This window comes from Pseudomonadales bacterium (assembly GCA_024234215.1).
Taxonomy (GTDB): domain Bacteria; phylum Pseudomonadota; class Gammaproteobacteria; order Pseudomonadales; family UBA5862; genus JACKOQ01.
In genome coordinates this window covers 1-56693 of sequence record JACKOQ010000001.1, presented here as the reverse complement: position 1 = coordinate 56693, position 56693 = coordinate 1, and the positions used below count along the sequence as shown (strand labels likewise).

53 protein-coding genes and 2 tRNA genes (1 of these 55 running past the window's edge) are annotated in these 56693 nt (G+C 65.4%); 31 read left to right on the top strand and 24 right to left on the bottom strand.

Going from position 1 to position 56693, the window contains the following annotated elements; genetic code table 11:
• Positions 1 to 44, top strand: the end of a protein-coding gene (gene glmS, locus H7A13_00275) for a glutamine--fructose-6-phosphate transaminase (isomerizing) (GenBank protein ID MCP5331786.1). It extends 1792 nt beyond the left edge of the window; only the last 44 of its 1836 coding nucleotides appear in the window; its start codon lies beyond the left edge, outside the window; the stop codon is at positions 42 to 44.
• Positions 45 to 119: 75 nt separating this feature from the next.
• Here glmS and H7A13_00270 read toward each other — a convergent pair whose 3' ends face one another.
• Positions 120 to 383 carry a hypothetical protein gene (locus H7A13_00270; protein MCP5331785.1) on the bottom strand — a complete coding sequence of 88 codons (264 nt, stop codon included), beginning with the start codon at positions 381 to 383 and terminating at the stop codon, positions 120 to 122.
• Positions 384 to 532: 149 nt separating this feature from the next.
• Between H7A13_00270 and H7A13_00265 the strand changes: the two genes are divergently transcribed.
• Positions 533 to 1045 carry an arsenate reductase ArsC gene (locus H7A13_00265; protein ID MCP5331784.1) on the top strand — a complete coding sequence of 171 codons (513 nt, stop codon included), beginning with the start codon at positions 533 to 535 and terminating at the stop codon, positions 1043 to 1045.
• Positions 1045 to 2094: an ACR3 family arsenite efflux transporter gene (arsB, locus tag H7A13_00260; GenBank protein ID MCP5331783.1), complete on the top strand. Its 1050-nt coding sequence runs from the start codon at positions 1045 to 1047 to the stop codon at positions 2092 to 2094. The genes H7A13_00265 and arsB overlap by 1 nt, the downstream gene beginning before the upstream one ends.
• On the opposite strand, the gene H7A13_00255 is transcribed toward arsB, so the two are convergent.
• Complete coding sequence (locus H7A13_00255) at positions 2086 to 2940, bottom strand: hypothetical protein (protein ID MCP5331782.1); 855 nt, start codon at positions 2938 to 2940, stop codon at positions 2086 to 2088. The two genes, arsB and H7A13_00255, sit on opposite strands and share 9 nt — an antisense overlap.
• 115 nt (positions 2941 to 3055) lie before the next feature.
• Between H7A13_00255 and H7A13_00250 the strand changes: the two genes are divergently transcribed.
• Positions 3056 to 3847: a hypothetical protein gene (locus H7A13_00250; GenBank protein MCP5331781.1), complete on the top strand. Its 792-nt coding sequence runs from the start codon at positions 3056 to 3058 to the stop codon at positions 3845 to 3847.
• A gap of 27 nt (positions 3848 to 3874) precedes the next feature.
• Here the strand turns inward: H7A13_00250 and H7A13_00245 are convergent, their stop codons facing one another.
• On the bottom strand, positions 3875 to 5212 hold the full coding sequence (locus H7A13_00245; GenBank protein ID MCP5331780.1) for a dihydroorotase: 1338 nt from the start codon (positions 5210 to 5212) through the stop codon (positions 3875 to 3877).
• 82 nt (positions 5213 to 5294) lie between these two features.
• Here H7A13_00245 and hisI point away from each other — a divergent pair, with 82 nt between their 5' ends.
• Positions 5295 to 5747: a phosphoribosyl-AMP cyclohydrolase gene (gene hisI, locus H7A13_00240; protein ID MCP5331779.1), complete on the top strand. Its 453-nt coding sequence runs from the start codon at positions 5295 to 5297 to the stop codon at positions 5745 to 5747.
• 34 nt (positions 5748 to 5781) lie between these two features.
• Here hisI and H7A13_00235 read toward each other — a convergent pair whose 3' ends face one another.
• Positions 5782 to 7047: a lytic murein transglycosylase gene (locus H7A13_00235; protein MCP5331778.1), complete on the bottom strand. Its 1266-nt coding sequence runs from the start codon at positions 7045 to 7047 to the stop codon at positions 5782 to 5784.
• Between the two features lie 208 nt (positions 7048 to 7255).
• Between H7A13_00235 and H7A13_00230 the strand changes: the two genes are divergently transcribed.
• The 4 genes from H7A13_00230 (at position 7256) to H7A13_00215 (ending at position 12176) form a co-directional block, all read left to right on the top strand.
• Positions 7256 to 9073 (top strand): AMP-binding protein, encoded by a 1818-nt coding sequence (locus H7A13_00230; protein ID MCP5331777.1) that lies wholly within the window; start codon positions 7256 to 7258, stop codon positions 9071 to 9073.
• A gap of 63 nt (positions 9074 to 9136) precedes the next feature.
• The gene (locus H7A13_00225) at positions 9137 to 9964 is read left to right on the top strand and encodes an N-formylglutamate amidohydrolase (GenBank protein MCP5331776.1); all 828 of its coding nucleotides are present in this window, start codon (positions 9137 to 9139) and stop codon (positions 9962 to 9964) included.
• A complete protein-coding gene (locus H7A13_00220) occupies positions 9951 to 10322 on the top strand; it encodes a nuclear transport factor 2 family protein (GenBank protein MCP5331775.1) in 372 nt (123 codons plus the stop codon). Before H7A13_00225 ends, H7A13_00220 begins: the two co-directional genes overlap by 14 nt.
• 12 nt (positions 10323 to 10334) lie before the next feature.
• Positions 10335 to 12176 (top strand): ABC transporter ATP-binding protein/permease, encoded by a 1842-nt coding sequence (locus H7A13_00215; protein MCP5331774.1) that lies wholly within the window; start codon positions 10335 to 10337, stop codon positions 12174 to 12176.
• 1 nt (position 12177) lies between these two features.
• Here the strand turns inward: H7A13_00215 and H7A13_00210 are convergent, their stop codons facing one another.
• From H7A13_00210 to H7A13_00190, 5 genes are all read right to left on the bottom strand, one after another.
• On the bottom strand, positions 12178 to 12639 hold the full coding sequence (locus H7A13_00210; GenBank protein ID MCP5331773.1) for a DUF4124 domain-containing protein: 462 nt from the start codon (positions 12637 to 12639) through the stop codon (positions 12178 to 12180).
• A 211-nt stretch (positions 12640 to 12850) separates the two neighbouring features.
• Positions 12851 to 13189: a P-II family nitrogen regulator gene (gene glnK, locus H7A13_00205; GenBank protein ID MCP5331772.1), complete on the bottom strand. Its 339-nt coding sequence runs from the start codon at positions 13187 to 13189 to the stop codon at positions 12851 to 12853.
• A gap of 75 nt (positions 13190 to 13264) precedes the next feature.
• Positions 13265 to 14698, bottom strand: coding sequence for an ammonium transporter (amt, locus tag H7A13_00200; protein MCP5331771.1), 1434 nt, complete (start codon positions 14696 to 14698; stop codon positions 13265 to 13267).
• 187 nt (positions 14699 to 14885) lie between these two features.
• A complete protein-coding gene (locus tag H7A13_00195) occupies positions 14886 to 15605 on the bottom strand; it encodes a hypothetical protein (GenBank protein MCP5331770.1) in 720 nt (239 codons plus the stop codon).
• Between the two features lie 359 nt (positions 15606 to 15964).
• Complete coding sequence (locus tag H7A13_00190) at positions 15965 to 16318, bottom strand: YhbY family RNA-binding protein (GenBank protein ID MCP5331769.1); 354 nt, start codon at positions 16316 to 16318, stop codon at positions 15965 to 15967.
• 72 nt (positions 16319 to 16390) lie between these two features.
• Here H7A13_00190 and rlmE point away from each other — a divergent pair, with 72 nt between their 5' ends.
• The 15 genes from rlmE to pnp all read left to right on the top strand — a co-directional run bounded on the left by rlmE (position 16391) and on the right by pnp (position 31604).
• Positions 16391 to 17029: a 23S rRNA (uridine(2552)-2'-O)-methyltransferase RlmE gene (gene rlmE, locus H7A13_00185; protein MCP5331768.1), complete on the top strand. Its 639-nt coding sequence runs from the start codon at positions 16391 to 16393 to the stop codon at positions 17027 to 17029.
• 155 nt (positions 17030 to 17184) lie between these two features.
• Complete coding sequence (locus tag H7A13_00180; protein MCP5331767.1) at positions 17185 to 19113, top strand: ATP-dependent metallopeptidase FtsH/Yme1/Tma family protein; 1929 nt, start codon at positions 17185 to 17187, stop codon at positions 19111 to 19113.
• 85 nt (positions 19114 to 19198) lie between these two features.
• Positions 19199 to 20071, top strand: a complete 873-nt coding sequence (gene folP, locus H7A13_00175) for a dihydropteroate synthase (protein MCP5331766.1) — start codon at positions 19199 to 19201, stop codon at positions 20069 to 20071.
• Positions 20071 to 21420 carry a phosphoglucosamine mutase gene (glmM, locus tag H7A13_00170; GenBank protein ID MCP5331765.1) on the top strand — a complete coding sequence of 450 codons (1350 nt, stop codon included), beginning with the start codon at positions 20071 to 20073 and terminating at the stop codon, positions 21418 to 21420. Before folP ends, glmM begins: the two co-directional genes overlap by 1 nt.
• Positions 21421 to 21495: 75 nt before the next feature.
• Entirely contained in the window at positions 21496 to 22248 is a 753-nt protein-coding gene (locus H7A13_00165) for a triose-phosphate isomerase (protein ID MCP5331764.1), read from the top strand.
• Positions 22248 to 22691, top strand: a complete 444-nt coding sequence (secG, locus tag H7A13_00160) for a preprotein translocase subunit SecG (GenBank protein ID MCP5331763.1) — start codon at positions 22248 to 22250, stop codon at positions 22689 to 22691. Before H7A13_00165 ends, secG begins: the two co-directional genes overlap by 1 nt.
• Before the next feature lie 20 nt (positions 22692 to 22711).
• Positions 22712 to 22798 (top strand) — tRNA-Leu (locus H7A13_00155).
• A 51-nt stretch (positions 22799 to 22849) separates the two neighbouring features.
• Positions 22850 to 22926 (top strand) — tRNA-Met (locus H7A13_00150).
• Between the two features lie 191 nt (positions 22927 to 23117).
• Complete coding sequence (rimP, locus tag H7A13_00145) at positions 23118 to 23579, top strand: ribosome maturation factor RimP (GenBank protein ID MCP5331762.1); 462 nt, start codon at positions 23118 to 23120, stop codon at positions 23577 to 23579.
• 18 nt (positions 23580 to 23597) lie between these two features.
• Positions 23598 to 25091: a transcription termination/antitermination protein NusA gene (gene nusA / locus H7A13_00140; GenBank protein MCP5331761.1), complete on the top strand. Its 1494-nt coding sequence runs from the start codon at positions 23598 to 23600 to the stop codon at positions 25089 to 25091.
• Between the two features lie 42 nt (positions 25092 to 25133).
• Positions 25134 to 27740 (top strand): translation initiation factor IF-2, encoded by a 2607-nt coding sequence (infB, locus tag H7A13_00135; protein MCP5331760.1) that lies wholly within the window; start codon positions 25134 to 25136, stop codon positions 27738 to 27740.
• Between the two features lie 25 nt (positions 27741 to 27765).
• A complete protein-coding gene (gene rbfA, locus H7A13_00130; protein MCP5331759.1) occupies positions 27766 to 28146 on the top strand; it encodes a 30S ribosome-binding factor RbfA in 381 nt (126 codons plus the stop codon).
• 8 nt (positions 28147 to 28154) lie between these two features.
• Positions 28155 to 29078, top strand: a complete 924-nt coding sequence (gene truB / locus H7A13_00125) for a tRNA pseudouridine(55) synthase TruB (GenBank protein ID MCP5331758.1) — start codon at positions 28155 to 28157, stop codon at positions 29076 to 29078.
• A gap of 107 nt (positions 29079 to 29185) precedes the next feature.
• Positions 29186 to 29455 carry a 30S ribosomal protein S15 gene (gene rpsO / locus H7A13_00120; protein MCP5331757.1) on the top strand — a complete coding sequence of 90 codons (270 nt, stop codon included), beginning with the start codon at positions 29186 to 29188 and terminating at the stop codon, positions 29453 to 29455.
• 49 nt (positions 29456 to 29504) lie between these two features.
• Positions 29505 to 31604 (top strand): polyribonucleotide nucleotidyltransferase, encoded by a 2100-nt coding sequence (pnp, locus tag H7A13_00115; protein ID MCP5331756.1) that lies wholly within the window; start codon positions 29505 to 29507, stop codon positions 31602 to 31604.
• Between the two features lie 65 nt (positions 31605 to 31669).
• Here pnp and H7A13_00110 read toward each other — a convergent pair whose 3' ends face one another.
• From H7A13_00110 to H7A13_00095, 4 genes are all read right to left on the bottom strand, one after another.
• Positions 31670 to 32485 carry a hypothetical protein gene (locus tag H7A13_00110; protein MCP5331755.1) on the bottom strand — a complete coding sequence of 272 codons (816 nt, stop codon included), beginning with the start codon at positions 32483 to 32485 and terminating at the stop codon, positions 31670 to 31672.
• Complete coding sequence (locus H7A13_00105; GenBank protein MCP5331754.1) at positions 32482 to 34917, bottom strand: AAA family ATPase; 2436 nt, start codon at positions 34915 to 34917, stop codon at positions 32482 to 32484. The genes H7A13_00110 and H7A13_00105 overlap by 4 nt, the downstream gene beginning before the upstream one ends.
• Before the next feature lie 138 nt (positions 34918 to 35055).
• The gene (locus H7A13_00100; protein ID MCP5331753.1) at positions 35056 to 35811 is read right to left on the bottom strand and encodes an FKBP-type peptidyl-prolyl cis-trans isomerase; all 756 of its coding nucleotides are present in this window, start codon (positions 35809 to 35811) and stop codon (positions 35056 to 35058) included.
• 93 nt (positions 35812 to 35904) lie between these two features.
• Positions 35905 to 36402: a TIGR02444 family protein gene (locus H7A13_00095; GenBank protein MCP5331752.1), complete on the bottom strand. Its 498-nt coding sequence runs from the start codon at positions 36400 to 36402 to the stop codon at positions 35905 to 35907.
• 97 nt (positions 36403 to 36499) lie between these two features.
• Here H7A13_00095 and H7A13_00090 point away from each other — a divergent pair, with 97 nt between their 5' ends.
• Both H7A13_00090 and H7A13_00085 read left to right on the top strand, forming a co-directional pair.
• A complete protein-coding gene (locus tag H7A13_00090; GenBank protein MCP5331751.1) occupies positions 36500 to 37069 on the top strand; it encodes a DUF98 domain-containing protein in 570 nt (189 codons plus the stop codon).
• Between the two features lie 27 nt (positions 37070 to 37096).
• The gene (locus tag H7A13_00085; GenBank protein ID MCP5331750.1) at positions 37097 to 39790 is read left to right on the top strand and encodes a bifunctional acetate--CoA ligase family protein/GNAT family N-acetyltransferase; all 2694 of its coding nucleotides are present in this window, start codon (positions 37097 to 37099) and stop codon (positions 39788 to 39790) included.
• 40 nt (positions 39791 to 39830) lie between these two features.
• On the opposite strand, the gene H7A13_00080 is transcribed toward H7A13_00085, so the two are convergent.
• From H7A13_00080 to H7A13_00045, 8 genes are all read right to left on the bottom strand, one after another.
• Entirely contained in the window at positions 39831 to 41249 is a 1419-nt protein-coding gene (locus tag H7A13_00080; protein MCP5331749.1) for a CZB domain-containing protein, read from the bottom strand.
• 85 nt (positions 41250 to 41334) lie between these two features.
• Entirely contained in the window at positions 41335 to 42399 is a 1065-nt protein-coding gene (locus tag H7A13_00075) for a 5-(carboxyamino)imidazole ribonucleotide synthase (protein ID MCP5331748.1), read from the bottom strand.
• Entirely contained in the window at positions 42396 to 42914 is a 519-nt protein-coding gene (gene purE, locus H7A13_00070) for a 5-(carboxyamino)imidazole ribonucleotide mutase (GenBank protein ID MCP5331747.1), read from the bottom strand. Before purE ends, H7A13_00075 begins: the two co-directional genes overlap by 4 nt.
• Positions 42915 to 43261: 347 nt before the next feature.
• Positions 43262 to 43894, bottom strand: coding sequence for a hypothetical protein (locus tag H7A13_00065; protein ID MCP5331746.1), 633 nt, complete (start codon positions 43892 to 43894; stop codon positions 43262 to 43264).
• 136 nt (positions 43895 to 44030) lie between these two features.
• Positions 44031 to 44300, bottom strand: a complete 270-nt coding sequence (locus H7A13_00060) for a DUF2282 domain-containing protein (protein ID MCP5331745.1) — start codon at positions 44298 to 44300, stop codon at positions 44031 to 44033.
• A gap of 45 nt (positions 44301 to 44345) precedes the next feature.
• On the bottom strand, positions 44346 to 48257 hold the full coding sequence (gene hrpA, locus H7A13_00055; protein MCP5331744.1) for an ATP-dependent RNA helicase HrpA: 3912 nt from the start codon (positions 48255 to 48257) through the stop codon (positions 44346 to 44348).
• A gap of 15 nt (positions 48258 to 48272) precedes the next feature.
• Positions 48273 to 49295: a recombinase RecA gene (gene recA, locus H7A13_00050; protein MCP5331743.1), complete on the bottom strand. Its 1023-nt coding sequence runs from the start codon at positions 49293 to 49295 to the stop codon at positions 48273 to 48275.
• 68 nt (positions 49296 to 49363) lie between these two features.
• Positions 49364 to 49846, bottom strand: coding sequence for a CinA family protein (locus H7A13_00045; protein MCP5331742.1), 483 nt, complete (start codon positions 49844 to 49846; stop codon positions 49364 to 49366).
• Positions 49847 to 50029: 183 nt separating this feature from the next.
• On the opposite strand from H7A13_00045, the gene serA reads away from it, so the two are divergent.
• Positions 50030 to 51259, top strand: a complete 1230-nt coding sequence (gene serA, locus H7A13_00040) for a phosphoglycerate dehydrogenase (GenBank protein MCP5331741.1) — start codon at positions 50030 to 50032, stop codon at positions 51257 to 51259.
• A gap of 27 nt (positions 51260 to 51286) precedes the next feature.
• Here serA and H7A13_00035 read toward each other — a convergent pair whose 3' ends face one another.
• Together H7A13_00035 and yaaA are read right to left on the bottom strand one after the other, a co-directional pair.
• Entirely contained in the window at positions 51287 to 53092 is a 1806-nt protein-coding gene (locus H7A13_00035) for a long-chain fatty acid--CoA ligase (GenBank protein MCP5331740.1), read from the bottom strand.
• A 46-nt stretch (positions 53093 to 53138) separates the two neighbouring features.
• Positions 53139 to 53906 (bottom strand): peroxide stress protein YaaA, encoded by a 768-nt coding sequence (gene yaaA, locus H7A13_00030; protein MCP5331739.1) that lies wholly within the window; start codon positions 53904 to 53906, stop codon positions 53139 to 53141.
• A gap of 144 nt (positions 53907 to 54050) precedes the next feature.
• On the opposite strand from yaaA, the gene H7A13_00025 reads away from it, so the two are divergent.
• From H7A13_00025 to H7A13_00010, 4 genes are all read left to right on the top strand, one after another.
• Positions 54051 to 54443 carry an acyl-CoA thioesterase gene (locus tag H7A13_00025; GenBank protein ID MCP5331738.1) on the top strand — a complete coding sequence of 131 codons (393 nt, stop codon included), beginning with the start codon at positions 54051 to 54053 and terminating at the stop codon, positions 54441 to 54443.
• Between the two features lie 106 nt (positions 54444 to 54549).
• Positions 54550 to 55380 (top strand): SDR family oxidoreductase, encoded by an 831-nt coding sequence (locus H7A13_00020; protein MCP5331737.1) that lies wholly within the window; start codon positions 54550 to 54552, stop codon positions 55378 to 55380.
• Between the two features lie 47 nt (positions 55381 to 55427).
• Positions 55428 to 56054 carry a bifunctional 4-hydroxy-2-oxoglutarate aldolase/2-dehydro-3-deoxy-phosphogluconate aldolase gene (gene eda, locus H7A13_00015; protein MCP5331736.1) on the top strand — a complete coding sequence of 209 codons (627 nt, stop codon included), beginning with the start codon at positions 55428 to 55430 and terminating at the stop codon, positions 56052 to 56054.
• A 54-nt stretch (positions 56055 to 56108) separates the two neighbouring features.
• Positions 56109 to 56432, top strand: a complete 324-nt coding sequence (locus H7A13_00010; GenBank protein ID MCP5331735.1) for a hypothetical protein — start codon at positions 56109 to 56111, stop codon at positions 56430 to 56432.
• A 169-nt stretch (positions 56433 to 56601) separates the two neighbouring features.
• Here H7A13_00010 and H7A13_00005 read toward each other — a convergent pair.
• A partial coding sequence (locus tag H7A13_00005; protein MCP5331734.1) for an integrase occupies positions 56602 to 56693 on the bottom strand: 92 nt, incomplete at its 5' end.

The window sequence follows — 56693 nt, the reverse complement described above, 5'->3', positions numbered from 1 at the left end:
TCGATCAGCCACGCAACCTGGCCAAATCGGTCACCGTCGAATAGCGCCGACCGAACCGGCGAACAGGGCAGGCATGGCCGGGGTCACATGTGACCCTGTTTTTCTCATCTTTGCGTGACTCACTTTTCTTGGACACGGCAAAACGCCAGCAGATATCCCCGCCACGCCAGCCCCGCCTTGAATCGGGCCCACACGGTGGCAAGCGAAGCCAGTAGGGGGCCCGTGGCTTGCCAGCGACACGCCGCCGGTTGAATTACCTCGGTCAGCATCTGGATGTCGTATCGCGGACAATCTATAGACCCCCGCGCAGGTATCTGTAAAGTCCTGAGGTCGCCGAGCGTGGCAATCAGGTCGTGTTCGATTGAGTGTTCGGTGGTGGTCATGAATCAAAGCTCAAGATGCCGAAACCCCATGCCGGCTGGTTTGCAGCGTGACCAAAGCCGGCCGGAGTTCAAGCGGGCAGGCCCTGGTTTGCCATGAAAGTGTCACCGGGTTCGGTTACTCTGGCGGTCCGATTCCATTCGGACCACCCATGCACCCTCCGATCGAACTGCTGTTTCTCTGCACCGGCAACTCCTGCCGGTCGATCATGGCCGAGGCCTGCTGCAATGCCCGCGCCGGCGGGCGGCTGCATGCCCGCAGCGCCGGCAGTCAGCCGACCGGTTTTGTCCACCCATGGGCATTGCGGCAACTGACGCGGGCCGGCATTGCGGTCGAGGGGTTGCAGAGCAAGTCGTGGGCGCACCTGCCGAGTCGGCCGCAGATCATCATCACGCTGTGCGATTCGGCGGCCGGCGAGAGCTGTCCGGCCTATCTGGGACCGGCAGTCCGCGCCCACTGGGGGCTGCCCGATCCGGCCCGGGTCACTGGCAGCGAGGCCGTCGTCGATGCCGCCTTTGAGCAGGTGTGGCAGGCGCTCTGCGCGCGCATCGATGCGCTGCTGACGCTGCCGATCGAGCGGTGGCTGGCCGATCATCCGGCGGCGCTGAGGGCAGAACTGGAGCGCATCGGTGCCCTGGCGCTGCCGGATGTCGGAGCACACTGATGCAGCGCGGTGAGCCGGCCGGGTTGACGCTGTTCGAGCGCTATCTGACGCTGTGGGTGGCGCTCTGCATTCTGCTCGGCATTGGTGCCGGCGAGCTGTTCCCCGGGCTGTTCTGCCTGATTGGGCAGATCAAGCTGGCCGAGGTCAATCTGCTGGTCGGATTGCTGATCTGGGTGATGATCATTCCGATGCTGCTGAAGGTCGATTTCGGCGCGCTGCGCCAACTGCGGCGCCATCTGCGCGGCATCGGTGTCACCCTGACGGTGAACTGGCTGGTCAAGCCGCTGTCGATGGCGCTGCTGGGCTGGCTGTTCATCCGCCACCTGTTCGCCCCCTGGCTGCCGACGGCGCAGATCGACGGCTACATTGCCGGCCTGATTCTGCTGGCGGCGGCCCCCTGCACCGCGATGGTCTTCGTCTGGAGTCGATTGGTCGAAGGCGATCCGCTGTTCACGCTGTCGCAGGTGGCGCTCAACGACAGCATCATGCTGTTCGCCTTCGCGCCGATCGTCGCACTGCTGCTCGGCGTTTCGGCCATCACCGTGCCCTGGGACACGTTGCTGCTCTGCCTGCTGCTCTATGTCTTCATTCCGCTGGGGCTGGCACAGCTCTGGCGTCGCCGGCTGCTGGCGCGGGGCGCGGCATCGCTGGAGCGGGCCGCGGTCACCGTCGCGCCCTGGTCGATCGTGGCGCTGCTGCTGACGCTGCTGTTGCTGTTCGGCTTTCAGGGGGCGGCGATTCTCGGCCAGCCGTTGATCATCCTGCTGCTGGCGGTGCCGATTCTGCTGCAGGTGCTGTTCAATGCAGGGCTGGCCTATGGCCTCAACCGCTGGCTGGGGGAGCAGCACTGCGTGGCCGGCCCTTCAGCGCTGATCGGCGCTTCCAACTTCTTTGAACTGGCGGTCGCCACCGCCATCAGTCTGTTCGGTTTCGAATCGGGCGCCGCGCTCGCCACCGTGGTGGGGGTGCTGGTCGAGGTGCCGGTGATGTTGCTGGTGGTGCGACTGGTGAACCGCAGCCGCGCCTGGTATGGGCCTGCTTCAGCGTAGTTCGTCGACCTTCAGCCAGATGCCGAAGCTGTCGCTGCCACCTTCGGTGGCACGGTAGCCGCTGCCATCGCGCCCTTCGCTCGATCGCTGGTCACTGCCGCCGAGGTTGATCCACTCGCCCAGCCGGCCCGAGACGGTGGTGGAGATCTCCCGGGTTTCGGTGGCGCCGGGTTGGTCGCCGGCCCGTTGGTGGAGTGGCGAGATGTCGAGGGTGACCCGGTCGCCCACCAGTTGCGGTGCGGCGTAGAAGCCGGTGCCGATGTCATGCCACTGGGTGGTTTCGCTGACCACCGCGCCGTCCGGTCGCAGGATCACCTGCCGCATCGGCAGCGGGATCGACTGGCCGATCTGGATGAAGGCGCGCCCCCCCTCCATCACCTGCACGCGCTGGTCGATCTCCTCCTCGCTGCGGGTCGATGCCTGAAAGCCGCTGGCTTCGATCTGGCTGTTGCCGCGGTTGATCTCCACAGTGCCGCTCTTCGGCAGCGTCGAACCCGAGCGGATGATGCGCACGCCGCTGCCGCCCACGCTGCCCGACAGTTCACCGCCCTGCCCGTGCCGCTGTGCGCTGTCGCCATGACGCACGCTGATCAGCAGTTGGCGCGCCGGCCGGTCGAGGTTCTCGATCAGCCGCATGATCTCGGCGCGGTTGCCGCTGGAGGCGCGCAGGTAGAGGGTGTCGCCGCGGCCATTGATGACGCCGGTCGGTTCGACGAAGGGGGTCAGTTGCGGCAGCAGTTGCTCGGCGGTGCGGTGTCTGAGCGGGATGATCTCCAGCCGCTCTTCCGCCGTGCTCCACACGGCCAGCGGCAGCAGAACCATCAGGAGCAGAATGCGGCCGACCATCGGGAGACCTCGCAGGATGAGAAGAAGCGGCACTGGATGCCATTCAAGCATAGCCAACCCGTCGACGCAGCGTTGTCGGCTACAATCGCCTGATCACTTGTCCTGGAGCCGTTGTGTGCCACGCCCGACCGGATTGAATCGATCTTCACACTGGCCGCTGGCCGGCATGGTGTGGCTGCTGCTGACGCTGGGCGGTTGCGCCACTGTGGTGCCACCCACCGGCGCGCCTGCCACCGCCCTCCCCTCGCCGACACCCCCGCCCTCCCCTGCCGCACCCGCGCCAGAGCGCGCACGCGGCTGGTGGTATGCCTGCAGCCAGTTCAACTGGTCGAGCGACAGTGAACCGGATTGGGGGCTCGATCTGTTCGTCGCCGATCGGGTGGTGCGGCCGTTGATCGCCGCCCACCGCGACCAGTTGCCGCTGTGGCGTGTGCACCGTCGCGCCGCGCCCGATGGCGCTGGCCACCGCTTCTGCCTGATCTTCTACGCGACGCCGCAGGTGGCCGGGCAGATCAACCAGGAGTGGAACACGAATCCGCAGCTGCAACGGCTGCAGGAGGGCGGGCAGTTGCGGGCGATTCAACTCGATGACCCGACCCGCAACAGCCGGCCGGCCCTGGCCGATGCCAGCGATCCGGCCTGGCCGGCGGTGATCGGCAACGCCTGGCCCTACTACATCATGGGTGCCAGTCAGATGTGGCTGGAGCTGATCACGCAGATGCGCAGCGAGCGCGGCAGCCCCGACACCACCGAGCTGGCGCAGCAGCTCGAACAGTACCGGCAGTTGCAGGGGCAGATCAGCCAGCTCTGGAACGACAGCGGGCAGCATGCTTTTCTGCACCACCTGAATGCGCTGTTCGGCTACCAGCCGGTGCTGATTCGCGAACAGCGCTCCTACCGCTTCTGAGCGGTGCCGGCCCGGCGGCAAGCCGGCTCAGTCGCGCCGGAACTGCAATGGCAGCGCGGTGATGTCGGCAACCGGCTGACCGCGCCGATAGAGAATCTGGCCATTCACCAGCGTGGTGTGAATCGAATGGGTGAAGCGGTGACCCTCGAAGGGTGACCAGCCGCACTTCGACAGCACCTTGGTCCGGGTCACCTCGGTCGGCGTCAGCGGATCGACCAGCACCAGGTCGGCATGGTAGCCCTCGCGCAGATAGCCACGGTCGCGAATCGCAAACAGCTCGGCGACCCGGTGGCTGCTTTTGGCGACCACCTGCTCCAGCGTCAACTGACCCTGCTGCACCAGTTCGAGCAGCACCAGCAGGGCATCCTGCACCAGCGGCAACCCGGAAGGGGCCTGGGCGTAGGGACGGGCCTTTTCATCGAGCAGATGCGGTGCGTGGTCGGTGGCGATGATGTCGATGCGGTCGTCGCGCACCGCCTGCAGCAGCGCCAACCGGTCGCTCTCCTGTTTGATGGCGGGGTTGCACTTGATCAGCGTGCCCTTGTTTCGATAGTCGCCATCGTTGAAGAAGAGGTGGTGCACGCAGACTTCGGCGGTGATCCGCTTGTCGGCGAGCGGACCTGCGCTGAACAGCGCCAGCTCGCGCGCCGTGGTCAGGTGCAGCACATGCAGCCGGGTGCCGTGCCGCTTCGCCAGCTCGACCGCCAGCGAGCTGGAGCGGTAGCAGGCTTCTTCGGAGCGGATCAGCGGATGGCATTCGATCGGAATCTGCTCGCCATGCTGCTGCCGGAACCGCGCTTCGTTGGCGAGGATGGTCGGGGTGTCTTCGCAGTGGGTGGCGATCAGCAGCGGGCTGTTGGCGAAGATCTGCTCCAGTGTTTTGGGATCATCGACCAGCATGTCGCCGGTCGAGGCGCCCATGAACACCTTGATGCCGCAGGCGAGCCGGGTGTCGAGCGCGAGGATCTCCGCCAGATTCTGGTTGCTGGCGCCGAAATAGAAGGCGTAGTTGGCCACCGACTTGCTGGCTGCCAGCCGATGCTTCTCCAGCAGCGCCTGGTGGCTGGTGGTGGGTGGTTGGCAGTTGGGCATCTCCATGAAGCTGGTGATGCCGCCGGCCACGGCGGCGCGCGACTCGCTGGCCATGTCGCCCTTGTGGGTCAGGCCGGGCTCACGAAAGTGCACCTGATCATCAATCAGACCGGGCAGCAGCAGCAGGCCGCTGGCATCGAGGGTGGTGCGCGCCGGCCGGTGCTGCAGGTCGCCGCCCACGGCCTCGATGCGGCCGTCACGGATCGCCAGATCGGTTTCGCCGATCACCCCTTCGTTGACCATGCGGCCATTGAGAATCAGCAGATCGAGCATGGAGTGGCTGCCATCGGAGGGAATGGGGCTGTTATTCTAGCGCGATTGCCCCAGAAGGAGTTCCGTCATGTCCCGCTCCAGCCTGTTCAAGCAGCTCGAAGTTGCGCCACGCGCCAGCCAGGTGGCGGTCGGTGATTTTCTGGCGGCGCTCAACTTCGACCAGGCCGGGCTGATTCCCTGCATCACCCAGCAGCATGACAGCGGCGAGGTGCTGATGCTGGCCTGGATGAACCGCGCCAGCCTCGAGGAGAGTCTGGCCAGCGGTCGGCTCTGCTACTGGTCACGCTCGCGGCAGCGGCTGTGGCGCAAGGGCGAGAGCTCCGGGCAGTTCCAGTGGCTGCGCGAGCTGCGGGTCGACTGCGACGGTGACGCCCTGCTGGCACTGGTCGAGCAACATGGGGTGGCCTGCCACACCGGGCGGCAGGGCTGCTTCTATCTGCGATTGAGTGCCCAGGGCGCCGAGGTGATGCGCGATCCGGCGGTGCCGGTCGAGCAGCTCTACGGTGCGGCCAAGGCGCAGCAGGAGAGCGAGTGACCGCTCGGCAGTCGGATGCGGTCCCGCAGCGCCACTACTCCCCGACTGTCGTGGCGACCTTGCCTCCGTGGCTGTGGATGGCCGCATTGACGGGAACCGCCAGCGATGGAGTCAATCGGCGCAGCTGTTCGAGCAGCGGCTGGCTGGGGTAGCCATCGACCGGCAGCCCATGCAGGCTCTGGAACTGCTTGATGGCCGTCTGGGTGCGACCGCCCAGCAGGCCATCCTGCTGGCCCAGCTCATACCCCAGAATGGTCAACCGCTGCTGGATCTCGACCGCTTCGGCACGGCGATAGAAGGTCTGCACCGGTGGCCTGGCGTGCAGTTCCGGCCCGCCGGCCAGCCGGTCGGCGAGGTGGCCGACCGCCAGCGCGTAGTAGCTGGAGGCATTCCAGCGCATCACCACCTTGAAGTTGTCATAGACCAGAAAACAGGGCCCCTCGTAGCCTTCGGGCGTCAGCAGCGCAGCCTGACGCCCATCCTCGGGCAGCGGTGAACCATCGACCTGGCGCACGCCGAGCCGTCGCCATTCGCTCATTGGGCGCCAGCCCTTGATGCCGGTCAGATTCCAAGGCAGATCGCGCGGCACCCGCACTTCGCGACCCCAGCGGTCCTGCTCCTTCCAGCCGATGCGGTTCAGGTAGTTGGCGGCGGAGGCAAAGACATCGGGCAGGTCATTCCACAGGTCGGTGCGGCCATTGCCGTCGTAATCGACCGCATAGAGCGCATAGGTGCCGGGCATGAACTGCACCTGCCCCATCGCGCCGGCCCAGGAGCCGCGCATCGACTCCCGGGCGATCTTGCCCTGGTCGACCAGCCGCAGCGCTTCGACGAACTGGCGGCCGAACATGCTGCTGCGGCGCTGGTCGCAGGCCAGCGTGGCCAGCGCATCGAGGGTCGGAATGTCGCCGAGATAGCGGCCGAAGTTGGTTTCGAGTCCCCACAGCGCCACCAGATAGTGGTAGGGCACGCCGTACTGGCGGCTGATCTGCTCCAGCAGCTCGCGGTGGGTGGCGATCTGGTTGCGACCGGTCTCGACCCGTTCCGGCGACACGCTGCGCCCCAGATAGTGCCAGAAGGTGTAGATGAACTCCGATTGCCCACCGCGGTCCTTCTGCAACACCTCGGGACGCTGGCTGATGTCGGCAAAGGCCAGATCGAGGGTGGCGCCGTGGATGCCCTGGCTGCTGGCCTGCTGTCGCAGGGAGTCGAGACAGAGGTTGAAGCGCTGCTCGGCAGCGGCCGGCAGCGTGAGTACAAGGAGCAGCAGCGCATGAGCGGTGGCGAGCAGGCGGCGCATGGTGACCTTCCGTACCGATGAGAATGAATGAATGGAGGGGTTGCAGCCGCCTTTTAGCAGATGGCGGGCGCCGATGCCAGTCGAAGACCACGACGGCCACTTTACTTGATGGCAGCCATCGGCTAGCTTCGGCGGGCTGGCGCACCGAGCGCCGGCGAGATGGAGCGATCACGACAATAACAACAGCGAACTCAGCAGGAGCCGCATCATGGACAACCACCACCTCAACCTCTATTGCAAGTTTTCGGCAGTGGCCAAGGCGGTGCCCAACGCCGAGTGCATGGTGCAGGGCAGGCGCCGGTTCAGCTATGCCGAGGTCGATCGGCGCACCGATGCGCTGGCCAATCTGCTGCTGGCGCACGGCATTCAGCGCGGTGACCGGGTGTCGGTCATGGAACGCAACTCGCCGGAGCACATGGAGTGCTATCTGGCGGCCGGCAAGATCGCGGCGATTCCCTGCAACGTCAACTACAAGTACAAGGGTGATGAGCTGCGCTATCTGCTGCGCGACTCGGGCTCGCACACGCTGTTCATCCATGCCGACTTCCTGCCGGTGCTGGACGAGATTCGCCACGAGATCGACACGCTGAAGCTGGTGGTGGTGATCGGCGAGGGTGCCGAAACCTCGGCCAACCAGCTCGGCTACGAGGCAGCGCTGGCCGAGCAGCTCGGCCAGCCGCTCCATTTCGACTGGCGCGGCCCCGACAATGACGACATCCAGTGGCTGCTCTACACCGGCGGCACCACCGGTTACCCCAAGGGGGTGATGTGGGACCGGCAGTTCTGGGAGTATGGCCATCTGCTCAATACGGCCGGCTTCGCCGCGCTGCTGCCAAAGATGAAAGATGCACCACGAGAGTTTTTCGCTCCGGCCAGCGGCGAGCGCACCACCATCGTTCACCGCTTTCTGCAGAGCGGCCTCAACCGCTGGCTGCTGGGGCAGCAGTGGGTGCAGGATTTTCTGCTGAAGCGAATCACGGCGACCGCCCTGCGCGAGAGTGCCGGCTCGCTCGATGAGCTGGCCACCGCGGCCCGCAAGAGCATCGCCGCCGGCAAGCAGGCCCGCAGCATGATCGCCTGTCCATTGATGCATGGCACCGGCTATCTCTCGGCGATCATGACCCTGACCAAGGGCGGCGCACTGCTGTTCGCCGAGAGCAAGAACTTCAGCCCGAAGGAGATCTGGGAGATCATCGAGCGCGAACGGGCCACCTCGCTCTCCATCGTCGGCGACACCTTTGCCGCACCGCTGGCGGCCGAGCTGGAGGCCAAGCGCTACGACACCAGCGCGCTGCGCAGCATCGTTTCGTCCGGCGTCATCTTCTCGGCGATTCACAAGCGCGGCCTGCTCAAGTTCAACCCGCAACTGGTGATCATGGATTCGCTCGGCGCCTCCGAGGGGCTGAGCCGTGCCGAACCGACGCTGGCCTCGGACAGCGGCGAGGCGGTGCGCAGCATGAACTTCCAGTTGGCACCGCACATGAAGGTGTTCGACGAGCAGGACAACGAGGTGGTGCCGGGCAGCGACACCATCGGCCAGCTCGCCGTCAGCGGCGCCATCCCGCGCGGCTACTGGGGCGATCCGGAGAAGACCGCCAAGACCTTCCGTGTCATTCGCGGCGTGCGCTATTCGATCTTCGGCGACTTCTGCAAGCTGCGCGAGGATGGCACGCTGATCCTGCTCGGCCGCGGTACCCACTGCATCAACACCGGCGGCGAAAAGGTCTACCCCGAAGAGGTCGAGAAGGTGCTGAAGGATCTGCCCGAGGTGGAGGATTGCTGCGTGCTGGGCGTACCCGACGAGCGCTGGGGGCAGGCGATCAATGCGATGGTCTCGTTCAAGCCGGGCCAGCAGTTGAGCGAGCAGCGGCTGATCGAGCATTGCGAACAGAAGCTGTCGAACTACAAAAAGCCGAAGAAGGTCTGGATCGTCGGCGAGATTCCGCGTCGCGAGAATGGCAAGATGGACTATCCGCAGGTCAAGCTGCTGCTCTCCGAACTGACCGGAGTCAAGCTCACTGCCTGATCCAGCTCCCTGCCGCGCCGCGCCACTGTCGGCGCGGCAGCCACGTGATGATTGCAAGGCCCGATGCAAACCGCCCCCGATCACAGCCGCCAGCGACTGCTCGCCGACGATGAACCCGCCGCGTATCAGGTCTGCTGCCCGGCGGGCGCCTCACCCTTCTTTCTGACCGCTGACCACGCCAGCCACCGGCTGCCGCGTGTGCTCGGCAGCCTCGGCCTGTGCGACAGTGATCGGCAACGCCACATCGGCTGGGACATCGGCGTGGCCGGCCTGGCCAAGCTGCTCTCTGCGCAGCTCGATGCCTGGCTGATCCTGCAGAACTACTCGCGGCTGGTGATCGACTGCAACCGGCCGCTCGACAGTCCGCAGTCGATCGTCACGCTGAGCGAAGAGACGCCGATCCCGGGCAATGTCGCTCTGTCGCCGGCCGAGATCGCCGCGCGCCAGAACGAGATCTTCATCCCCTACCATGACCGCATCCGCGCCGAACTCGATCTGCGCCAGCGACAGCGGCGCAGCACCATCCTGGTGGCGCTGCACAGCTTCACCCCCTGCTACCTCGGCGTGCAGCGACCGTGGCAGATCGGCCTGCTCTACCACCGCGACCCGCGCCTGGGCCGGCGGCTGATCGAGCTGCTGCGGCAGGAGCCGGGGCTGACGGTCGGTGACAACCAGCCCTACTTCATCAGCGACGGCAGCGACTATGGCATCCCGGTCCATGGCGAACAGCGCGGCATCGTCCATGTCGAGATCGAGATTCGCCAGGATCTGCTGGCCGATGCCGCCGGCCAGGCGCACTGGGCAGCGCTGCTGGCCCGGCTGCTGACGCAGCTTCAACCCGAATTCGATCACCCATCATCCTCCAAGGAGAGCGCCAATGAACGCCAATGAGACCTTGATTCGCCAATTCATCACTGCCTGGAGCCGTCTCGATGCCAAGGAGCTGGCCAGCTACTTCACCGAGGATGGCTGCTATCACAACATGCCGACCCAGCCGGTGTGCGGCCGGGAGAATGTCGAGAAGCTGATCGCCGGTTTTTCCAGCAGCTGGAAGAGCACCGAATGGGAGGTCCTGAACCTGATTTCCAGCGGCAATCTGGTGATGGCCGAGCGGGTCGACCGCGCGCAGACCAGCCAGGGTGATGTGGCACTCCCCTGCGTCGGCGTGTTCGAGATCGAGGCTGGCAAGATCAAGGTGTGGCGCGACTACTTCGACATGGCCACCTACGCCAACCAGCTCAAGGGTTGAGGAGACAGGCCGATGCGCGGCATGCGCCCTCCAATCGATGAAGCGCCCGAGTTGGAGAGTCAGTCGTCACGCTCGGACTGGGCCACCCTGCGCACGCTCTTCCCCTACCTGTGGCGCTACCGGCAGCGGGTGATTCTGGCGCTGCTCTGTCTGGTGCTGGCCAAGGTGGCCACCGTGTCGATTCCGCTGCTGCTCAAGCAGATCGTCGATGGCATGACGGCGAAGCCGGGCATCGCGGTGATGGTGCCACTTGGACTGATCCTGGCCTACGGTGCCGTGCGGCTGGCCTCGACCGCCTTCGTGCAGGTGCGCAACGCCATCTTCGCCAAGGTGGAGCAGGGCGCCATCCGCCAGGTGGCGCTGGAGATGTTCAACCACCTGCACCAGCTGAGCCTGCGCTTTCATCTCGATCGGCAGACCGGCGGCGTCTCGCGTGACATCGCGCGCGGGACGCGCGGCATCGGCTCGCTGCTCAGCTTCCTGCTGTTCAGCATCATCCCCACCCTGCTGGAGATCGCCCTGACCACTGCGATCTTCATGACCCTCTACGACTGGCGGTTCGTGTCGACGACGCTGGTCACCGTCGTCATCTATGTGGTCTTCACCATCGTCGTCACCAACTGGCGCACCCAGATACGGCGCACGATGAACGAGCTCGACTCCCGGGCCAATGTCGCCTCGATCGACTCGCTGCTCAACTATGAGACGGTCAAATATTTCGGCAACGAAACCTTTGAAGCGCAGCGCTACGACGCGGCGATGCAGCGGTGGGAGCAGGCGGCGATCAAGAATGAAAAATCGATGGGGGTGCTCAACAGCGGTCAGTCGGCGATCATTGCCGTCGGGGTCACCCTGCTGGTCTGGCTGGCCGCCGATGGCGTGGTCCAGGGCAGCATGACCCTCGGCGATCTGGTTGCGGTCAATGCGTTTCTGATTCAGCTCTACACGCCACTGAATGCGCTCGGCATGGCCTACCGGGAGATTCGTCAGGCATTGACCGACATGGAGAAGATGTTTGCGCTGCTGCGCGAAGAGGCCGAGGTGGGCGATGCAGCGGAGGCCCGGCCACTGGCCACCACGGCAGCGCGGGTCGACTTTGACGCCGTCGACTTCGGCTACGATCCGCGCCGGCCGATCCTGCGCAAGGTCACTTTTTCGATTCCGGCCGGCCAGCGGCTGGCGGTGGTCGGCAGTTCGGGGGCGGGCAAGTCGACGCTGGTGCGGCTGCTGTTCCGCTTTTATGACGTCAGTGGTGGCGCGGTGCGCATCGATGGCGTCGACATCCGGCAACTGACCCAGCAGAGCCTGCGCGCCCACATCGGCATCGTGCCGCAGGACACCGTGCTGTTCAACGACACCATCTACTACAACATCGCCTATGGCCGCCCGACGGCCAGCCGGGAGGAGGTGATCGCCGCAGCACGTTCGGCGCAGATCCATCACTTCATCGAACAGCTGCCCGATGGCTGGCAGACCCTGGTCGGCGAGCGCGGACTGAAGCTCTCCGGCGGCGAAAAGCAGCGGGTGGCGATCGCCCGGACCATTTTGAAGAATCCGCCGATCCTGATTTTCGACGAGGCGACCTCGGCGCTCGATTCACCCACCGAGCGGTCGATTCAGAGCGCGCTGGCCGAAATCGCCCGCAACCGGACCACGCTGATCATTGCCCATCGCCTGTCGACCGTGGTCGACGCCGATGAGATTCTGGTGCTGGAACAGGGTGAGGTCGTCGAGCGTGGCAGCCACGCGCAGTTGTTGGCGCAGGGCGGGGTCTACGCGCGGATGTGGCTGCTGCAACAGCACGAAACCGCAGCGGAACTGCGCCATGGCGGCGCTTTGGCCGAGACAGGCTGAGTCAGCTCGCGCTGTCGCAATCGCGCTCCGCCGCGCCACGCCAGGCGCTGAATGCGGCAGAGCGCTCGCTCTCATTCAGAAACAGCCGTTCACCCTGTTCACCCTCTTTGAAAACCGGCATCCCGAGCCGGTAGAGCGCGAGCTGCTGCTCGGCCTGCTGGCAGCGCCCTGCACGCACCGCAGCCTCCTGCCGTTGCCGCGCCAGGCGGGCGGCGTCAGCGGCGTGGTCGGCCTCCATGGCCCGCAGCAGTCGGACGATCTCCTGCTGCGGTGTCCGGGCCTCGCCCGGTGGTGCGGCAAATCGGGCGGAGGTGAGCTGCATGCGCTCTGACGGAGCGTCAGCGGGGGGGTGGTAACCAAAATGGGGTCTGCCTGCGGCATCACTCCAGCGGTAGACCCGATCGGCAGCCTGGAGCTGCATGGCGAACAACAGGGCGATGATGGCAATGATGAAGCGTGACATCTGCTTGGGACGGGGTGGGCGGAGAACCTTCCCGAAGCATAGTCAGCGGCCTGATCACGATGACGATGCTTCATTCACCTTCGTGAAGCAGCGCACATAAAAAAGAGGGGCGCAGTGCGCCCCTTAAGTCTCCCACTCGCCAAACCTGACCGGGCTCCTGCAAGCCCGGTGAACTGAACGGTTGCCTGAATCCTCTGTCAGTCGTCAGCGCTCAGAGCGCATCCTTGCCGGTTTCGCCGGTGCGGATCCGCAGGGCCTGCTCCAGATTGACGACGAAGATCTTGCCGTCGCCGATCTTGCCGGTGTTCGCGGCCTTGGCAATCACCTCGAGCGCCTGATCGAGCAGTTCGTCGGTGATGGCCACCTCGATCTTGACCTTGGGCAGAAAGTCGACGACATATTCTGCGCCACGGTAGAGCTCGGTATGGCCCTTTTGCCGGCCGAAACCCTTGACCTCGGTGACGGTGATTCCCTGAACGCCGATGTCGGAAAGCGCTTCGCGTACATCGTCCAGTTTGAAGGGCTTGATGATCGCAGTAACCATTTTCATGCAGTCAATCCTCTGAATTCGCGGTAACCATTCTTGATCCGGCCGGGCGGAGCGTACCGCCCGGCCGTCACTCTGTCAGCTCATATGATAGGCGGTCTCGCCATGTTCGTTGACGTCGAGCCCTTCGCGCTCCACATCCACCGGCACCCGCAGACCGATCATCAGGTCACTGATCTTGTAGGCGATGAAGGCAACCACGGCTGACCAGATGACGGTGACGCCCACGCCCTTGGCCTGAACCAGCAGCTGCGCACCGATGCTGCTGAAACCGGTCTGCGCCGTGACCCAGTCGGTGACGAAGCCGGGTCCACCCAAGGCCGGCGAGTTGAACACGCCAGTCAGCAACGCGCCCAGAATACCGCCAAGCGCGTGAACGCCAAAGACATCCAGCGAATCATCGACGTTCAGCATCCGTTTCAGGCCATTCACGCCCCACAGGCAGACCACGCCGGCAATCAGACCGATCGCGAAGGCGCCAGGGATGCCGACATTCCCGGCGGCCGGGGTGATGGCCACCAGTCCTGCGACCGCGCCCGAGGCAGCGCCCAGCATCGATGGCTTGCCCTTGGTGAGCCACTCGGCGAAGGTCCAGGAGAGCACCGCGCAGGCCGTGGCCAGGAAGGTGTTCATGAAGGCCAGTACGGCGGAGTTGTTGGCTTCGAGCGCCGAGCCGGCATTGAAGCCGAACCAGCCGGTCCACAGCAGCGCCGCGCCGATCATGGTCATGGTCAGGTTGTGCGGCTTCATCGCCTCGCGGCCATAGCCGGTCCGCTTGCCGACCATATAGGCACCGACCAGTCCGGCCACGCCTGCGTTGATGTGCACCACCGTGCCGCCGGCGAAATCAAGTGCACCCATCGCCCAGATGAAGCCGGCCTTGGCGTTCATGGCATCGACCACCGACGGATCGCTGTAGGCATCGGGCCCCATCCAGAACCAGACCATGTGCGCAACTGGAATGTAGGAGAAGGTGAACCAGAGCACCATGAACAGCAGCACGGCCGAGAAGCGGGTCCGCTCGGCAAAGGCGCCCACCACCAGACAGCAGGTGATGGCGGCGAAGGTGGCCTGGAAGGCGGCAAACAGCATCTCTGGGATGACGGTCGCCTTGCTGAAGGTGGCCGCCATCGCGAAGGTGCCGGTTGACGAATCGAACAGACCATTGAGAAAGAGCCGGCCAAAGCTGCCGAAGAAGGCATTGCCCTCGGTGAAGGCCAGACTGTAGCCGTAGATGCACCAGAGCACGGTGATCAGCGAGAAGACCACGAAAACCTGCATCAGTACCGACAGCATGTTCTTGGCGCGCACCATGCCGCCGTAAAACAGTGCCAGCGCGGGGACGCTCATCATCAGCACCAGCAGCGTCGACACCAGCATCCAGCTGACATCGCCCTTGTTGGGCACTGGCACGGCCGCTGCTGCCGCCGCGGCCGGGGCCTCGTCGGCAAAGCCGGAAACGGCAAGGCCTGCCGCCATCAGCAGGGCAAGACAGGAGACAATTTTTCTCATTGATTCAATCCTCCAAACGGTTCAGGTTCGACAGTGCGAGGCGCGCAGTGCCTCCGTATCCTGTCTGGGTTCTTGTGGATCCGATCCTGACGTCTTTGGGGGGCGCCGGACTCATTGCGGTGACCCCGTCCTTCTTCTCATGCCGCTGCTGAACCGGCCTGAACCGGCTCAGCAGCGACCACTCCGGTTACAGCGAGATCGGCAGCTTGTAGGCGATGACCAGCAGCGTGTCACCATCCAGCGAGCCATCATCGGGCTTGTCGACCACCGTGCTGGCGGTGAAGCTCAGCCGGTCGTTGTAGCTGTAGGTCAGATCCAGGTGGGTGTACTCACCGGCGCTGTTGGCGCTGTCGTCCGTGGTGCCGACCAGGGCGCTGAACTTGTCGATGGTCAGACCCAGGGTGAAGTACTGATAGTCGTTGCTGGCTGCCGTATTGGCGATGTTCTTGTACCACTTGAAGCTGGCGGGGCCATAGGAGAGTCCCAGCACGAACTCGGAGAGGTCGCCAAACGAATCATTGGCGGCATCGGACGGGTAGTTGTAGTTCCAGAGGCTGGCATCGATGCCGATGCCGGCATAGGTCGCCGCCCAGCCGGCATAGAGGTCATACTCCTGGCCACCATCCTGGGTCAAAGAGGGCGGTGACACAGTCGTATCCAGAACCGCCTGATTCGCCTCACTGGAGATCCAGGCACCCGCATAGAGGCCGCTGGCATCCTTGAAGGTCAGGTCACCGGCAAACTGCGGTGAGCCACCGCTGACATCCTGGCCACGCCAGAGGTAAATCGTGGAGAGACCGACATTGGCGGCCAGTTCGGCCGACGCGCTGTTCATCGCGGTGAGGCCAGCCATGGAGACCGCAGCAGTGGTTGCGATCGTCAGCAGGTTGCGTTTCTTCATCATCATTCAATCTCCTGTGGTGCGTGTAGGCGCAAGTACGACGAGAAGCGGCCCGAAGCACGCTTCATCGGCGGGTTCGCCACTGGAGCCATTCACATAACATGCCAGATTGAAAGGGGGCAAAACCGCTCAGGTTTGCCGCGATGCCCGGCATCGAGAAAGGATCATTGCCTCAACATGGTGCATTGATCCTGTTTTCCAAACCTGTTTTGGCGCACTCTGCGCGAAACAGGCGCATTGTTGCTTTGATGGTGTGCCGCTTTGGCCGATGTATACAACCAGTGCGTGGAATTGTGCACCCGACATGCTCGATCAGGTCGCAGCCCTGATCGCACCATTCTGGCGCAACCATCGGTCGCCTGGGGTCACCGATTTCGTGCAGCCGGACGCAGCAGGTTCGACAGAGCGGGGTTGGCTTTGGGGTTGCGTCGCAGCAGCAGGGCGATCTGACCCACCTGCTGCACCAGCGTACAACCGGTGGCGCCGATCAACGCGTCGATCAGCGATTGGCGTGCATGGCGATCGCCACTGATCACCTTGATCTTGATCAGTTCATGGTCGTCCAGCGCCCGTTCCAGCTCCTTCAGCACGCCCTCGCTCAGACCATGGTTGGCAATGGTGACGACCGGCTTCAATCCATGGCCGAGCGTGCGATACTGTTTTCGGTCGGCGGCGTTCAACACGGTTTTCTGTAGCTCCCTGGTGGAGTGATTGGTCATCGGCTGGGGTTGAAAAGCTGGCAATTGTAACCATCTCGATATCCTCTGACAGCCTTTGACCAGGAGCCCGGTGTGGCACGCAGCAGATCCAGTGGCCAATGGCTGCGGGAACATTTCGACGACCCTTACGTCAAGCAGGCGCAAAAGCTCGGCTACCGCTCGCGCGCCAGTTTCAAGCTGCTTGAGTTGGTCGAGAAGTACCGTCTGCTGCGTCGCGGCATGACGGTCATCGATCTGGGTGCTGCGCCGGGAGGCTGGAGCCAGGTGGCGATGCAGATGACGGGAGAGGAGGGCCGGGTGATTGCGATCGATCGGTTGCCGATGGAGCCGATTGGCGGGGTCGAGTTCATCGAGGGCGACTTCACCGAAGCGGCCGCCCTCGATCAGCTCAGAAGGGTGCTGGGCGGGCAGCCGGTCGATCTGGTGCTCTCCGACATGGCGCCCAACAGCAGCGGCAACCGGGCGGTGGATCAGCCCAGGGCCATGGAGCTGGCCGAGCTGGCGCTCGATTTCGCCCAGCAGGCGCTCACCCCGGGCGGGGCATTCATCGCCAAGCTGTTTCAGGGCGAGGGCTTTGACGGTTACCTCGGCAATTGCCGAACCACCTTTGAGCAGGTGCGCTGCGTCAAGCCCAAGGCCTCCCGGCCGCGCTCGCCGGAGGTCTATCTGGTTGGAACCGGCTTTCGCGGCCAGCGCCCTGTTTCTGGCTAAGGTGGAGGCTGTCGTTATAATGAAATCCAAAGCTGTTCGCGTGGTGCGTGCAGTGGTCCGTCAGTCATGAATGAAGCAGGCGGGCTCCGGGTTGGCAGGTGCCATCGCAGAGCCGGTCGATTATCCATCCAGTCGAGGACATTGCCTTGAACGATATGGCCAAGAACCTGATCCTCTGGTTGATCATCGCGGCCGTGTTGCTGACGGTGTTCAACAACTTCAGCATCCAGCCCGACATGCAGAAGGTGAGCTATTCGCAGTTCATCGAAGAGCTGAATCAGGACCGTGTCGCCCGCATCTCGATCAAGGGTGATGGCTACACCATCGTCGGGCAGCGCAAGAACAACGGCGGTCAGTTCGAAGTGACCCGGCCCAACATGCCCGATCTCAAGCTGATGGATGAGTTGCTCGAGCATGGTGTCGAGGTCGAAGGGCAGCAGCCGGAGCGGCAGAGCATCTGGATGCAGCTGCTGCTGGCCAGCTTCCCGATCCTGATCATCATCGCGGTCTTCATGTTCTTCATGCGGCAGATGCAGGGCGGCGCGGGCGGTCGTGGCGGCCCGATGAGCTTCGGCAAGAGCCGCGCCCGTCTGATGAGCGAAGACCAGATCAAGACCACCTTTGCCGACGTGGCCGGCGTCGATGAGGCCAAGGAGGATGTCAAGGAGCTGGTCGAATTCCTCAAGGATCCGGGCAAATTCCAGCGCCTGGGCGGCCGCATTCCTCGTGGCGTGCTGATGGTCGGTCAGCCCGGCACCGGCAAGACCCTCCTGGCCAAGGCGATCGCCGGCGAGGCCGGGGTGCCTTTCTTCAGCATCTCCGGCTCCGATTTCGTCGAGATGTTCGTCGGTGTCGGCGCATCGAGGGTGCGTGACATGTTCGAGCAGGCCAAGAAGCGCGCCCCCTGCATCATCTTCATCGATGAAATCGATGCCGTGGGCCGTCACCGCGGCGCCGGTCTCGGCGGTGGCCATGACGAGCGCGAACAGACACTCAACCAGTTGCTGGTCGAGATGGATGGCTTCGAGGGCAATGATGGCGTGATCGTCATCGCCGCCACCAACCGGCCCGATGTGCTCGACCCGGCGCTGCTGCGTCCCGGTCGCTTCGACCGGCAGGTGGTGGTCGGGCTGCCCGACATTCGCGGCCGCGAGCAGATTCTGAAGGTGCACATGCGCAAGGTGCCGCTGGGAGACGATGTCGACCCGGCAGTCATCGCCCGCGGCACACCGGGTTTTTCCGGCGCCGATCTGGCCAACCTGGTCAACGAGGCCGCACTCTTCTCCGCCCGTGCCGGCAAGCGCAAGGTGGACATGGATGAGTTCGAGCTGGCCAAGGACAAGATCATGATGGGCGCCGAGCGCAAATCGATGGTGATGTCCGAGAAAGAGAAGCTCAACACCGCCTACCACGAAGCCGGCCATGTGATCGTCGGCCGGCTGGTGCCGGAGCACGACCCGGTCTACAAGGTGAGCATCATCCCGCGCGGCCGGGCGCTCGGCGTCACCATGTTCCTGCCCGAAGAGGACCGCTACAGTCACAGCAAGCGCTCGATCATCAGCCAAATTTGCAGCCTGTTCGGCGGCCGGGTGGCCGAAGAGCTGATCCTCGGTCCCGATGGCGTCACCACTGGTGCGTCCAACGACATCCAGCGTGCCACCGACATCGCCAGAAGCCTGGTGACCCGCTGGGGGCTGTCGGAGAAACTGGGTCCGTTGATGTATGACGAAGACAGCACCGAAGTCTTTCTGGGTCGCAGCAGCGGCAGCCAGCAGCGTTCGATCTCGCCGGAAACCGCCCGCAAGATCGACGACGAGGTGCGCAGCATCATCGACAGCTGCTACGACAGGGCACGCACCCTCCTCACCGAGAACATCGACAAGCTGCATGCCATGGCCGAGGCCCTGATCAAATATGAGACCCTGAACCTCGAGCAGATCGACGACATCATGAGTGGTCGACCACCACGGGAACCCGAGAGCTGGCACAGCGACCGCGATGCCGCCCCGCCCAGGGCGAAATCCCCCGCCAGTGAAGAGAAATCGGGCAAGGGCTCGATCGGAGGCACGGCAGGCGAACATTGAGTCTGCGGTCGAACTGACCGAAACCGGTTTCGCGACGGCCCGAAACCGGTTTCGCTGTTTCTGGAACCAGGAGGATTTCGGCCCGATGGGCGCTACATCAAGGGTGATCGACTGCGCAGGGCGCCGGCTCGATCTGGCTGCACCCTGCGTCATGGGCATCCTCAACATCACGCCGGACTCCTTTTCGGACGGCGGCCGACTCTACCGCAGCAGCAGCGGCGTGCAACTCGATCCACTGCTCGCGACCGCGCAGCAGATGCTGGCCGAGGGGGCACAACTGCTCGACGTGGGTGGCGAATCGACCCGGCCCGGCGCCACCGAGGTGTCGCTGCAACAGGAGCTCGATCGGGTCATTCCGGTGGTCGAGCGGCTGACGGCGGAGTTCGACACCATCGTGTCGATCGATACCAGCCGTCCGGAATTGATGCGCGAGGCGGCCCGGCACGGCGCTGGCCTGATCAATGATGTGCGGGCGCTGCGTCAGCCGGGCGCTTTGGCGGCAGCGGTCGAACTGGAACTGCCGGTCTGTCTGATGCACATGCAGGGCGATCCGCAAACCATGCAGCAGGCGCCCGGCTACCAGGATGTGGTCGAAGAGGTACGGGTCTTTCTGGCGCAGCGGGTTGCGCAGTGTGAGGCAGCGGGTCTGCCGCGTTCACGGCTGATCATCGATCCGGGGTTCGGGTTCGGCAAAACGGTCGCACACAACCTAAGCTTGTTGCAGCACCTCGACCATCTGGCTGAACTCGACCTGCCGCTGCTGGTCGGGCTGTCGCGCAAGAGCATGATCGGCGCCATCCTCGACCGTCCGGTCGAGACGCGCCTGCATGGCACTCTGGCGGCCCAGGTGGTTGCGCTGGAGCGCGGCGCCAGACTGTTCCGGGTGCATGATGTCGCGCCGGCTGTCGATGCGCTGCGCGTGGCCTGGGCGATCTTCAACGAAAACGTGGACAGATGATGAGCAGACGTTATTTCGGTACCGATGGCATCCGGGGCCGGGTCGGCCAGCCGCCGATCACGGCGGAGTTCGTGCTGAAGCTCGGCTGGGCGGTGGGCCGGGTCTTCGCCCGGCAGCATCCCGACGCCAAGGTGCTGATCGGCAAGGACACCCGCATCTCCGGCTACATGTTCGAATCCGCCCTTGAAGCCGGACTGTCGGCGGCGGGCGTCGACATCGGGCTGCTCGGGCCGATGCCGACCCCGGCCATCGCCTACCTGACCCGCACCTTCAAGGCGCGCGCCGGCGTCGTGATCAGCGCCTCCCACAACCCCTACTACGACAATGGCATCAAATTTTTCTCCCGTCAGGGCACCAAGCTGCCCGATGAGGTCGAACTGGTCATCGAACAGCAGATCGATGAGCCGATGGTCACAGTCGCGCCGGACCAGTTGGGCAAGGCCTTTCGCATCAGTGACGCGGCTGGCCGCTATGTGGAGTTCTGCAAGAGCACCGTTCCGTCGGCGCTCGATTTCGACCGGCTGACGCTGGTGGTCGATTGTGCCCATGGTGCCACCTACCATGTCGCGACCGAAGTCTTCAGTGAGCTGGGCGCCCGGGTCATCGAGCTGGGCACCTCGCCCGATGGACTCAACATCAACCAGGGCTGCGGCTCGACCCATCCTGAGGCATTGCGACAGCGGGTCCTGAGCGAGGGGGCCGATCTCGGCATTGCCTTCGATGGCGACGGCGACCGGGTCATCATGGTCGACCACACCGGCGAGATCGTCGATGGCGATGAACTGCTCTACATCATCGCCGCCGATCAGGCCCGTTCGGGTCGCCTGATCGGCGGTGTCGTCGGCACCAAAATGAGCAACCTGGGGCTGGAGCTGGCGCTGGAGGAGCTCAGGATTCCATTCGCGCGCACCGATGTCGGTGACCGCTATGTGACGCAGGCACTCGGGGAGCGCGGCTGGCAACTCGGCGGCGAGAGCTCCGGTCACATCCTCTGTCTGGCGGCGACCACCACGGGCGATGGCATCGTCTCGGCGCTGCAGGTGCTGGCGGCGATGATCAGCTCCGATCGCACGCTGCATGAGATCAAGCAGGGCATGTGCAAGCTGCCGCAGGTGATGATCAATGTCCAGGTCGACGCCATGGTGGACCGACGGGCGCTCTGTGCCTCGGAGCCGATTCGCGCTGCCGAGCGTCAGATCATGCAGCGTCTGGCCGGGCGCGGCCGGCTGCTGCTGCGCCCCTCCGGCACCGAACCGCTGATCCGGGTGATGGTCGAGGGCGAAGATGCCGCGATGATCAGCCAGTTGGCGCAGGAGCTGGCGGCCTTGGTCGGAGGTTCCAATGGTTAACAGATGGCAGGTTGCTTGCCATGCACGATTGCACGGCGATAGAATCGCCCGCCCTGACGGCGTGGGGAGCGGCTGATGCGCCCGGTGCTGTTGGTGGCGAATTGGAAGATGCATGGCTCCCGCGCCAGCGTCGATGCGTTGGTGGGCCGGATTGTCGAGGGGGTCGTCCCTGACAGCGGTACCGAGATCGTGCTCTGCCCCCCGGCCCTCTACCTGTGGCGCCTCGAGCAGTTGCTGGCGAACAGCACCCTTCGACTCGGTGTGCAGAACATCCATGAAGAGGCGCAGGGCGCCTTCACCGGCGAGATATCGGCGCCGATGGTCAGGGAGTTTGGCTGTCGCTATGCCATCGTCGGCCACTCCGAGCGGCGCCAGCTGTACGCAGAGAGCGACGAGCTGGTGGCGCGCAAGAGCATGGCCGCACTGCGGCATGGGCTGAAGCCCATCGTCTGTGTCGGCGAAACCGTGACGGAGCGTGACGCGGGCCTGACCTTGAGCGTGGTGGAGCGGCAGCTCAAGGCCGTGCTGGAGCGGCTCGACAGCGAAGATGCAGCTCGCATCGTGGTCGCTTATGAGCCAGTCTGGGCCATCGGCACCGGCCGTTCCGCCTCGGCTGACGAGGCGCAGCAGGTGCACGGGTCGATTCGGCAGCAGTTGCTGGCGTGGACAGCTCGGGGGTGGGCGGTACCGCTTCTCTATGGCGGCAGCGTCAAGCCCGACAACAGCGCGCTGTTGCTGAGTCAGCCCGACATCGATGGCGTTCTGGTCGGCGGGGCATCGCTCGATGCAGAACAGTTTTTGGCGATTTGTACTACGGCGAAGCGGTGATGGAAACAATCATTCTGATCATTCATGTACTGTTGGGCGTAGCACTGGTGGCGCTGGTGCTGATCCAGCAGGGCAAGGGCGCCTCGATGGGCGCTTCGTTCGGTGCCGGCGCATCGCAGACGGTCTTTGGCAGCACCGGCGGCGGCAGCTTGCTGACCCGCATCACCACCGGGCTGGCGATGGCCTTCTTTGCCACCAGCATCAGCCTGGCCGTCATTGCCAAGAACAGGGCCGACGGCGAAGCCAACCCGCTGCATGGCTTGCCGGCGATCGAGCAGGGCCTGCCGAGCGCGACCGAAGGCGGCGAGATCCCCGCCCAAGGGCTGCTGCCGGACAGGAGCGCCACCGACTCTGCTGATGTCAAGCCGTCCGATGCTGCGCCAGTACCGGCCGGCGGTCAGTCCGAGGAGCTGCCAAAGGTAGAGACGGGGCCGAAGCAGTAGGGTATACTCGCCGTCCCTTCGCCGAAGTGGTGGAACTGGTAGACACGCTATCTTGAGGGGGTAGTGGGGGTAACCCCGTGGAGGTTCAAGTCCTCTCTTCGGCACCAATCGCTGGTTGACAATGCTGTTTGAGCAGATAGAATAATGTCCCTTACTGATGCGGGGTGGAGCAGCCTGGTAGCTCGTCGGGCTCATAACCCGAAGGTCGTTGGTTCAAATCCAGCCCCCGCTACCATCAAAAAGGCCCCGCATGGGGCTTTTTATTGATGGTTGATCAGTGAGTCTGTAACCCTGGTGCATGGCAGCCGGGGTGTGGTCAAAGGAGATTCGCAAGTGGGCCTATGGCCCATTTTTTATTTTCGTGAAAATTTGATTGAATTCGGCTCAACAGAGCTACACGGTATGGAGTGCGGTCCTGTCACGCAGATGAACCCCAAGACGCAGCAACTGTGGCAATTGATCGAACCGGCAGTGCAGGCGCTGGGCTGCGAGCTGTGGGGAATCGAGGATGGTGTGCACAGCAAGAGTGCCAGATTGAGAATCTACATCGATCGCCAGCCCGGGGGCGTCACCATCGAGGATTGCGAGCGGGTCAGCCGGCAGGTGGGCGCACTGCTGGATGTCTCCGAGATGATCGATGGGCAATACCATCTCGAGATCTCCTCGCCCGGCCTCGACCGCCCTCTCTACACGCTGGAGCAGTACCGCCGATTCATCGGCAGTCGGGTGAAGATCCGGCTGCGGACGCTGTTTGAGGGCCGGCGCAACTTCGACGGGAGATTGACCGGCATCGAGGGGGAAGACGTGGTGCTGATGATGGGAGAGCACGAATATCTTCTGCCGCTCTGCGCCATCGACAAGGCCCATATAGTCCCTGAGTTTGATTGAGCGAAGCGAGACAGTCGAATGAACAAAGAGATCTTGCTGGTGGTGGATGCGGTATCCCATGAAAAAGCGGTACCGCCGCACCTCATTTTTGAAGCGCTCGAGCTGGCGCTGGCCGCCGCGACCAAAAAGCGCTACGAGGATGAAGAGAGCGATATCCGGGTCGTGATCGATCAGAAAACCGGTGACTACCAGACTTTTCGTCGCTGGCAGGTGGTGGCTGATGACCAGGTTCCCGAACTGGGCACCGAGCTGACGCTGCAGGAGGCCCACGAAAAGAGCCCTGCCCTGCAGCCGGGCGATGTCTGGGAAGAGCAGGTCGAAAACACCCTGTTCGGGCGGATTGCTGCCCAGGCGGCCAAGCAGGTGATCGTGCAGAAGGTGCGCGAGGCCGAGCGCGGGCAGATCTCGGCGCAGTACCTGCATCGCGTCGGCCAACTGGTCAATGGTCAGGTCAAGAAGGTGACCCGCGACCACATCATCGTCGATCTGGGCAACAACGCCGAGGCGCTGCTGAGCCGTGATCAGGCCATCCCGCGTGAAAGCTTCCGCATGGGTGATCGGGTCCGCAGCGTGCTGACCGACGTGAAACCGGAGCTGCGCGGACCGCAACTGATTCTGAGCCGCACCGATCCGCGCATGCTGATCGAGCTGTTCCGGCTGGAGGTGCCCGAGATCTCCGAGCAGATCATCGAGATCAAGGGGGCGGCCCGCGACCCGGGTGCCCGTGCCAAGATCGCGGTCAAGACCAACGACCGCCGGATCGACCCGGTCGGCGCCTGCGTCGGCATGCGCGGTTCGCGGGTGCAGGCGGTCTCCAACGAACTGGGTGGCGAGCGAATCGACATCGTGCTGTGGGATGACAACCAGGCGCAGTTCGTCATCAATGCGATGGCACCGGCCGAAGTGGTGTCGATCGTCATGGATGAAGATGCCCACACCATGGAGATCGCCGTGGCCGAGGAGAACCTGGCGCAGGCCATCGGCCGGGGCGGGCAGAACATCCGCCTGGCTTCCGAGCTGACTGGCTGGGAAATCAACGTCATGAGCGAGCAGGCCGCCATCGAAAAGCAGGAGCAGGAGTCGGTCGGCCTGCTGCAGAAATTCGTCACGCTGCTGGATGTCGACGAAGAGGTGGCCGCCGTGCTGATCGAGGCCGGATTCTCCACGCTGGAGGAGATTGCCTATGTGCCGCTCGATGAGCTGCTCTCCATCGAGGGTTTTGACGAAGAGATCGCCGAAGAGCTGCGCAACCGGGCCAAGGATGTGCTGCTGACCCAGGCCATCGCCAACGAAGAGAAGCTGGACGAGGTCGAGCCCGCGCAGGATCTTCTCGAAGTAGAGGGCATGGATCCGTCACTGGCGGCACTGCTGGCACGGCGTGGCATCGTCACCCGCGAGGATCTGGCCGAGCAGTCGGTCGATGACCTCCTCGAGATGGAAGAGATGGATGAAGAGCGGGCTGGACGACTGATTCTGGCAGCGCGGGCGCACTGGTTTGCGACGAATGAATAACCATCAGACGATTCTGGGATCGGTCGAGAGAGGGGGGTACCCATGGCAGATGTGACCGTCAGGCAACTTGCCGAAGTGGTCGGCGCACCAGTTGATCGTCTGCTCAAACAGATGCATGAGGCGGGTCTGTCACAAACCGGCGTCGATGATCTGGTCTCCGACGAGGAGAAGCAGAAGCTCTTGAGCCACCTGCGCCGCAGCCATGGCGAGAGCGGTGGCGAGACCAGAAAGATCACCCTGCAGCGCAAGGAGGTCAGCACGCTCAAGCTGGCGACCGGACAGGGGCGGGGCAAGACCATCAATGTCGAGGTGCGCAAGAAGAAGGTCTATGCCCGGCGCGATGCGGCAGAAGAGACGCAGCCCGTTCCGTCCGCTCCACCACCCGTGGCGCAGCATGAAGTCGTGCCTCCGGCGCCTGCCGAAGAGCGCTCGGCCCGCGAGCGAATCGCCGAGGAGGTGCAGCGCAAGAAGCAGGAAGAGGAGCGTTTGCGGCTGATCGAAGAGTCTCGGCAGCGTGAGCGCGAGGAGGAGGCACGCAAAGAGGCCGAAGCGCTGCGGGCCCGTGAAGCGGAGCGCGCCGCGTCGACCACGACCGAGACCGACGCCGCGGGGGTCAAGCCGGAACAGCCTGCCCAGCCAATCAAGACCGACGCAGAAGCCGCCGCCGCGCGTGCCAAGACCAAGCCGGTCGAGGTCAAGGATGAGCGCGCGCGTCCACGCAGCAAGGTCAAGGAGAAAGAGAAGCCAGCGGCACAGATCAAGGGTGCGCGTGGCACGCTCAGTTTCGATGAAGACGACCGCGCCGGTTTTCGGCGTGGCGGCAAGAAGATCCCCGGCAAAAATGGCCGGGGCAGGTTTGCACAGCACGCCTTCGCCAAACCCACCGAGACCCTGACGCGTGAGGTGGGGATTCCACCCACCATCACCGTGGCCGATCTGGCGCAAAAGATGTCGATCAAGGCTGGCGAGCTGATCAAGGTGATGATGAAGATGGGCACGATGGCCACCATCAACCAGGTGATCGATCAGGATGTCGCGGCGATTGTGGCCGAAGAGCTGGGCCACAAGGTGAAGCTGCTCAGCGACAGCGCCCTCGAGGATGAGTTGACGGCGTCACTCTCGATCGAAGGTGAAGCAGTCACCCGTGCGCCGGTGGTGACGGTGATGGGCCATGTCGACCATGGCAAGACCTCGCTGCTCGACCACATCCGCAAGACACGGGTGGCCAGCGGCGAAGCGGGCGGCATCACCCAGCACATCGGTGCCTACCACGTCGAGACCGCACGCGGCATGGTCACCTTTCTCGATACGCCGGGCCATGCTGCCTTTACCGCGATGCGGGCGCGTGGCGCCAAGCTGACCGATATCGTCGTGCTGGTGGTGGCGGCGGACGATGGTGTGATGCCGCAGACCGAAGAGGCGATTCAGCATGCCCGCGCTGCCGAGGTGCCGATCGTGGTGGCCATCACCAAGGTCGACAAGGCCACCGCCGATCCGGAGCGGGTGCAGAATGAGCTGGTGCGCCATGGCGTCATTCCGGAGGAGTGGGGCGGCGACACCCAGTTCGTGCAGGTGTCGGCGCACACCGGACAAGGCATCGATGAGCTGCTCGAAGCACTGCTGCTGCAGTCCGAGATCCTCGAACTGACTGCGGTGCCGAGCGCGCCGGGTCGCGGTGTGGTGGTCGAATCCCGGCTGGACAAGGGCCGCGGTTCGGTGGTCACCATGCTGGTGCAGAACGGCACCCTGCGCAAGGGCGACATGGTGCTGGCCGGCCCCTACTACGGCCGGGTGCGCGCGATGATGGACGAAGCCGGTCGACCGACCGAGGCGGCGGGTCCTTCGCTGCCGGTGGAGGTGCTCGGCTTCGATGGCACGCCCGATGCCGGCGAGAGCTTCGTGGTGGTCAGCGACGAGAAAAAGGCACGGGAAGTGGCACTGTTCCGCCAGGGCAAGTACCGCGAAGTGAAGCTCAGTCGCCAGCCGGCCATGCCGCGCATGGAGGAGATGTTCGAAAGCCTGCAGGCCGGCGAGGTGAAGACGCTCAACGTGGTGCTGAAGGCCGACGTGCGCGGTTCGCTGGAGGCGATTCAGAGCGCCCTGGCCGACATCGGCACCGACGAGGTACAGGTCAGGGTGATCAGCGGTGGTGTCGGCGGCATCAGCGAGACCGATGCCACGCTGGCGCTGGCCTCGAAGGCGGTGCTGTTCGGCTTCAATGTCCGGGCCGATGCCAAGGCACGCAAGATCATCGAGGAGGGCGGCGTCGACCTGCGCTACTACAGTGTGATCTATGACCTGCTCGATGATGTGCGTCAGGCACTGGCCGGCATGCTGGCACCGCGGTTCCGCGAGCAGATCCTCGGCGTGGCCGAGGTGCGCGAAGTCTTCCACTCGCCCAAATTCGGCCAGATTGCCGGCTGCATGGTGATCGAGGGGGTGGTCCACCGCAACAAACCGATTCGGGTGTTGCGCGACCGGGTGGTGATCTACGAAGGCGAACTGGAGTCGTTGCGTCGGTTCAAGGAGGATGCCAGCGAGGTGCGCAGTGGCACCGAGTGCGGCATCGGGGTGAAGAACTACAACGACGTGCGGGCGGGTGATCTGATCGAAGTCTATGAAAAACATCAAATCGCACCCACGCTGTAACGGCCGGGGCGAGTGAGGCTGGACCATGCCGCGTGAGTTTTCTCGCACCGATCGGGTGGCCGACTTCATCAAGCGGGAGTTGGCGCTGCAGATCCAGAACGAGATGCGCGACCCGCGTGCCCGTTTCGTGACGGTCACCGATGTCGAGGTCAGCCGCGATCTGGCCCATGCCAACGTCCATGTGACCGTGGTCGACCAGCCCAGCCCGCAGGCACGGCAGGAGATTCTGCAGGCGCTGCGTGGCGCGGCCGGTTTTCTGCGTGGCCGGCTCTCCAAAGTCAGCCAGATGCGCACGACGCCGGAGTTGCACTTCTTTTATGACGAGAGCAGCGAGCGGGGCGCGCACCTGTCGCGGCTGATCGACCAGGCCATCGCACAAGACCGCACGCATGGGGCGAAGGAGTGAACAGAGCAGTGGGACGACAGCGCAAGGCACGTGGCCGGCAGGTCGATGGCATCCTGCTGCTCGACAAACCCGCCGGCATCACCTCGAACCAGGCGCTGCAGCGGGCCAAGGCGATCTGCGGCGTGGCCAAGGCCGGACACACCGGCAGCCTCGATCCGCTGGCCACCGGCGTGCTGCCGCTCTGCTTCGGCGAGGCGACCAAGTTCTCGCACTATCTGCTCAATGCCGACAAGCGTTACCAGGTCACCCTCAAGCTGGGGGCGCGCACCACCACCGGCGATGTCGATGGCGAGGTGATCGAGACCTTCGCACCGCTGCAGCTGACGCAGGAGCGCGTGCTGTCGGCCCTGTCGCACTTTCGCGGAGAGATCGAGCAGATTCCGTCGATGTACTCGGCGCTCAAACATCAGGGCAAGCCACTCTACGAGCTGGCCCGTGCCGGCATCGAGGTCGAACGGCCGCCACGGCGGGTGACCATCCATGCGCTCGAACTGCTGCGGCTGGGCGAGGATGAGATCGAACTCGACGTGCGCTGCAGCAAGGGCACCTACATCCGCACGCTGGCCGAGGATCTCGGCAAGGCCCTGGGCAGTGGCGCCCATGTGGTGCAGTTGCGGCGGATCGAGGCCGGTCCCTACGAGATTTCGCAGACGGTGACCCTCGATGCGCTGGCGGAACTGCGCGAACAGGGGGGTTACCCGGCGCTGGATGCATTGCTGCTGCCGGCCAGCAGCAGCGTCAGTGATTTCCCGCAGGTGAAGCTGAACGAGACCACGCTCTATTACTTCAGGCAGGGGCAGCCGATAATGGCACCGCAACTGCCGAGCAGTGGCTGGGTGCGCATCGTCGATGGTGCGGGCAGCTTCATCGGCGTGGGTGAAATTCTGGATGATGGCCGGCTGGCACCGCGACGACTGGTCGCGAGCCACTGACCGCTGTCCACAATGGGGCCGAAGGCTGCAGATATGCGCGGTGTTCGGCCAAGCAGTGATGGATCCGAGTCCATCAACAGGCATATTCCACAATCAGGAGTCATGAGATGTCGATGAGTGCAGAAGAAAAGGCAGCAGTGGTCAAGCAGTACCAGCGCAGTGAGGGCGACACCGGTTCCGTCGAGGTGCAGGTTGCATTGCTGACCGCCAACATCCAGAAGCTGCAACCCCATTTCGAACAGAACAAGAAGGACCACCACTCCCGCCGTGGTCTGATTCGCATGGTCAACCAGCGCCGCAAGCTGCTCGACTACCTGAAGCGCACCGACAACGCGCGCTACACCCAATTGATCGCCCGACTTGGCCTGCGTCGCTGATCGATGCACGCCCAGCTCCGGCTCTTGCAATCCATTAAGGAATGATTCGGTGAATCCAATCAGAAAAAGCTTCAGGTATGGTCAACATACCGTCACGCTCGAAACCGGCAGAATTGCCCGGCAGGCCACCGCCGCCGTACTGGTCAGCGTGGATGAGACCACCGTGCTGGTCACGGTGGTCGGTGATCGAAAGGTCGTGCCGAACCGGGACTTCTTTCCGCTCACCGTGAACTATCAGGAAAAAACCTACGCGGCCGGCAAGATTCCGGGCGGCTTCTTCAAGCGCGAGGCGCGGCCGAGCGAGAAGGAGACACTGACCTCACGGCTGATCGACCGTCCGCTGCGGCCGCTCTTTCCCAAGGGCTTCATGCAGGAGGTGCAGGTGGTCTGCACCGTGATGTCGGTCGACAAGGTCAATGACCCGGACATCGCGGCGATGATCGGCGCTTCGGCGGCGGTTGCGCTCTCCGGCATCCCCTTCGATGGCCCGATCGGCGCGGCCCGGGTCGGTTTCGATCCGCAGGCGGGCTACCTGCTCAACCCCTCCTATGCCGAGCTGGAAAAATCGGCGCTCGACATGGTGGTGGCCGGCACCAAGGATGCCGTGCTGATGGTCGAATCGGAGGCCAAGGAGCTGCCGGAAGACCTGATGCTGGGCGCGGTGCTCTACGCCCACCAGGAGATGCAGGTGGTGATCATGGCGATCGAAGAGCTGGTGCGCGAGGCGGGCAAGCCGCGCTGGGAGTGGCAGCCGCCCGCCATCAACGAACCGCTCTACGCCGCACTGCAGGCCGCCTTCGCCGACGAGGTGGCGGCCGCCTATCGTATCACCGACAAGAGCCAGCGCCGCGACCGGCTCGGTCAACTGCGCGAGCGGGCCATCGAGGCGCTGATCGTCAGTGAGCAGTTCGCGCCGGCGACGGCGGCCGAGCTGAATGGTCTGTTCGCCAGGCTGGAGAAGAAGATCGTCCGCGCCTCGATCGTGCGCGGCGAACCGCGCATCGATGGCCGTGACAACCACACCGTGCGGCCGCTGTTCGTCGAGACCGGTGTGCTGCCGAAGACCCACGGTTCATCCCTGTTCACCCGTGGCGAGACCCAGGCGCTGGTGGTGGCGACGCTTGGTTCGATCCGCGATGGCGCGACCATCGACGCCCTCGAGGGCAGCTACCGCGACAACTTCATGCTGCATTACAACTTCCCGCCCTACAGCGTCGGTGAGGTGGGGATGATGGGCAGCCCGAAACGGCGCGAGATCGGCCATGGCCGGCTGGCGCGGCGCGGTATCGAGGTGGTGTTGCCGACTCTCGAGGAGTTCCCCTACACCATCCGTGTGGTGTCGGAGATCACCGAATCCAACGGTTCCAGCTCGATGGCCACGGTCTGCGGCGCCTCGCTGGCGCTGATGGATGCCGGGGTGCCGATCTCCGCGCCGGTGGCCGGGATCGCCATGGGGCTGATCAAGGAAGAGAACGGCTTTGCCGTGCTGACCGACATCCTCGGCGACGAGGACCACCTCGGCGACATGGACTTCAAGGTGGCCGGCACCCTGCGTGGCGTCACTGCCCTGCAGATGGACATCAAGATCAAAGGGATCACCGAGGAGATCATGGATGTGGCGCTGCAGCAGGCCAATGCCGCGCGGCAGCACATCCTCGGCGAGATGAACAAGGTGATCGCCCGCCCGCGTGCCGAGGTCTCGGAACTGGCGCCGTCGATGAAGGTGATCAAGGTCGACCCCGACAAGATCCGCGACATCATCGGCAAGGGCGGGGTCACCATCCGCGCCATCACCGAGGAGACCGGCAGCAACATCGACATCGAGGATGATGGCTCGGTGCGCATCTATGCCGAAACCAAGAGCGCCCTCGATGCGGCGATCGACCGCATTCGCGCCATCACCGACGAACCGGAGATAGGCCGGATCTACACCGGCATCGTGGTGCGCATCGTCGACTTCGGCGCCTTCGTCAACTTCATGCCGGGGCGCGATGGTCTGGTGCACATCTCCCAGATCACCGATCAGCGGGTCGAGAGCGTCGGCGACTACCTGAAGGTGGGTGACGAGGTGCAGGTCAAGGTGCTCGATGTCGACAACCGTGGCCGGATCAAGCTCAGCATCAAGGAGGCGGCTGCCGGTCAGGATTGACACCTGCGGCAACCGGAGCGATCGAAGAGGCCAACCCCTGCGGGTTGGCCTCTTCGCATTGGGGCTCAGTCTGCCGCCACCACCATCACCGGCGCCGCAGCGGCCTGCAGCAGCCGCTCCATCTGCTGTGGCGGCACCTTGTCGTTGCGGTTCGACAGCAACAGAAAGCGAATCGCCCGGCTGCGCAGACGCTGGCAGAGTTCGTCGAAATCGCCGGAGTGCCACGGCTCGATTCGAGGGTCGATTCCTTCGGCCGCCAACAGGGCACGCACCCGCTGTTCCAGTTGCCGGGCCTGCTCGGGCTGTTCGGCCAGGATGATCACCACCGGCCGGCGGCCGCGGCGCACCAGCGGTTTGACCGCATCGAGCACCGCCTCGGCATCGTGCCGGGTGACGATGGCCACCACCTCTTCACCGCGCAGCGGGCTGCTGGGCAGCCAGATGCTGGGGTGAAGAATGGCCTGTGGCGGCAGGCTGGCCTCCCACTGCCGCCACAGGCTGCTGCCGGCACAGAGCAGGGTGTCGGTGTGCAGTTGCTCGAACAGCGCCAGCCCGGTTTCATCGCGCAGGTGGCTGAAGCTGCATTTGATCTGCCAGCGCTCGGCACTGGCGCTGAGTCCCTGTTCGATGCGCTGCCGGTGCAGCCGCAGCTCCCGTCCCAGGTCATTGTCGCACGGCTCGACCGGCGCGGCGGCATGGTGGAGCACACGGCGGCACCAGGGGAGTTTGAGCACTTCCAGCAGCCGCTGCTCCTCGATCCGCCACACCGCCAGCTCGACTTCCAGCATTGCCGCCAGCTCGGCGGCGGCATCGAGCAGCGGCAGGCTGGGTGGCGACAGATCGATGGCGAACAGCAGCGTGCGCGGCCGCTGGCGGTTCATGGCCCGGCTCCATCGTCGGCCTCATCGGCCTCGGCATCCGCTTGCGGCTTGCGCTGCAACTGTTGGGCGAAGCGATTCAGCCGCGCCTCGACACGGCCATTGACCGAGTCGGCAGGGTAACGGCCCTCGGCATCACGCTGACCTGCCGCGACGCCGGTCAGCAGCGCGATGCCCTGGTCGATGGTCTCGACCGCGAAGATCTTGAACTGCCCGTTGCGGCAGGCATCGACCACCTCCTGCCGCAGCATCAGATGCTGGACGTTGCTGGCCGGGATCAGCACCCCCTGCTCGCTGGTCAGGCCGCGCGCGCGGCAGATGTCGAAGAAGCCTTCGATCTTCTCGTTGACACCGCCGATCGCCTGCACCCGGCCGAACTGGTCGACCGAGCCGGTGACGGCCCAGGATTGCCTGATCGGCAGCTCGGCCAGCGCCGACAGCAGCGCATAGAGTTCGGTCGATGAGGCGCTGTCGCCGTCGACGCCGCCATAGGACTGCTCGAACACCAGGCTGGCGGAGAGCGACAGCGGGCCATCGAGTCCATACTGCGCAGCAAGGTAGCTGGAGAGAATCAGCACCCCCTTGGAGTGGAGCGACCCGCCCAGTTCGACCTTGCGTTCGATGTCGAGCACGCCGCCGCTGCCGGGGCGGACGCGGGCGGTGATGCGACTGGGATGGCCGAAGAGGAAGTTGCCGAAGCTGAGCACCGCCAGGCCATTGATCTGGCCGACCCGCTGGCCACTGCAATCGATGCGGACGGTGTCGCGCAGAATCTGCTCCTGCAGGCGGCCGCGCAGCCGGTCGGCGCGGTTGATCTGGGCGGTGATGGCACGCTCGACCGCCGCTGCCGACACGGCACTGCTGCCCTGCTGGCGGGCACAGTGGTCGGCCTCGACCATCAGGCCATGCAGCAGATCCTGCCGGATCGAGATGCGCTGGCTGTCTTCGATGGCCCGCGACCCCTGTTCGATGATCCGCGCCACCGCCGCCGCCTCGAACGGCAGCATCGCCTCGTCGCCGGCGATGCGGGCGATCTGTGCGGCGATGGCGCGTTCACTGTCCGGGCTGCGTTCGAGGTCGTCATCGAAATCGGCCATCACCTTGAACAGTTCCAGAAACTCCGGGTCGTACTGCGACAGCAGCGTGAACAGCAGCGGCTCACCCACCAGAACCACCTTCAGGTCGAGCGGAATCGGTTCCGGCTCCAGCGTCACCGTGCTGCTCAGCCCCAGCGCGCGGTCGAGCGACTCGATGCGGATCTCGCCGGCACGCAGGCTGCGCTTGAGACCCTCCCAGGCCAGCGGCTGGGTCAGCACCTTGGCGGCATCGAGCATCAGGTAGCCGCCATTGGCCTGATGCAGCGCGCCGGGGCGAATCAGTGTCAGGTCGGTGGAGAGCATCCCGTACTGCGCCCTGTATTCGACCCGGCCGATCAGGTTGGGCTGGGAGGGGAGGTCGCAGTAGACCACCGGAGCGCCACCCCCATTGTCATGCGACACCAGCAGGTTGACCTGATAGCGGGTGAAGGTGGGCTGGGGCGCAAAGGGGTTGTTCGCCGTCTCCTCTTCACCGCCACCGAGAAACTCCTGTGCGTTGTCGACGACGTCGTCCTGCACGGCATCGAGATGGCGCAGCACGGCCGGCAGCGTGGCAAAGCGCTGCTTCAACTCGCCGATCAGCAGCCCGACGGCCGAGAGGGTCACCGCCTGATTCAGCGCCTTGATGCGGTTGCGCATCTCCCGTTCCCAGACCGGAAACTGTGCCAGCGCATCCTGCAGCCGCTTCTGCAGGGCGGTGATGCGCTCCTCATAACGGTCGCGCAGCTCCTGTGGCAGTTGATGAAACTCATCCGGCTTGATCATCTCGCCATTGCGCACCGGCACGAAGGCAAAGCCGGTCGGCAGCGTGATCAACAGTGCATCCTCGGCCTTGGCCTCTTCACGCAACTGCTCGATCACCGCCTCGCGCCGCTCCATCGCCTCCTGCTCGATCACCTGCCGGCGGGCGCGGTACTCGTCGCTCTCGAAGGCGGTGCGGATCGCGCTGTGCAGATCCTCCACCAGTTGCGTCATCGCATCGCGCAGCTGCACTCCCATGCCACAGGGCAGCTTGAGCCAGATCGGCTTGTTGGGCTGGGCAAAGTTGTGCACATGGCAGGTGTCACCCGGCACCGCTTCGGTCGCCGCGCGCCGCTTCAGCATCTGCTCGATCATCGCGTGACGCCCGGAACCGGGAGTCCCGAGCGCGAAGATGTTGTAACCGGGCCGTTTGACATCGAGCGCGAAGGCCATCGCCTCGATGGCGCGCTGCTGGCCCAGCGGGGCGCCGGACGGCCGCAGTTCGGCGGTGGTGGCGAAGCCGAGTCCGGCCGGATCACAGCGACGGAACAGCTGCTCGGCAGAGAGTGCGACGGGAAGGGAAAGCGAATCGGACATCACGGCCATTCCTGTTGTTGCTGTCAGACAACACTGCGCCGCAGCGGAAGAGATGAGCGCTGGAGATTGCCACCGACTGCCCGCCGCGACGGGGCAGTCGGCACCTCCGGTCTATTGGAATGAAAGGCAGCGCACCGCTCACTGCGCGGCGGGCGCGGATGCGGCACCCGGCTCACCGCCCTGGACCTGCAGCAGCTCCATGTCGAAGCGCAGCACGGCATTGGGACCGATCTTGCGGCCAGCGCCCTGGTCGCCATAGGCCAGCTCGGCGGGAATGACCACCTCCCACTGGTCACCCTCTTTCATCTTCTGCAGCACCTCGGTCCAGCCCGGAATCAGCCCGCGAACCGGGAAGGTGGCCGGCGCGCCCCGCTTGCGGGAGCTGTCGAATTCGGTGCCATCGAGCAGGCTGCCACGGTAGTGTACGACGACACTGTCCTCCAGGGTCGGGCTCTTGCCACTGCCCTGCTTGATCACCTTGTACTGGATGCCGCTGGGCAGGGTGGTGACGCCACTCTCCTTGCCATGGCTCTTGAGGAAGGCTTCGCCCTCGCTGCTGTTCTTCTTCGCGGCACTCTCGCGCGCCTGCTGATCGGCCGTCGCCTTCTTGCTGCTCCAGTCGGCGAAGATCTTCTGCATCTCCTCCTCGCTCAGTGCCGGCTTGGTGCCATCGAGGCCATGGCGCAGGCCGGCGGTGAGTGCCTCCATGTCGAGGTTGGTGAAGTCATCACGCAACCGGTTGCCCAGGCTGATGCCGACGGAGTAGCTCAACTTTCTGGCATCGCTGTCCAGATTGGGTCCCTTGGCAGCCGTGGGCGCAGCCAGCGCCGCCGTGGTCAGGCAGAACCCCAATATCAGACCCAGCGGCTGATGTACCCTGGCCATCTTCACCATGAATGATTCCTCGAAGGATTGAAAAAAACGCATTGAAAAGGCGTGGTCAAGCGAGTGAAGGGCCATTCTACCCGCTAATGCAGAGTTGCGTATTCACGACGGTGGCGCTCCGTTTTGCAGCGAAGGCGTGGGGTCCGCCAGCACCCGCAGCCGCAATGCCGCCAGCAGCGGCTCGATCGGTGCCGGATCGACCGGCGCCAGCCAGTGCAGATAGCCATGCAGGTTGTCGACCGCAGTGATCGGCACGGCCAGCGGCCGCAACCGCTGTAACCGGCGCAGCTCCAGCCGCTCGGCAGTCAGCTCGACCCGACCGATCTGCCGTCTGAGCGGCGCCTCGTCCTGCTGGTCGAGGCTGCGTCGCATCTGCCGCAGCGGTTCGATGAGCTGGCGGCGCAGCCGGCCGGTGTCGGCCTCGGCCCGATCGAGCAGCGCTGGCGTCGCCTGCCGGCCCTGCGCTTCGAGCCAGAGCAGCCAGAGCAGCCAGTTGACCGACAGCCCATGCATATCCTGCAACTGCAGGCAGTGCTGCCGCACCTGCGGCCGGGCATAACGGTCGACGGCGAAGCGCCAGAGTGAAAGGGTCGTGCTCATCGGCGCCCGCGAGGCTCGTCTGCGAAACAGGAGTGGCGTGGGCAGATGATACAATCCCGCAGCGACACCGCCCTCTTTTTCAGTGATGCGAGCCGACATGACGCTTTTCAACAGCAAGGGCTGGATGCCGGAGAGCACCCTTTCGGCCACGGATGTCACCGCAGTCGATTTTGCCGCGCTGCCACCGATCCTGCGCACGCTGCTGGTCACCGACGGCACGGTGACCAAGACCCTCGAAGCCTATTTCTGGGAGCCGATCCGGATCGAACAGCAGCAGCAACAGCCGGTACGGAGCAGCACGCCGATGCCGCTGCTGGAAGTGGCTGCCGGTGAGCCGCTGTGGCGGCGGCAGGTGCGGCTGCTGGGGGCCCACAGCGGACGTTGCTATGCGCTGGGGCTCTCCTTCCTGCGGCTCGACGTGCTGCCGGAGCCACTGCAGCAGGCGCTGCGCGCAGGGCGGCTCGGCATCGGGGAACTGCTGCGCGAGAGCACGCTGGAGAGCTACCGGCGCATCGTCTCGATCGGCCATGTCGCGGCCGATCACCCGGCCGACCCCGGTCCCGGCCAGTGGATCGAGCGCACCTACCTGATCCAGACCGGCGGCCGGCCGGCCATCCAGGTGACCGAGCTGTTTCCGCTGGCGCTCTATCGGTCACTCGCCAACTGAGCACAGCCGCTGTTCAAGGAGCGTGCGATGTCGATCCGCAATCTCGATGCACTGTTCAAACCGCGTTCGATCGCGCTGATCGGTGCCAGCAACGAAGCCGCCAAGGTCGGGCGGGTCATTGCCGACAACCTCTTCAACGGTGGCTTCAGTGGACCGATCATGCCGGTCAACCCGCACCATCCGGTGGTGCGGGGCGTGATCAGCTATGCCGATGTCGCCAGCCTGCCCCACACGCCCGATCTGGCGGTGGTGGCCACGCCGGCAGCGACGATCCCGGCCCTGGCCGCCGAACTGGCGGCGCGTGGCACCCGCGCGCTGGTGGTGATCTCGACCGGTTTCGGTGGTGCGGCCGGCTCGCCCGGCGCCCAGCTCAAGCAGGCGCTGCTCGACGCCGCGCGACCGCACTGCATGCGCATCGTCGGGCCCAACTGCCTCGGGCTGCTGGTGCCGGGCAGCGGCCTCAACGCCAGCTTCGCCCACATGAATGCGCGGCCGGGCCGGCTGGCCTTTCTGACCCAGTCGGGCGCCATCGTCACCTCGCTGCTCGACTGGGCCGCCGTGCGTGGCATCGGCTTTTCGCACCTGGTCTCGCTGGGCGAGATGGCCGATGTCGATTTCGGTGACCTGCTCGATTACCTCGCCAACGACCCCGACACCGACGCGATCCTGCTCTACATCGAGGCCGTCACCGCCCCGCGCAAGTTCATCTCGGCGGCGCGCGCGGCCGCGCGGCTCAAGCCGCTGATCGTCGTGAAGGGTGGGCGCCATGCCGAGGGCGCACGCGCGGCGGCCTCGCACACTGGCGCGATGGCCGGCGATGATGCGGTCTACGAGGCGATCTTTCGCCGCACCGGCATGTTGCGGGTCGATGACCTGGAAGCGCTGTTCGGCGCTGCCGAGATCGTGGCGATGTCGCCACGGATCACCGGCGACCGGCTGGCGATCCTCACCAATGGTGGCGGCATGGGGGTGCTGGCGACCGATGCGCTGATGGATGCCGGCGGCACACTGGCCGAGCTGGCACCCGCGACGCTGGCCGCGCTCGATCAGCTGCTGCCGGCCAGTTGGTCACGGAGCAACCCGGTCGACATCATCGGCGACGCACCGGGCAGTCGTTATGCCGCGGCCTACCAGGCGCTGGCTGCCGACCCCGGCATCGATGCGCTCTTGGCGCTGAACTGCCCGACGGCGGTGGCATCGAGCCTCGAGGCCGCCCAGGCGCTGATCGCGGCGCGCGGCACGGCCAGCCAGCCGCTGCTGTTCACCAGCTGGGTCGGCGCCGCCTCGATGGCCGAAGCCCGCGCCGGTTTCGCCCGGGCGCGCATCCCCAGCTACGACACGCCGGAGCAGGCGGTGCGTGCCTTCAGTTACATGGTCGACCACGCCAAGGCGCGGCAGCTGCTGCTCGAGACTCCGCCATCGATTCCCGAGCAGTTCACCCCCGACGAGCGGAAGGCGCGCCGGCTGATCGATGCGGCGCTGGCCGAGGGACGGCAGTGGCTGCTCGAACCCGAAGCCAAGGCACTGTTCGAAGCCTATGCGATTGCGACGGTGCCGACCCGGCGCGCCGTCACGCCCGCCGAGGCGGCGGCCATCGCCGCCCAATTTGCCGTGCCGGTCGCGTTGAAGGTGCTGTCGCCCGATCTGCCGCACAAGTCGGATGTCGGCGGCGTGCAGCTCGATCTGGCCACGCCAGCGGCGGTGCAGGAGGCAGCCGCAGCGATGCTGGCCCGGTTGCGAAAAAGCCAGCCGCAGGCGCGCATCGAAGGCTTCTGCGTCGAGCCGATGACCCGACGGCCCAACGCCTTCGAGCTGATCATCGGCGCCTTCGTCGATCCGCAGTTCGGGCCGGTGATCCTGTTCGGTCAGGGCGGCACGGCGGTCGAGCTGATCCGCGACCGCTCGCTCGAACTGCCCCCGCTCAACATGCGCCTGGCCCATGAACTGATCAACCGGACCCGGCTGGCGCGGCTGCTGCGCGGCTACCGCGACCATCCGGCGGTCAACCTCGACGCGGTGGCGCTGAGCCTGATCAAGCTGGCGCAGATGGTGACCGACCTGCCGGAACTGGTCGAACTGGAGATCAACCCGCTGCTGGCCGATGCCGAGGGGGTGATCGCGCTCGATGCCCGGGTGCGGCTGCGGCCGAGCACGCTGAGCGCTTCGCAACGGCTGGCGATTCGCCCCTATCCCAAGGCGCTCGAAAGCCGGGTCACACTCGGTGATGGACGCGCACTGCTGCTGCGGCCGATTCGTCCCGAGGATGAACCGGCACTGCAGGCGGCACTGCTGCTGTTGACGCCCGAACAGCAGCGGCTGCGGCGACTGCTGGCGCGGCCCGAACTCGACGAGCGGCTGGCGGCGCGGCTGACCCAGATCGACTACGACCGTGAGATGGCGCTGGTGCTCACCGAGACCACTGCCCTGAGCGATGGCGAGATCTTCGGCGTGGTGCGGTTGATGGCCGATCCGGACAACGAATCGGCCGAGTTCGCCATCATGCTGCGGCCGGAGTTGAGCGGACAGGGGGTTGGGCGGCAACTGATGGAGCGGCTGATCGACCATGCCCGCGACCGCGGCATCGGCCAGCTCTACGGTGATGTGCTGCCACAGAATCAGTCGATGCGCCGGCTCTGTGCCGCACTCGGCTTCGTCGAGGCGCGCTCCCCGCTCGATGACCAGCTGCTGCGGGTGAGCCTGCCGCTGCGCAACCCGACCTGAATCGCCACCGGTCGATCCGGTTCAGGCGTGCTGGCCGGCCTCAGTGTCGAGCGGTGGCGTCATGCTTCTCATCGACCATGCGACCGAGCAGCCGCATCACCTCCTCACTGGCCCTTTCTGCGGCCTCGGCATCGGCCATGATGGCCGTTTGCCGCGCACGATCCTGCGCCCACGGCTGCCTGGCCTGCTCCACTGCACTGCGCACATGCTGATGCACCGCCTGATGCGGCGCCGTCAGCGTCCGGTAGGCGTGGGTCTGGCCAAACAGGCGCTGGCCATCCTGCTGCAGCCACTTGCCCAGCCGGCAGCCGGTATGATCGACCTGCACCGCCGTCGCCTCCTCGTTGTTGCCCTGGCCGGCAATCGCCAGGTAGCCATTCTGCTTGTACAGCACATGGTCCACCTTCACCAGCGTGGCAAAGGCGTGGTCGGTGGCATGGTCGATCTGCCCGCTCATCTGCCGTGAGGCGGTCGACAGGGCTGCGAAATGGTCGCGGAACTGGCGGGTCTTCGCCACTGCCTCGCTGGCGGCGGCCCCGCTGCGGGTCGACTCGACGGTGATGCGGGCCACCTGCCCCTTGAAGCGGCCCATGCTGCCCTCGATCTCGACCGTGGCCCCCTTGGTCCGCTCCGCCAGCGCCTTCACCTCATCGGCCACCACCGCAAAGCCGCGCCCCTGCTCGCCGGCACGGGCCGCCTCGATCGCGGCATTGAGCGCCAGCAGCGAGGTCTGATCGGCAATCGCCGCGATCATCTCCAGCGACTTCAGCACCTTCTGGCTCTCATCGTCGAGTTCGGCCACCACCGCCTCGACCGAACCGACCTCGGTGACGATGCGTTGCAGTGCCTGGCCCAGCGCATCGATGCCGGTCGAACTGTCGATCGCCAGCTCGGCGTTGTCGCCGGCGAGCTGTGCCGCCTGTTGCAGCTTCTGATTGATCGACAGCAGGTCTTCCTGCACCGTGCGCAGGTTGTCGCGCAGGTGACGGGTCGCGCTGCGTTGCAGGTCGGTCAGAAAATCGTTTTCTGTTGGTTGCACAGCGTGACTGCCGGGAGCCAGCTCTTCCGGGTGACGGGCCGCCGACTCGCGCAGCGCGTGCAGTGCATCACCCAGCCTGTTGAACTGCTCCAGCAGCGGATTCAGGCTGGCCAGTGCCGGCTCGGCAGTCAACCGCTGAGCCGGATGACCGGCGTGCAGATGCTGCGACTGCTGGCCGATGGCCTCCAGCAGCTTCAGTGGCCGGCTGCTCTCACGCAGCAGATAGAGGGCAAACAGGCCATTGACCAGCGGCACCGTCAGCCACGGCCAATCGAGCCCGGAAAACAGCAGCCCATGACCGCCCACCAGCAGTTGCGGCAGAATGAACAGCAGGCAGGCCCAGCGCCAGCGGCGGGCCAGCGGGCTGCCGCTGGCGAGAACATCCGCAGTCAGGGTCGGCGAGGTTGAAGCTGTCGTCATCGGGGTCACTCCACGGCAAAAGAGGGGTGGTCATTGCGTTGAGTGAAGTGTAGACAACGGATGCCAGAGTGGCGCGCAACGGCGGTCAGAGTGCCAGCAACTCCGGCGGCAGCAGGCCCGGCACGGCGCAGGCGACGGTGATGTGGCCCACCTTGCGCCCCGGCCGTGGTGCTTTGCCGTAATCATGCAAATGGGCGCCGGGAACCGCCAGCACCCGTGCAGGGTCGGGCACCGCGCCGATCAGATTGAGCATCGCGTAGTCGCCGCGCGCGCGGGTGCTGCCGAGCGGCAGGCCGAGAATCGCCCGCAGGTGGTTTTCGAACTGGCTGGTCTCGGCACCCTCGATGCTCCAGTGCCCGGAGTTGTGCACCCGCGGTGCAAATTCGTTGGCCAGCAGCGCCCCGTCGCAGACAAAGAACTCCACGGCCAGCACGCCGACATGGTCGAGCACTTCGAGCAGGCGTCCGACCTGGGCTTCGGCCTCCTGTTGCAGCGGATCGCTGGTGCGGCAGAAGGTGGTGTGGAGGATGCCGTTGCGGTGGCGGTTTTCCGCCAGCGGATAACAGGCCACGGCGCCATCGCGGCCGCGCGCCGCGATCAGCGACACCTCGCGCTCGAACGGCACCAGCCGCTCCAGCAATGCCGGTGTGTCACCCAGTTCACGGGCCGCGACTTCGACATCGGCAGCCGTGCGCAGCAGCCACTGGCCCTTGCCGTCATAGCCGAACCGGCGGGTCTTGAGCAGCGCGGGCAGCCCCAGTGCCACCACGGCTGCCGGCAACCCGGCAGCGCCATCGACCACCTCGAACGCCGCCGTTGCCATGCCGAGCTCGCGGAACAGCGTCTTCTCGTGCAGCCGGTCCTGCGCCGCCGCCAGCGCCCGCGCACCGGGATGGACCGGCACCCGGCCGGCGAGCACCTCCAGGCTGCGTGCCGGGACGTTCTCGAAATCGAAGGTCACCACATCGACCTGCCCAGCCAGTTCGAGCAGTGCGCGCTCATCGTCGTAATCGGCGACCAGCAGTTTGCCCAAGGGCCCGGCGCAGGCGTCGGCGGCCGGGTCGAGAAACACAAATTGGTGCGCCCAGGGCAGCCCGGCCAGCGCCAGCATCCGCGCCAGCTGCCCGCCACCGATGATGCCGACCCTCACGACTGGCTCGCCCGCGGATCGGGATCGGCCAGCACCCGTTCGGTCTGGGCCGCGCGATAGGCCGCCAGGCGCGTGCCGATGGCAGGATATTTGTTGGCGAGAATGGCCGCAGCCAGCAGGCCCGCGTTGATGGCGCCGGCGCGACCGATGGCCAGCGTGCCGACCGGAATGCCGGCCGGCATCTGCACGATGGAGAGCAGTGAATCGACGCCATTGAGGCTGCGCGACTGCACCGGCACGCCCAGCACCGGCAGCGCGCTCTTGGCGGCGGTCATGCCCGGCAGGTGGGCGGCGCCGCCGGCGCCGGCGATGATCACCTCCAGCCCGCGCCCGGCGGCGGCCTCGGCATAGGCGAACAGCTTGTCCGGCGTGCGATGGGCCGAGACCACCTCCACCTCGTGGGGAATGGCAAGCTCGGTCAGAATCTCGGCGGCGTGGCCCATCGTCTCCCAGTCCGACTGCGAGCCCATGATGATCCCCACCAGAGGCGCCTTGCGGTCACGGCGACCGGCCATCACCGAGTCCTCGCACTGAAGAAAAGGGAAATGTCGGCGACAACCGGTGCGACGACCAGATTCTGCGCACTGTGCATGAATGTGTCCGCGGGGTGCCGGAGCCCTGGGCTCGGCCGGTGAGTGAACCTTGCCCCGGACGGCGCAACTGCGGAGTGGCTCCGCAGTGCCTGCCCCGGCGCTGCCAGCCGCGATTCTAGCGCGCGCCTTGCGCGAAGTCAGGCGCCTGCTGCTCAAACAGCCACCACAGTGAACCGCTGCGCTGACCGGACGGCCTGCTTCGGACTGCCTTCAACAATGAGCCGCCGATTTCATGTCCCCGATTTCACGTGGATAAAATCAACGTGTCGTTAGTTCTTTGAGATTGAAGCTTCCTCGATGCCGCGGCCTGTAAGCACGCAACGCGCCTCACTGGGTAGAACGCCACCAAGATTGTTCTTGGCTTCGAAGGTGAACTGGACGACGACGTTGCCGGTCGTGGGTGCACGATAAACAGACGTCGTGCCGAACTTCCGATTGAAGGTGAGCGGGTTGTGAAGCTGGGCTTTGATCGCGTTCTCGCAGCTTTGCGTGGCTTGAGAGTCTGCCAAGCCAGACATCTTGGCAGTTTGAGACTGAATAGCGGTGGCTGATTTAAGATCGGAGTCTTCAATGTAGAAGCGTTTCCGATTCACGCAATCAACAAAGAAGACGATCTTGCCGCCCGGCGTGCTTCGGCTTTTCGAGATCTCGACGAGATCAACCCTGTCGCACTCGGATGATGAGGCAATTTTCTCTGCTGCGGGGAGCATGAGGGAGTTGATTTTCTTGATGCCCGACTCACCCCAGGCGGCGTATAACTTCGGGTAGCTATTTTGCGTGATTGGGATGACCGCGTGCGAGGCGATCTTGGGGTTGACTGAAGCAGCGTCACAAACAGCGGCTGAGGATAGGGCAAGTAGAAAAACTCCAAGGTGCGCTCTGCAAAGGGTTTTGAGATTCAAGGCAGTGGCCTCCGCAAAAAGGAAAATAAGCTCAGGCTCGATTTTCTCCGCCGCTCCATTTCATCGCAGGCCTGCCCGGGCAGACAGGCGCCAGCGCGCGACCTGTCGAAAGAGCTGCCCACTCAAACGCGCTCAGTCACTTCTTGACCACGCCGCCGACGATCTTTTCGCAACTGCCGGCGGGCAGCAGGATCCACTCCTGCGGGTCGGCATCCTTTTTGGCCTGGCTGGCGCAACTGTGGCTGTCGGTGTGGCAGTCGTTGCTGCCGGCCTTGACCACGCCATAGCACTTCTCCACGCCCTTGCCTTCGGCCAGCGCTGCTGTCGAAGTGGCGGCGAGGCCGAGGGCCAGCAGGGCTGCCGCAGCGGCGCGGCTCAGCAGGGCGTTTTTTTCATCATCGGACATGGTTCTGCTCCTTCGGTTGTTTTCTGTTGCTGATCAAGAGGATGGCTATTGCCCACCGCGTGCCTGGCGCAGCCGTTCGAGGATGCGCTTTTCCGACACCGGCTGGCGGGTGCCGAGTGGCTGGGCGAAGAGTGAGACCCGCAGCTCCTCGATCAGCCAGCGGCATTCGTCGAGCCGTTGAGGATCGGCCCGGCCGCTGGCCTTGGCGTCGAGGTAATTCTGCCACAGATCGGCCACGGTACGGCGTGACTGCGCGTCGCGGGCCAACTGTCCCTGCAGCCGTTGCAGCCGGTGGTCGATCGCCTTGAGGTAACGGGGAAATTCACTCAGCCAAGGGTAGGGGGTGGCGGTGATGAAGCCCGGTGCCAGCAGCGCCGCCAGTTGTTGTTCGATGTCGCGGTGGCTGTCGGCCAGCGCCGGCGAGGCGGTTTTTTCGAGTTGCAGCCGCAGTGGCCGGTAGCAGGCAAGAATTTCGCTGACCAGCCGGACCAGCTCCTGGGCCCGCGTCACCACCTGGTTGCGGTCGGCCGCCACCCGCGCCTCGAAGCTGGCGCGGTCGGTTGGCAGCGGGCGGCCGTCGAGCAGGATGGCGCGAAAGGCGGCCTCGATCAGTTCGTCGATCAGGTCGTGCGCGCCAGCGATCGCGGCGAAAGTGAGCGCCCGCTCGCGCTCGAACCGCACCTGTTTGCGCAGGTAGTGCACGGTCGGCGCCAGCGCCAGCATGTAGAGCCGCAGGATGCCGCGCACCCGGCTCTGACGGGCCTCGACCGGGTCGTCGCCCAGTTCGAGCTGGATGTGGTCGCCGTGGTCGATCATCCGCACGAAGCGTTTGATCGGGATGCCAGCCTGCTGGGTGTCGACCGACTCCGGCAGTGCATCGAAGTCCCAACTGGTGACCCGCTCGCGCCGCCACGGCGAGCCGGCGGGCAGGGGCAGCAGCCGCTGGCGGTCGAGCGTGGCGACAAAGGCATCGAGCGCGGCCGGATCACGGCTGGCGAACAGCACCCGGTTCTGTTCATCCAGCAGTTCGACCCGCATCCGGTAGTGGTCGTCGATGGTGCCATCCGTCCAGTCGGTGTCGGCCAGGGTGACGCCCAGCTCGCTGCGCAGGACCGAGGTCAGTGCGCTGGTCAGCGGTTCGGCATTGGGCCGCAGCGCCGGCAGCAGCCGGTCGACGCTGTCCGGCAGCGGCACCAGGCGGCGGCGCTGCGCCTTGGGCAGGCTCTTGAGCAGGGCGATGCACTTGTCGCGCAGCAGCCCCGGCACCAGCCATTCGAGCTGCGCGCGCGGCAGTTGTCGCCAGGCCGCCGCCGGCACATGCAGGGTCACGCCATCTTCGGCATGGCCCGGTTCGAAGCGGTAGCTCAGCGGCAGTGTCATCTCGCCGAGCTGCAACTGGTCGGGAAAGCGGTCGCCGAGCGCCTCGTCGGCATCGCGGCGCAGCAGCCGCTCGCGGTCGAGCCGCAGCAGGTCGGGTCGGGCGCGTTCGGCCTCGCCGCGCCAGGCATCGAACCGCTTGCGGTCGTAGACGTCGGGCGGGATGCGCTCGTCGTAGAAGCGGTAGATCTCTTCGTCATTGACCAGCAGGTCGCGGCTGCGCGATTTGGCTTCGAGCCCCTCCAGTTCGGCAATCAGTGCCTGGTTGTGCTTGAAGAAGGCGGGATGGCTGCCGAGGTCGCGCTCCACCAGCGCGGCGCGGATGAAGATGTCGCGGGCGGTGACCGGGTCGATCGGCCCGTAGTTGACCAGTCGGCGCTCGACGATCGGCAGGCCATGGAGGGTGACCTGTTCGTAGGCGACCACCTCGCCCCGCTTGCGCTCCCAGTGGGGCTCGAAGTGGTTGCGCCGCAGCAGCCCCTTGGCCAGCGGCTCGATCCAGGCCGGGTCAATGCGGGCCACGGTGCGGGCATAGAGCTTCGAGGTCTCCACCAGCTCCAGCGCCATCAGCCATTTCGGCCCTTTCTTGGCCAGCGGCGAGCCGGGAAAAATCGAGAAGCGGCGATTGCGGGTGCCCTGATAGTCGCCCTCCGGCCGCTTGACGCCGACATGGCTCAGCAGGCCGGTCAGCAGCGCGCGGTGGATGGCGTCAGGGTCGGCCGGGCTGCTGTTTTCGCGCAGATGCAGTGCCCTGGCGGCCAGGTGGAGCTGACGGTGCAGCTCGCGCCACTCCCGCAGCCGCAGCCACGACAGGTAGTTGCGACGGCAGTGGCTGCGGAACTGGCTCTGCGTCAGGCTCTGGCGCAGCCCTTCGAGATGGTCCCACAGGTTGCAGAGGGTGATGAAGTCGGAGTCGGAGTGCTGGTAGAGCCGATGCTTCTCGTCGGCGGCCTGCTGCTTGCCGACCGGGCGCTCGCGCGGGTCCTGCAGCGAGATCGCGCTGCCGATGATCAGCAGCTCGCGCAGTGCGTTCTCGCGCGTGGCCTCGAGCAGCATCCGGCCGATGCGCGGGTCGACCGGCAGTTGCGCCAGTTGGCGACCGATCGGCGTCAGCGTGCCACGGCCGTCGACGGCGCCGAGTTCTTCCAGCAGCTTGAAGCCATCGCGGATCAGCCGTCGATCGGGGGGGTCGATGAACGGAAATTCGTCGATCTCGCCGAGAGAGAGCGACAACATGCGCAGAATCACCGCGGCCAGGTTGGTGCGGCGAATCTCCACCTCAGTGAATTGGGGACGGCCGAGCAGATCCGCTTCGGCATAGAGCCGGTAGCAGATGCCGGCCGCCACCCGGCCGCAGCGGCCCGCCCGCTGCCGGGCGCTGGCCTGCGAGATCGGTTCGATCGGCAACCGCTGCACCTTGCTGCGGTAGCTGTAGCGGCTGATGCGGGCATGGCCGAGGTCGATCACATAGCGGATGCCGGGCACCGTCAGCGAGGTTTCGGCGACATTGGTCGAGAGCACCACCCGCCGGCCGGGGTGCGGGCTGAAGATGCGCTGCTGCTCGGCATGGGAGAGGCGGGCATAGAGCGGCAGAATCTCGGTGTCGCGCAGCAGCGCTTTGCGCAGGTGGTCGGCGCAGTCGCGAATCTCCTGCTCGCCGCTGAGAAAGACCAGCACATCGCCGCGTGGCGCGCCGCCCTCCTCGGCCTCGATCTCGCGCAGGACTTCGACGATCGCCTGCGGCGGATCGGCCGTCTCGTCACGCTCGTCGCGCGGGCGGTAGCGGATCTCCACCGGATGGCTGCGCCCCTCGACGATCAGGATGGGCGCGCCGTCGAAGTGGCGCGAGAAGGCGTCGAGGTCGAGGGTGGCCGAGGTGATGATCAGCTTCAGATCGGGCCGCCGGGGCAGCAGCCGCTTGAGATAGCCGAGCAGGAAGTCGATGTTGAGGCTGCGCTCATGCGCCTCGTCGATGATCAGGGTGTCGTAGGCGGTCAGCAGCGGATCATGGCCGATCTCGGCCAGCAGGATGCCATCGGTCATCACCTTGACCAGCGTCTGCGGGCCGCTCTGGTCGCTGAAGCGCACCTGCGCGCCCACCTGCTGCCCAAGCGGCACCCGCAGCTCCTCGGCCAGTCGCTGCGCCACCGCCCGCGCCGCCAGCCGCCGTGGCTGGGTGTGGCCGATCATCCCACGGCTGCCGCAGCCCAGTTCGAGGCAGAGCTTCGGCAACTGGGTGGTCTTGCCCGAGCCGGTCTCGCCGGCCAGCACCACCACCTGATGCCGCTTGATGGCGTCGAGCAGCCGTTCGCGGGCGGCCACCACCGGCAGTTCGAGCGGATAGTCGATGGTGGGTATCGATTGCAGCCGCGCCTCGACCCAGCTCGACGAGGCGTCGAGCTGCTGCCGGAACTCGCTCAGCAGCCGGTCGGCCGGCTTGGCGGCCGCCAGACGGCTGGCGATGCGCCCGAGCAGTGCCTCGAGCCTGATCCGGTCACTGGCGCGGCAGTGCGCCAGCCGGGCGCGTTCGGCATCGAGGCTGAATGACGGCGGCAGCTCGCTGACAGGCACGGTGGGCAGCGGGGTGGGCCTCACTCACGGCTCATCGGCCGACTCATCCGTGGCGGTCGGGGTGATGGTGCAGAGGCTGCGAATCTGCGCCTCCAGTTCGTTGGCCAGTTGCGGATGCTCGTGCAGATATTGGGCGGCGTTGGCCTTGCCCTGACCGATGCGCTCGCCACGGCAGCTGTACCAGGCGCCCGATTTTTCGATCAGATTCTGCTGCACGGCCATGTCGACCAGCTCACCCAGGCGGTAGATGCCGGTGCCGTAGAGAATCTGGAACTCGGCCTGCCGGAACGGCGGCGCCACCTTGTTCTTCACCACCTTGACCCGGGTCTCGCTGCCCACCACCTCGTCGCCGGACTTGACCGAGCTGGTGCGGCGAATGTCGAGCCGCACCGAGGCGTAGAACTTCAGCGCATTGCCGCCGGTGGTGGTCTCCGGACTGCCGAACATCACGCCGATCTTCATGCGGATCTGGTTGATGAAGATCACCAGCGTGTTGGAACGCTTGATGTTGCCGGTGATCTTGCGCAGCGCCTGCGACATCAGCCGTGCCTGCAGGCCGACATGCTGGTCGCCCATCTCGCCGTCGATCTCGGCCTTGGGCGTCAGCGCCGCCACCGAGTCGATCACCACCAGGTCGACCGCGCCGGAGCGCACCAGCATGTCGACGATCTCCAGCGCCTGCTCGCCGGTGTCGGGCTGCGACACCAGCAGGTTGTCGAGGTTGACGCCGAGCTTTTCGGCATAGAGCGGGTCGAGCGCATGTTCGGCATCGACGAAGGCGGCCACGCCACCTCCGCGCTGGCACTGGGCGATGGTGCTGAGCGCCAGCGTGGTCTTGCCGGAAGATTCCGGACCGTAGATCTCCACCACCCGGCCACGCGGCAGGCCACCGATGCCCAGCGCGATGTCGAGCCCGAGCGAACCGGTCGAGATCGCCGGAATGTTCTGCCGCTCCTTGTCGCCGAGCCGCATGATGCTGCCCTTGCCGAACTGTCTCTCGATCTGACCCAGCGCCGCTTCGAGCGCCTTCTGCTTGTTTGCATCCATCGGCTTTCCTCATGGTGCGGTGGAGTGCGCACTCCACCGTCTTGCCTGCAGTTGATTGAAAAAGTGTGTCAGGCCCGCGCCATCAGCCCGGCCAGCGCATGCAGCGCCGCCTGCTCGCGCACCCCGGCACGGTCACCGGTGAAGTGCAGCGACTCGGTCTCCAGCCGGCCATCGCGCCCGGCCCAGCCGAAGCAGACCGTGCCGACCGGCTTGTGCGCGGTGGCGCCGCCCGGCCCGGCAATGCCACTGACCGCCACCGCCAGATCGGCATCGGCCCGCAGCAGCGCATTGCGGGCCAGCTCGCGCACGGTTTCATGGCTGACGGCACCGAACCGTTGCAGCGTATCGGCCGCCACGCCAAGCAGGGTGCGCTTGGCTTCGTTGGAGTAGACCACCCAGCCATACTCGAACCAGGCCGAGCTGCCGGCCACGGCGGTGATGGCCGCGGCCACCAGACCACCGGTGCAGGACTCGGCGGTCGCCACCCGCAGACCGCGCTGCTTCAGCAGCAGACCCAGCTGCGTGGCGCGCTCGACGATCGTGCTGTTCATCTGCGTCACCCCCTCGACCGTCCAGGTGCGACCATCTTAGCGGATGCCGCAGCCGAGGCGGAACGCGTGGTGCGCAAGCGAGCGCGGTTTGGCCTGATTCCGGCGGGCTGCTAGCATAGCGCCCCCCATGTGGGCTGCACAGTCGCAGCCACAGGCACCCGTTGCTTTATCAGGAGCCTTGCCATGACCAGACTCTCGCTCGACAAGGATCGCATCAAGATTCTGCTGCTCGAGGGCATCCACCCCTCGGCCGTGCAGACCCTTCGCCAGGCCGGCTACAGCAACATCGAGGCACTGCCGACCGCGCTCGAGGGCGAGGAGCTGAAGGCGCGGATTCGCGACGTGCACTTCATCGGCATCCGCTCACGCACCCGGCTCAACGCCGAGGTGCTCGAAGCGGCGCAGCGGCTGGTGGCGATCGGCTGCTTCTGCATCGGCACCAACCAGGTCGATCTGAACCAGGCGCTGTTGCAGGCCATTCCGGTGTTCAACGCCCCCTTCTCCAACACCCGCAGCGTGGCGGAGCTGGTGCTGGCCGAGGCGATTCTGCTGCTGCGCGGCATTCCCGAAAAGAACGCACTGGCCCATCGCGGCGGCTGGCTGAAGAGCGCCAGCAACGCCTACGAGATTCGCGGCAAGCAGCTCGGCATCATCGGCTATGGCAACATCGGCACCCAGCTCGGTGTCATGGCCGAGTCTCTCGGCATGAAGGTCCGTTTTTACGACGTGGTCAACAAGCTCTCGATCGGCAATGCCGTTCAGCTGCACGACCTGCATGAACTGCTGGCGACATCGGATGTGGTGACGCTGCATGTGCCGGAAACCGCGGCGACCCGCAACATGATCGGCAGCGCCGAGCTGGCGGCGATGAAGCCGACCGGCGTGCTGATCAACGCCTCGCGCGGCACGGTGGTCGACATCGACGCGCTGGCGCAGGCCCTGGCCGACAAGCGGCTGCTGGGGGCCGCCATCGATGTCTTTCCGGTCGAGCCCAAGGGCAATGACACCCCGTTCGTCTCGCCGCTGCAGGCGTTCGACAATGTCATTCTCACCCCCCACATCGGCGGCAGCACCATCGAGGCGCAGGCCAACATCGGGGTCGAGGTGGCCGAAAAGCTGATCAAATACAGCGACAACGGCACCACCACCTCGTCGGTCAACTTTCCCGAGGTGGCGCTGCCGGCCCATCCCGGCAAGCATCGGCTGCTGCACATCCATCGCAACGAACCCGGGGTGATGAGCGCGATCAACCGGGTCTTTTCCGACAGCGGCATCAACATCAGCGCCCAGTACCTGCAAACCAACGACCGCACCGGCTATGTGGTGATCGATGTCGATGCCGAATACAGCGAGCTGGCGCTGAAGCGGCTGCAGGAGATTCCGGCCACGCTGCGCGCCCGCGCGCTGTTCTGAGTGCCGGTGCGGGGTCGGCCCGTCCGTTCATGACCCCTGCTGAAGCTGCCGCAGCTGCCTGGCGAACCGTTCGAGCAGTTGCGGCCGTTTCAGCTTCAGCGTCGGCGTCAGCAGGCCATCGGCGACCCGCCAGGGGGTCAGGCTGAAGTGGGCCCGGCCGAGGGTGGCATAGGCCGGAAACTCCTTCAGCAGTCCATTCATGCGTGCCAGCAGCAGCTGCTTCACCACCGGATCGTTCAGCGCTGCATCGTCGGGCTCCACACCCCACTGGATGGCCTGTTCCCGCCAGAGTTCCGGCTCCAGCACCACCAGCGCCACCAGCCGGGGCTGACCGCTGCCGGCCAGCATCACCTGACTGAACAGCGGGTCGAGCCGAATCGCCATCTCCAGGTCGTCCGGCGGGATCTTCTCGCCATTGCAGAGCACGATGGTCTCCTTCAGCCGACCGCGAAGATGGAGCCGTCCATCCTCCAGCCAGCCCTGATCCGCCGTGTGCAGCCAGCCCTGCGCATCGATCGCCGGGTCGTCGGCGCGGCCGTGCCAGTAGCCCAGCATCACATTGGGACCGCGCACCAGCACCTCACCCTGCTCGCCGATGTGCAGCGCCACGCCGGGCAGCGGCCGTCCGACGCTGGCGGGATCGTTGTCGTGCAGGGTGTTGCAACTGACCACCGGGCTGGCCTCGGTCAGGCCATAGCCCTGCACGATCGGAATGCCCAGGCCGATGAAGCGCCGCGCCACCTCGGGTTGCAGCGCGGCGCCGCCACTGACCGCCAGCCGCAGCCGTCCACCCAGGCGCTGTTGCAGCGGCCGGGCGACCAGCGGCTGCAGCAGCGGCCAGAGCAGCAATCGGGGATGCCAGCCTGCCCGCCGCTGCCGGTACTGAAAGCGGTGCCAGCCCACCGCGACCGCCCAGCGGAACAGCCACGCGAGCAGCGCTCCGCGCTGCATCAGTTGCCGGCTGAGTCGGCCATGGAGGGTTTCGTAGACGCGGGGCACGCAGATCAGCGCCGTCGGCCGCTGCCGTGACAGATCGCGCGCCAGAAGCTGAATGCCACGGCCATGGGCCACGGTGGCACCGGCCGCCATCGGCACATAGTAGCCGGCGGTCCGTTCCAGCGCATGGGCGAGCGGCAGAAAGGAGAGCAGCAGATCCTGCCGGTAGACCTCGATCCGGCTCAGAATGCCATGGACATTGGCCAGAATGTTGGCATGGCTCAGCATCACCCCCTTGGGGCGTCCGGTGGTGCCGGAGGTGTAGATCAGCGTCGCCAACTGTCGTGGCTCGACCGGCGGCAGTGGCGGCTGCTCTGCGCCGGGCGTCGGCAACCAGCCGGCCACGCTGCGCAGCCGAGGATCGTCGAACCTGCAGGCCGCATCATCCTCCAGCAGCAGGATGCGCTCCAGTGTCGGGATCCCGGCGAGCGCCCCGGCCAGCGTCAGCCAGTGGGTCTCGTCGACCAGCAGAAGCAGGCGCGCCCCGCAATCCTCCAGGATGTAGGCGGTGTTGTTGGGACGGTCGTCGACATAGAGCGGCACCACCACCAATCCCAGCCCCAGCGCAGCCTGATCGAAGATGACCCACTGCGGAGAGTTGGGCAGGGCGATGGCGACGCGGTCACCCGCTTGAAGAGGCTCCCGCCGCAGCGCCTGCTGCCACTGTTGCACCGCCTGCCCGATCTCTCTCCAACGGTAATCACGCCAGCCTTGACGCTGCCGGTCGTAGGCGCGGTAGGCCACTGCCGTGGGCGTGCGCCGCACGCGCGCGCGAAACAGCGCATCCAGCGTGTCGGCCTCGTCGGCAGTGACCGGATCGCAGTCCCAGGTTGCCATCGTCGTGCTCCTCCCTGTGGGCCGTGCGATCCGCGGGCCGTTCCGCTCACGCCTGCCGGCGGCTGAACACCCACTCAGCGGCGGATGAGAGCTCGGCGTTGAAGCGGTAGCCCTGCCAGTCGAACGTCTTGAGCGCGTCGGGCCTCTCCCAGCGGTTGAGGATGATCGCGCGCGCCATCGCACCGCGCGCCCGCTTGGCCAGCAGGCCGATGGTGCGGTAGGTGCCACCTTTGTAATCCTTGAACTGGGGCGTGATCAACCGGCCAGCGAGCCGCTTCGGCTGCACCGCCTTGAAGTACTCCTGCGACGCCAGATTGATCAGTACGCCACTGCCCCCCAGTTGCCGGTTGAGGGCGTCGGTGATCCGATCACCCCAGAAGTGATAGAGGTCGCGGCCATGGGGATTGGCGAGCGGGGTGCCCATCTCCAGCCGATAGGGATGGATCAGATCGAGCGGGCGCAGCAGTCCGTAGAGGCCGGAGAGGATGCGCAGATGCTGCTGGGCATGGAGCAGATCGGCCTCGCTCAGGCTGGCGGCCTCCAGCCCGACATAGACCTCGCCGGCAAAGGCGAGCAGCGCCTGCTTGCAGGGTCCCGCTTCGAAGCGGGGCTGCCACTGCTGATAGCGACGCTGGTTCAGCTCGGCCAGCCTGGGGCTGATCTGCATCAATTCGCCCAACTGCTGCGCCGTCATCGGCCGCAGCAGCCCGACCAGTTCGCTGCTGGCTTCGACGAACTCCGGCTGACTGGCATGGCGGGTGCAGGGTATCGTCTCGAAATCGAGGTTCTTGGCCGGGGAGAGAATGGTCAACATGGCAGACACCTTGGCATGGCTCGCGTCACGGGCCGAACACGGTAGCAAAAGCCGTCACGGTTGCAATTGTCACCAACGCAGCCTGGAATGCCTATAATGCCGCCGGATCGCCCCCTGCCCACAACAATAACAGTCCTCCCACCGATGACCGAAGATGAACTGCCGCCGCAGCCCGGCGGTGAACTGGCACTCAAGACCGTTGCCCTGCCGCGCGACACCAATGCCCATGGCGACATCTCGGCCGGCTGGCTGGTGTCGCAGATGGACCTCGCGGCCGAAATCACCGCCGCCAACCTGGCCAAGGGACGGGTGGTGACGGTCGCCATCGAAGAGCTCGCCTTCATGCGGCCGATCGCGATTGGCGCCAGCGTCAACTGTCACACCGAGATCCTCGAAATCGGCCGCAGTTCGATGCGCATTCTGGTGGAGGTCTGGACCTGCCTGCCCGCCGACCCGGAACCCTACAAGATCACCGAAGGGGAGTTCGTCCTGGTGGCCCTCGACGACGAGGGCCGCGCGCGCCGGGTGGTGGTTTAGCCGACTCTTTCGCCACCCGGACCGGCATGCCGGCAGGGTGCTGGACGCCACGCCAGCGATCGGTCACCATCAAAAAAGTGCACCAATCTGATCCAGGAGGGATTGCATGGCCGCTTTCACCGTTCTGCTCACCGGCGCCACCAGCGGCATCGGACTGGAGACCGCCCGCGCCCTGGCCACGCCCGACCGACGGCTGATTCTGGCCTGTCGCAACCGATCCAAGGCCGAGACCCTCCGCCAGCAACTGCTGAGCGCCCAGCCCGCCTGCCAGATCGATCTGGTGGATCTCGACCTGGCCAGTCTGGCCTCGGTCGACCGCGCCGTGACCGAGATCTTTCAGTGCTGCTCACGCCTTGACGTGCTGATCAACAACGCCGGCGTCATGCCTGCCCAGTTCACCCGCTCGGCCGATGGCCACGAGCTCAACTTCGCCGTCAACCACCTTGCGCCGTTCTCGCTGACCCAGCAACTGCTGCCGCTGCTGCGGGCCAGTGGCAGGGCGCGGGTGGTCAACGTCAGCTCGATGATGCACCGCTTTGGCCGCCCCGATTTCGACGACTGGCCCCATCCGGCGCGTTACCGACAGGTGCGCGCCTATGGCAGCTCCAAGCTCGGACTGCTGCTCTGCACCCGGGAGTTTGCCCGCCGCCACCAGCGCGACGGCATCACTGCCAACGCCCTGCACCCGGGCGGCGTCGACACCGCCATCACCGACTACCCGGGCTGGATGCGGCTGTTCCTGCGCTCCGCGCGCAAGGGGGCAGAAACCTCGATCTACCTCGCCACCGCCGCCGAAATGGCCAGCGTGACCGGTGGTTACTTCGTCGACTGCCAGCCCAAGCCCGGCACCGCGCTCAGCAACCGTGCCGACCTCGCCGCGCAACTGTGGCAACGCAGCGAAGCCTGGCTCGCCGAGTGGCGCGCGACAGCGGCATAAGGATTGCTGCCACAAGGCTGTCACCACGAACTGCCGAGGGCTGCACGATGGAGATCGAAGCGATACTGAAGCTGGCGCCGGTGATGCCGGTGATCACGCTGGAGCGAATCGAACAGGCCCTGCCACTGGCCCGCGCGCTGCTGGCCGGCGGCGTGCGCGCACTGGAGGTGACGCTGCGCACCCCGGTGGCGCTGCGGGCCATCGAACTGCTGGCCGGCCATGACGAAGGCTGGGTGGTCGGTGCCGGCACCGTCACCACTGCCGCTGAGTACCAGAGTGTCGTCGAGGCCGGCGCCCGCTTCGCCGTCAGCCCCGGCCTGACGCCCGCGCTGGCGGCGGCCGGCCAGCAGGGACCGATTCCGCTGCTGCCCGGCGTCATGACCCCCAGCGAAATCCTCAATGCACGCGATCATGGCTTTGGCTTTCTCAAACTCTTTCCGGCCGAACAGGCCGGCGGCATCCCCTTTCTCAACGCCATCCACGGCCCGCTGCCCGAAATCCGCTTCTGCCCCACCGGCGGCGTCGGCCCGGCCAACCTGGCCGACTACCTGAAACTGCCCAATGTGCTCTGCGTCGGCGGCTCCTGGGTGACACCGCGCCGACTGCTGCGCGACGGCCACTGGAGCGAGATCGAGGCGCTGGCCCGCGCGGCGGTGACGGTCGGAAAGGCATGACCGGCGCATGCGCACTGACACACGATTCAGCCACTTAATGATCTGGAACAATTCATGAAGATCGACATCGACACAATGACCGAGGCAGAGCTGATCGAACTGAATCAGCGCATCGTGCAAAGGCTCAAGTTTCTTGAATCGATGCACCAGCACACTGAAATGCTCAAATTCAGCATCGGTGACAAGGTGTCATTCGAGCCGCCGGGTCGCGGCAGGCTGACCGGCACACTCATCAAGTACAACCAGAAAACAGTGACCCTCATCACCGACTCGGGTCAACGCTGGAACGTCGCTCCGGCGCTGCTTTCAAAAATCAAACCCGTTTCGGCTTCGGCCAAAGAAGGGGTCGTCATTGAATTTGATGGCAAGAAAAAATAGGAGAACATGGAGCCGGAATTGAATCGATCCCTCGTCGGACAGGCGGGTGAAATGTCGCAACTGCCGGCGAACTGTCTGATCTGGAAAGCATGAAACCGTGGTCTGTCCCCAATTCTTCCATCCGCAAGGAGCTGCATCCGGAATGAGCGACTGACTGGCGAATCGAAGGCTACAAATCCAGCGGGCTGATCACCCCGCGCCCGCCTTTATTCAGCACATGGGTGTAGATCATCGTCGTTTCAACATGCGTGTGGCCGAGCA

What these genes read in the sequence shown, in the direction of transcription:
- H7A13_00210 (MCP5331773.1), bottom strand. Translation starts at nt 12,639, where the DNA reads ATGTCACGCTTCATCATTGCCATCATCGCCCTGTTGTTCGCCATGCAG.
- H7A13_00045 (MCP5331742.1), bottom strand. Translation starts at nt 49,846, where the DNA reads ATGAACAGCACGATCGTCGAGCGCGCCACGCAGCTGGGTCTGCTGCTG.
- H7A13_00100 (MCP5331753.1), bottom strand. Translation starts at nt 35,811, where the DNA reads ATGGTGAAGATGGCCAGGGTACATCAGCCGCTGGGTCTGATATTGGGG.
- eda (MCP5331736.1), top strand. Translation starts at nt 55,428, where the DNA reads ATGGAGATCGAAGCGATACTGAAGCTGGCGCCGGTGATGCCGGTGATC.
- yaaA (MCP5331739.1), bottom strand. Translation starts at nt 53,906, where the DNA reads ATGTTGACCATTCTCTCCCCGGCCAAGAACCTCGATTTCGAGACGATA.
- H7A13_00255 (MCP5331782.1), bottom strand. Translation starts at nt 2,940, where the DNA reads ATGGTCGGCCGCATTCTGCTCCTGATGGTTCTGCTGCCGCTGGCCGTG.
- H7A13_00085 (MCP5331750.1), top strand. Translation starts at nt 37,097, where the DNA reads ATGTCGATCCGCAATCTCGATGCACTGTTCAAACCGCGTTCGATCGCG.
- H7A13_00215 (MCP5331774.1), top strand. Translation starts at nt 10,335, where the DNA reads ATGCGCGGCATGCGCCCTCCAATCGATGAAGCGCCCGAGTTGGAGAGT.
- H7A13_00080 (MCP5331749.1), bottom strand. Translation starts at nt 41,249, where the DNA reads ATGACGACAGCTTCAACCTCGCCGACCCTGACTGCGGATGTTCTCGCC.
- H7A13_00110 (MCP5331755.1), bottom strand. Translation starts at nt 32,485, where the DNA reads ATGAACCGCCAGCGGCCGCGCACGCTGCTGTTCGCCATCGATCTGTCG.
- recA (MCP5331743.1), bottom strand. Translation starts at nt 49,295, where the DNA reads ATGGATGCAAACAAGCAGAAGGCGCTCGAAGCGGCGCTGGGTCAGATC.
- serA (MCP5331741.1), top strand. Translation starts at nt 50,030, where the DNA reads ATGACCAGACTCTCGCTCGACAAGGATCGCATCAAGATTCTGCTGCTC.
- rpsO (MCP5331757.1), top strand. Translation starts at nt 29,186, where the DNA reads ATGTCGATGAGTGCAGAAGAAAAGGCAGCAGTGGTCAAGCAGTACCAG.
- H7A13_00225 (MCP5331776.1), top strand. Translation starts at nt 9,137, where the DNA reads ATGCAAACCGCCCCCGATCACAGCCGCCAGCGACTGCTCGCCGACGAT.
- H7A13_00220 (MCP5331775.1), top strand. Translation starts at nt 9,951, where the DNA reads ATGAACGCCAATGAGACCTTGATTCGCCAATTCATCACTGCCTGGAGC.
- H7A13_00180 (MCP5331767.1), top strand. Translation starts at nt 17,185, where the DNA reads ATGGCCAAGAACCTGATCCTCTGGTTGATCATCGCGGCCGTGTTGCTG.
- H7A13_00230 (MCP5331777.1), top strand. Translation starts at nt 7,256, where the DNA reads ATGGACAACCACCACCTCAACCTCTATTGCAAGTTTTCGGCAGTGGCC.
- H7A13_00025 (MCP5331738.1), top strand. Translation starts at nt 54,051, where the DNA reads ATGACCGAAGATGAACTGCCGCCGCAGCCCGGCGGTGAACTGGCACTC.
- H7A13_00035 (MCP5331740.1), bottom strand. Translation starts at nt 53,092, where the DNA reads ATGGCAACCTGGGACTGCGATCCGGTCACTGCCGACGAGGCCGACACG.
- H7A13_00020 (MCP5331737.1), top strand. Translation starts at nt 54,550, where the DNA reads ATGGCCGCTTTCACCGTTCTGCTCACCGGCGCCACCAGCGGCATCGGA.
- amt (MCP5331771.1), bottom strand. Translation starts at nt 14,698, where the DNA reads ATGAGAAAAATTGTCTCCTGTCTTGCCCTGCTGATGGCGGCAGGCCTT.
- H7A13_00095 (MCP5331752.1), bottom strand. Translation starts at nt 36,402, where the DNA reads ATGAGCACGACCCTTTCACTCTGGCGCTTCGCCGTCGACCGTTATGCC.
- H7A13_00270 (MCP5331785.1), bottom strand. Translation starts at nt 383, where the DNA reads ATGACCACCACCGAACACTCAATCGAACACGACCTGATTGCCACGCTC.
- H7A13_00090 (MCP5331751.1), top strand. Translation starts at nt 36,500, where the DNA reads ATGACGCTTTTCAACAGCAAGGGCTGGATGCCGGAGAGCACCCTTTCG.
- rimP (MCP5331762.1), top strand. Translation starts at nt 23,118, where the DNA reads ATGAACCCCAAGACGCAGCAACTGTGGCAATTGATCGAACCGGCAGTG.
- H7A13_00245 (MCP5331780.1), bottom strand. Translation starts at nt 5,212, where the DNA reads ATGCTCGATCTGCTGATTCTCAATGGCCGCATGGTCAACGAAGGGGTG.
- H7A13_00010 (MCP5331735.1), top strand. Translation starts at nt 56,109, where the DNA reads ATGAAGATCGACATCGACACAATGACCGAGGCAGAGCTGATCGAACTG.
- rbfA (MCP5331759.1), top strand. Translation starts at nt 27,766, where the DNA reads ATGCCGCGTGAGTTTTCTCGCACCGATCGGGTGGCCGACTTCATCAAG.
- secG (MCP5331763.1), top strand. Translation starts at nt 22,248, where the DNA reads ATGGAAACAATCATTCTGATCATTCATGTACTGTTGGGCGTAGCACTG.
- H7A13_00105 (MCP5331754.1), bottom strand. Translation starts at nt 34,917, where the DNA reads ATGTCCGATTCGCTTTCCCTTCCCGTCGCACTCTCTGCCGAGCAGCTG.
- H7A13_00195 (MCP5331770.1), bottom strand. Translation starts at nt 15,605, where the DNA reads ATGATGATGAAGAAACGCAACCTGCTGACGATCGCAACCACTGCTGCG.
- H7A13_00190 (MCP5331769.1), bottom strand. Translation starts at nt 16,318, where the DNA reads ATGACCAATCACTCCACCAGGGAGCTACAGAAAACCGTGTTGAACGCC.
- H7A13_00235 (MCP5331778.1), bottom strand. Translation starts at nt 7,047, where the DNA reads ATGCGCCGCCTGCTCGCCACCGCTCATGCGCTGCTGCTCCTTGTACTC.
- glmM (MCP5331765.1), top strand. Translation starts at nt 20,071, where the DNA reads ATGAGCAGACGTTATTTCGGTACCGATGGCATCCGGGGCCGGGTCGGC.
- H7A13_00060 (MCP5331745.1), bottom strand. Translation starts at nt 44,300, where the DNA reads ATGTCCGATGATGAAAAAAACGCCCTGCTGAGCCGCGCCGCTGCGGCA.
- H7A13_00265 (MCP5331784.1), top strand. Translation starts at nt 533, where the DNA reads ATGCACCCTCCGATCGAACTGCTGTTTCTCTGCACCGGCAACTCCTGC.
- arsB (MCP5331783.1), top strand. Translation starts at nt 1,045, where the DNA reads ATGCAGCGCGGTGAGCCGGCCGGGTTGACGCTGTTCGAGCGCTATCTG.
- purE (MCP5331747.1), bottom strand. Translation starts at nt 42,914, where the DNA reads ATGGCCGGTCGCCGTGACCGCAAGGCGCCTCTGGTGGGGATCATCATG.
- H7A13_00165 (MCP5331764.1), top strand. Translation starts at nt 21,496, where the DNA reads ATGCGCCCGGTGCTGTTGGTGGCGAATTGGAAGATGCATGGCTCCCGC.
- folP (MCP5331766.1), top strand. Translation starts at nt 19,199, where the DNA reads ATGGGCGCTACATCAAGGGTGATCGACTGCGCAGGGCGCCGGCTCGAT.
- nusA (MCP5331761.1), top strand. Translation starts at nt 23,598, where the DNA reads ATGAACAAAGAGATCTTGCTGGTGGTGGATGCGGTATCCCATGAAAAA.
- infB (MCP5331760.1), top strand. Translation starts at nt 25,134, where the DNA reads ATGGCAGATGTGACCGTCAGGCAACTTGCCGAAGTGGTCGGCGCACCA.
- glnK (MCP5331772.1), bottom strand. Translation starts at nt 13,189, where the DNA reads ATGAAAATGGTTACTGCGATCATCAAGCCCTTCAAACTGGACGATGTA.